Origin of the sequence: Halodesulfurarchaeum formicicum, assembly GCF_001886955.1 — an archaeon.
Classification (GTDB): domain Archaea; phylum Halobacteriota; class Halobacteria; order Halobacteriales; family Halobacteriaceae; genus Halodesulfurarchaeum; species Halodesulfurarchaeum formicicum.
In genome coordinates this window covers 165,985-223,655 of sequence record NZ_CP016804.1, presented here as the reverse complement: position 1 = coordinate 223,655, position 57,671 = coordinate 165,985, and the positions used below count along the sequence as shown (strand labels likewise).

General features: G+C 59.4%; 47 protein-coding genes, 2 tRNA genes and 3 rRNA genes (1 of these 52 running past the window's edge). 15 read left to right on the top strand and 37 right to left on the bottom strand.

Annotated elements, in window-relative coordinates; translation table 11 throughout:
- From epsC to HSR6_RS01085, 3 genes are all read right to left on the bottom strand, one after another.
- Positions 1 to 134, bottom strand: partial view of a serine O-acetyltransferase EpsC gene (gene epsC / locus HSR6_RS01095; protein ID WP_071932572.1) — the 5' portion only. It extends 730 nt beyond the left edge of the window; the window shows 134 of its 864 coding nt (coding positions 1-134); it begins with the start codon at positions 132 to 134; its stop codon lies off the left edge, out of view.
- A gap of 76 nt (positions 135 to 210) precedes the next feature.
- Positions 211 to 912, bottom strand: coding sequence for a TVP38/TMEM64 family protein (locus HSR6_RS01090; protein WP_070364205.1), 702 nt, complete (start codon positions 910 to 912; stop codon positions 211 to 213).
- Between the two features lie 603 nt (positions 913 to 1,515).
- Complete coding sequence (locus HSR6_RS01085) at positions 1,516 to 2,277, bottom strand: creatininase family protein (RefSeq protein ID WP_158514125.1); 762 nt, start codon at positions 2,275 to 2,277, stop codon at positions 1,516 to 1,518.
- 295 nt (positions 2,278 to 2,572) lie between these two features.
- Here HSR6_RS01085 and HSR6_RS01080 point away from each other — a divergent pair, with 295 nt between their 5' ends.
- Positions 2,573 to 2,989 carry an EamA family transporter gene (locus HSR6_RS01080; protein WP_071932571.1) on the top strand — a complete coding sequence of 139 codons (417 nt, stop codon included), beginning with the start codon at positions 2,573 to 2,575 and terminating at the stop codon, positions 2,987 to 2,989.
- 63 nt (positions 2,990 to 3,052) lie between these two features.
- On the opposite strand, the gene HSR6_RS01075 is transcribed toward HSR6_RS01080, so the two are convergent.
- The 5 genes from HSR6_RS01075 to mftA all read right to left on the bottom strand — a co-directional run bounded on the left by HSR6_RS01075 (position 3,053) and on the right by mftA (position 7,922).
- Positions 3,053 to 4,666, bottom strand: coding sequence for a BCCT family transporter (locus tag HSR6_RS01075; RefSeq protein WP_070364204.1), 1,614 nt, complete (start codon positions 4,664 to 4,666; stop codon positions 3,053 to 3,055).
- A gap of 429 nt (positions 4,667 to 5,095) precedes the next feature.
- The gene (locus HSR6_RS01070; RefSeq protein ID WP_083258771.1) at positions 5,096 to 6,601 is read right to left on the bottom strand and encodes a glycosyltransferase; all 1,506 of its coding nucleotides are present in this window, start codon (positions 6,599 to 6,601) and stop codon (positions 5,096 to 5,098) included.
- Positions 6,602 to 6,607: 6 nt separating this feature from the next.
- Entirely contained in the window at positions 6,608 to 7,567 is a 960-nt protein-coding gene (gene mftC, locus HSR6_RS01065; protein ID WP_070364202.1) for a mycofactocin radical SAM maturase, read from the bottom strand.
- Entirely contained in the window at positions 7,557 to 7,802 is a 246-nt protein-coding gene (gene mftB2 / locus HSR6_RS01060) for a mycofactocin biosynthesis chaperone MftB2 (RefSeq protein WP_070364201.1), read from the bottom strand. Before mftB2 ends, mftC begins: the two co-directional genes overlap by 11 nt.
- Positions 7,803 to 7,922, bottom strand: a complete 120-nt coding sequence (gene mftA, locus HSR6_RS11335; protein ID WP_198400422.1) for a mycofactocin precursor MftA — start codon at positions 7,920 to 7,922, stop codon at positions 7,803 to 7,805.
- A 109-nt stretch (positions 7,923 to 8,031) separates the two neighbouring features.
- On the opposite strand from mftA, the gene HSR6_RS01050 reads away from it, so the two are divergent.
- A complete protein-coding gene (locus tag HSR6_RS01050; RefSeq protein ID WP_070364200.1) occupies positions 8,032 to 9,945 on the top strand; it encodes an oxidoreductase in 1,914 nt (637 codons plus the stop codon).
- Positions 9,946 to 9,947: 2 nt separating this feature from the next.
- Here HSR6_RS01050 and HSR6_RS01045 read toward each other — a convergent pair whose 3' ends face one another.
- The 11 genes from HSR6_RS01045 to HSR6_RS00995 all read right to left on the bottom strand — a co-directional run bounded on the left by HSR6_RS01045 (position 9,948) and on the right by HSR6_RS00995 (position 23,229).
- On the bottom strand, positions 9,948 to 10,766 hold the full coding sequence (locus HSR6_RS01045) for an SDR family oxidoreductase (RefSeq protein ID WP_070364199.1): 819 nt from the start codon (positions 10,764 to 10,766) through the stop codon (positions 9,948 to 9,950).
- A gap of 10 nt (positions 10,767 to 10,776) precedes the next feature.
- Positions 10,777 to 11,640 carry a hypothetical protein gene (locus HSR6_RS01040; protein ID WP_071932568.1) on the bottom strand — a complete coding sequence of 288 codons (864 nt, stop codon included), beginning with the start codon at positions 11,638 to 11,640 and terminating at the stop codon, positions 10,777 to 10,779.
- Positions 11,637 to 11,927 carry a ferredoxin family protein gene (locus tag HSR6_RS01035; protein ID WP_071932567.1) on the bottom strand — a complete coding sequence of 97 codons (291 nt, stop codon included), beginning with the start codon at positions 11,925 to 11,927 and terminating at the stop codon, positions 11,637 to 11,639. Before HSR6_RS01035 ends, HSR6_RS01040 begins: the two co-directional genes overlap by 4 nt.
- Before the next feature lie 110 nt (positions 11,928 to 12,037).
- Positions 12,038 to 13,345, bottom strand: coding sequence for an FAD-dependent oxidoreductase (locus HSR6_RS01030; RefSeq protein WP_070364197.1), 1,308 nt, complete (start codon positions 13,343 to 13,345; stop codon positions 12,038 to 12,040).
- On the bottom strand, positions 13,345 to 14,355 hold the full coding sequence (locus HSR6_RS01025; RefSeq protein WP_070364196.1) for an electron transfer flavoprotein subunit alpha/FixB family protein: 1,011 nt from the start codon (positions 14,353 to 14,355) through the stop codon (positions 13,345 to 13,347). The genes HSR6_RS01030 and HSR6_RS01025 overlap by 1 nt, the downstream gene beginning before the upstream one ends.
- Positions 14,352 to 16,340: an oxidoreductase gene (locus tag HSR6_RS01020; RefSeq protein WP_199399065.1), complete on the bottom strand. Its 1,989-nt coding sequence runs from the start codon at positions 16,338 to 16,340 to the stop codon at positions 14,352 to 14,354. Before HSR6_RS01020 ends, HSR6_RS01025 begins: the two co-directional genes overlap by 4 nt.
- Before the next feature lie 187 nt (positions 16,341 to 16,527).
- Entirely contained in the window at positions 16,528 to 17,346 is an 819-nt protein-coding gene (locus HSR6_RS01015; RefSeq protein WP_070364192.1) for a mycofactocin-coupled SDR family oxidoreductase, read from the bottom strand.
- Positions 17,347 to 17,565: 219 nt separating this feature from the next.
- Entirely contained in the window at positions 17,566 to 19,080 is a 1,515-nt protein-coding gene (locus HSR6_RS01010) for an aldehyde dehydrogenase family protein (protein WP_083258769.1), read from the bottom strand.
- A 64-nt stretch (positions 19,081 to 19,144) separates the two neighbouring features.
- On the bottom strand, positions 19,145 to 19,954 hold the full coding sequence (locus tag HSR6_RS01005) for an IclR family transcriptional regulator (protein WP_070364191.1): 810 nt from the start codon (positions 19,952 to 19,954) through the stop codon (positions 19,145 to 19,147).
- A gap of 807 nt (positions 19,955 to 20,761) precedes the next feature.
- Positions 20,762 to 21,316 (bottom strand): rod-determining factor RdfA, encoded by a 555-nt coding sequence (gene rdfA, locus HSR6_RS01000; protein WP_070364190.1) that lies wholly within the window; start codon positions 21,314 to 21,316, stop codon positions 20,762 to 20,764.
- Complete coding sequence (locus HSR6_RS00995; protein ID WP_148661790.1) at positions 21,313 to 23,229, bottom strand: archaea-specific SMC-related protein; 1,917 nt, start codon at positions 23,227 to 23,229, stop codon at positions 21,313 to 21,315. The genes rdfA and HSR6_RS00995 overlap by 4 nt, the downstream gene beginning before the upstream one ends.
- Positions 23,230 to 23,991: 762 nt before the next feature.
- On the opposite strand from HSR6_RS00995, the gene HSR6_RS00990 reads away from it, so the two are divergent.
- Together HSR6_RS00990 and HSR6_RS00985 are read left to right on the top strand one after the other, a co-directional pair.
- Complete coding sequence (locus HSR6_RS00990) at positions 23,992 to 24,186, top strand: DUF1059 domain-containing protein (protein WP_083258768.1); 195 nt, start codon at positions 23,992 to 23,994, stop codon at positions 24,184 to 24,186.
- Between the two features lie 81 nt (positions 24,187 to 24,267).
- Positions 24,268 to 24,477 carry a hypothetical protein gene (locus tag HSR6_RS00985; RefSeq protein ID WP_070364188.1) on the top strand — a complete coding sequence of 70 codons (210 nt, stop codon included), beginning with the start codon at positions 24,268 to 24,270 and terminating at the stop codon, positions 24,475 to 24,477.
- Here HSR6_RS00985 and HSR6_RS00980 read toward each other — a convergent pair.
- Complete coding sequence (locus HSR6_RS00980) at positions 24,474 to 25,223, bottom strand: alpha/beta hydrolase (RefSeq protein ID WP_071932564.1); 750 nt, start codon at positions 25,221 to 25,223, stop codon at positions 24,474 to 24,476. The genes HSR6_RS00985 and HSR6_RS00980 overlap by 4 nt on opposite strands.
- Positions 25,224 to 25,303: 80 nt before the next feature.
- Here HSR6_RS00980 and HSR6_RS00975 point away from each other — a divergent pair, with 80 nt between their 5' ends.
- On the top strand, positions 25,304 to 26,428 hold the full coding sequence (locus tag HSR6_RS00975; protein ID WP_071932563.1) for a hypothetical protein: 1,125 nt from the start codon (positions 25,304 to 25,306) through the stop codon (positions 26,426 to 26,428).
- 45 nt (positions 26,429 to 26,473) lie between these two features.
- Positions 26,474 to 27,166: an SDR family oxidoreductase gene (locus HSR6_RS00970; RefSeq protein ID WP_070364186.1), complete on the top strand. Its 693-nt coding sequence runs from the start codon at positions 26,474 to 26,476 to the stop codon at positions 27,164 to 27,166.
- 37 nt (positions 27,167 to 27,203) lie between these two features.
- Here the strand turns inward: HSR6_RS00970 and HSR6_RS00965 are convergent.
- A tRNA-Cys gene (locus HSR6_RS00965) sits at positions 27,204 to 27,279 on the bottom strand.
- A gap of 91 nt (positions 27,280 to 27,370) precedes the next feature.
- On the opposite strand from HSR6_RS00965, the gene HSR6_RS00960 reads away from it, so the two are divergent.
- Positions 27,371 to 28,114, top strand: a complete 744-nt coding sequence (locus tag HSR6_RS00960; RefSeq protein ID WP_071932562.1) for a ribonuclease H-like domain-containing protein — start codon at positions 27,371 to 27,373, stop codon at positions 28,112 to 28,114.
- Here the strand turns inward: HSR6_RS00960 and HSR6_RS00955 are convergent.
- The 7 genes from HSR6_RS00955 to HSR6_RS00925 all read right to left on the bottom strand — a co-directional run bounded on the left by HSR6_RS00955 (position 28,111) and on the right by HSR6_RS00925 (position 38,028).
- Positions 28,111 to 30,819 (bottom strand): TRAP transporter permease, encoded by a 2,709-nt coding sequence (locus HSR6_RS00955; RefSeq protein WP_071932561.1) that lies wholly within the window; start codon positions 30,817 to 30,819, stop codon positions 28,111 to 28,113. The two genes, HSR6_RS00960 and HSR6_RS00955, sit on opposite strands and share 4 nt — an antisense overlap.
- A gap of 5 nt (positions 30,820 to 30,824) precedes the next feature.
- On the bottom strand, positions 30,825 to 31,322 hold the full coding sequence (locus HSR6_RS00950; RefSeq protein ID WP_070364173.1) for a DUF1850 domain-containing protein: 498 nt from the start codon (positions 31,320 to 31,322) through the stop codon (positions 30,825 to 30,827).
- Positions 31,323 to 31,352: 30 nt separating this feature from the next.
- Entirely contained in the window at positions 31,353 to 32,327 is a 975-nt protein-coding gene (locus HSR6_RS00945) for a TAXI family TRAP transporter solute-binding subunit (RefSeq protein WP_070364172.1), read from the bottom strand.
- Between the two features lie 379 nt (positions 32,328 to 32,706).
- Positions 32,707 to 32,825: ribosomal RNA gene (gene rrf, locus HSR6_RS00940) — 5S ribosomal RNA — on the bottom strand.
- 127 nt (positions 32,826 to 32,952) lie between these two features.
- Positions 32,953 to 35,878, bottom strand: a 23S ribosomal RNA gene (locus HSR6_RS00935).
- Positions 35,879 to 36,342: 464 nt separating this feature from the next.
- Positions 36,343 to 36,414, bottom strand: a tRNA-Ala gene (locus HSR6_RS00930).
- A 142-nt stretch (positions 36,415 to 36,556) separates the two neighbouring features.
- A 16S ribosomal RNA gene (locus HSR6_RS00925) occupies positions 36,557 to 38,028 on the bottom strand.
- Together the 16S, 23S and 5S rRNA genes with 1 tRNA gene alongside form the textbook arrangement of a ribosomal RNA operon.
- 215 nt (positions 38,029 to 38,243) lie before the next feature.
- Between HSR6_RS00925 and HSR6_RS10840 the strand changes: the two genes are divergently transcribed.
- The gene (locus HSR6_RS10840) at positions 38,244 to 38,594 is read left to right on the top strand and encodes a hypothetical protein (protein ID WP_148661789.1); all 351 of its coding nucleotides are present in this window, start codon (positions 38,244 to 38,246) and stop codon (positions 38,592 to 38,594) included.
- Between the two features lie 200 nt (positions 38,595 to 38,794).
- On the opposite strand, the gene HSR6_RS00920 is transcribed toward HSR6_RS10840, so the two are convergent.
- Positions 38,795 to 39,109, bottom strand: a complete 315-nt coding sequence (locus HSR6_RS00920) for a non-histone chromosomal MC1 family protein (RefSeq protein ID WP_070364171.1) — start codon at positions 39,107 to 39,109, stop codon at positions 38,795 to 38,797.
- Between the two features lie 199 nt (positions 39,110 to 39,308).
- On the opposite strand from HSR6_RS00920, the gene HSR6_RS00915 reads away from it, so the two are divergent.
- Positions 39,309 to 39,506, top strand: coding sequence for an AbrB/MazE/SpoVT family DNA-binding domain-containing protein (locus HSR6_RS00915; RefSeq protein WP_070364170.1), 198 nt, complete (start codon positions 39,309 to 39,311; stop codon positions 39,504 to 39,506).
- 3 nt (positions 39,507 to 39,509) lie between these two features.
- Positions 39,510 to 40,559, top strand: coding sequence for a quinone-dependent dihydroorotate dehydrogenase (locus tag HSR6_RS00910; RefSeq protein WP_071932560.1), 1,050 nt, complete (start codon positions 39,510 to 39,512; stop codon positions 40,557 to 40,559).
- On the opposite strand, the gene pheT is transcribed toward HSR6_RS00910, so the two are convergent.
- The 6 genes from pheT to HSR6_RS00880 all read right to left on the bottom strand — a co-directional run bounded on the left by pheT (position 40,560) and on the right by HSR6_RS00880 (position 49,718).
- On the bottom strand, positions 40,560 to 42,275 hold the full coding sequence (gene pheT, locus HSR6_RS00905; RefSeq protein ID WP_071932559.1) for a phenylalanine--tRNA ligase subunit beta: 1,716 nt from the start codon (positions 42,273 to 42,275) through the stop codon (positions 40,560 to 40,562).
- Positions 42,275 to 43,783 carry a phenylalanine--tRNA ligase subunit alpha gene (gene pheS, locus HSR6_RS00900; protein ID WP_071932558.1) on the bottom strand — a complete coding sequence of 503 codons (1,509 nt, stop codon included), beginning with the start codon at positions 43,781 to 43,783 and terminating at the stop codon, positions 42,275 to 42,277. The genes pheT and pheS overlap by 1 nt, the downstream gene beginning before the upstream one ends.
- A 197-nt stretch (positions 43,784 to 43,980) precedes the next feature.
- Complete coding sequence (locus tag HSR6_RS00895) at positions 43,981 to 45,501, bottom strand: tryptophan--tRNA ligase (RefSeq protein ID WP_071932557.1); 1,521 nt, start codon at positions 45,499 to 45,501, stop codon at positions 43,981 to 43,983.
- Between the two features lie 3 nt (positions 45,502 to 45,504).
- Positions 45,505 to 46,560, bottom strand: a complete 1,056-nt coding sequence (endA, locus tag HSR6_RS00890; RefSeq protein ID WP_070364165.1) for a tRNA-intron lyase — start codon at positions 46,558 to 46,560, stop codon at positions 45,505 to 45,507.
- A gap of 25 nt (positions 46,561 to 46,585) precedes the next feature.
- On the bottom strand, positions 46,586 to 47,341 hold the full coding sequence (locus HSR6_RS00885; RefSeq protein ID WP_071932556.1) for an endonuclease NucS domain-containing protein: 756 nt from the start codon (positions 47,339 to 47,341) through the stop codon (positions 46,586 to 46,588).
- Between the two features lie 40 nt (positions 47,342 to 47,381).
- The gene (locus tag HSR6_RS00880; RefSeq protein ID WP_071932555.1) at positions 47,382 to 49,718 is read right to left on the bottom strand and encodes a DEAD/DEAH box helicase; all 2,337 of its coding nucleotides are present in this window, start codon (positions 49,716 to 49,718) and stop codon (positions 47,382 to 47,384) included.
- A gap of 90 nt (positions 49,719 to 49,808) precedes the next feature.
- Between HSR6_RS00880 and lpdA the strand changes: the two genes are divergently transcribed.
- From lpdA to leuS, 4 genes are all read left to right on the top strand, one after another.
- Positions 49,809 to 51,224, top strand: a complete 1,416-nt coding sequence (lpdA, locus tag HSR6_RS00875) for a dihydrolipoyl dehydrogenase (RefSeq protein ID WP_071932554.1) — start codon at positions 49,809 to 49,811, stop codon at positions 51,222 to 51,224.
- Positions 51,225 to 51,264: 40 nt separating this feature from the next.
- Complete coding sequence (gene pheA / locus HSR6_RS00870) at positions 51,265 to 52,071, top strand: prephenate dehydratase (protein WP_071932553.1); 807 nt, start codon at positions 51,265 to 51,267, stop codon at positions 52,069 to 52,071.
- A 53-nt stretch (positions 52,072 to 52,124) separates the two neighbouring features.
- Positions 52,125 to 52,559 (top strand): Hsp20/alpha crystallin family protein, encoded by a 435-nt coding sequence (locus HSR6_RS00865; protein ID WP_071932552.1) that lies wholly within the window; start codon positions 52,125 to 52,127, stop codon positions 52,557 to 52,559.
- 67 nt (positions 52,560 to 52,626) lie between these two features.
- Positions 52,627 to 55,461, top strand: a complete 2,835-nt coding sequence (gene leuS, locus HSR6_RS00860; RefSeq protein WP_071932551.1) for a leucine--tRNA ligase — start codon at positions 52,627 to 52,629, stop codon at positions 55,459 to 55,461.
- On the opposite strand, the gene HSR6_RS00855 is transcribed toward leuS, so the two are convergent.
- On the bottom strand, positions 55,462 to 56,457 hold the full coding sequence (locus HSR6_RS00855; protein WP_071932550.1) for an ornithine cyclodeaminase family protein: 996 nt from the start codon (positions 56,455 to 56,457) through the stop codon (positions 55,462 to 55,464).
- Between the two features lie 68 nt (positions 56,458 to 56,525).
- A complete protein-coding gene (locus HSR6_RS00850) occupies positions 56,526 to 57,062 on the bottom strand; it encodes a helix-turn-helix domain-containing protein (protein ID WP_071932549.1) in 537 nt (178 codons plus the stop codon).
- Positions 57,063 to 57,230: 168 nt separating this feature from the next.
- Between HSR6_RS00850 and HSR6_RS00845 the strand changes: the two genes are divergently transcribed.
- The gene (locus tag HSR6_RS00845; protein ID WP_071932548.1) at positions 57,231 to 57,401 is read left to right on the top strand and encodes a DUF1059 domain-containing protein; all 171 of its coding nucleotides are present in this window, start codon (positions 57,231 to 57,233) and stop codon (positions 57,399 to 57,401) included.
- Positions 57,402 to 57,671 lie beyond the last annotated feature (270 nt).

Genomic DNA, 57,671 nt, shown 5'->3' with positions numbered 1-57,671 from the left:
AACAGGGCGATTTCCCGGCGGGCGTGATTGCGCTCGGGGGCGACCAGATCAGTCTCGGTCGGAAACGGCGTTTCGTCGGCCCGATAGGACGCCACGAGGGCACGGTGGGTGTCGCCGGTGTAGCGATAGGACATAGTGGATAGGGTTGGGGAATCTTTCTACGGCGGCCGTTGGTACAAATCCCTCGATACGACAGATTCACGCCGACACTCACCGTGAGAACTCGAGTAGACGCTCGCGCTGGGAGTACGCGAGCGCCGCCAGGACCGCGATGAGCACGATTATGAGTATCGCCTCAAGGGGCCGGTTGGTCGCGAGTCGGCCGCCAGCGAGACTGAGCATAGCATAGCCCGGGATTCGACCGATCGTAGAGAGAACGACGAGATGGGAGAGCGGGAGCGGGGTGAGCCCGCAGACGAAACAGAGCGCGTCGTCCGGGAGGCCGGGCACCAGAAAGACCAGAAAGACGGCCAATCGGCCGTGATCTTCGAGAAATCCGTCGACCATTTCGAGAGTCAGGGGATGGACCAGTCGCTTTACTGCGGGTCGCCCGAATCGGCGGCTCAACCCGAAGGCCACCGCACTCCCGATAGTCGCCCCGATGAGGCTGTAGATTGTGCCGAGCACCGGGCCGAAGGCGTACCCGCCGGCCAGTGCGAGCACCTGTCCCGGGATCGGAGCCACCACGACCTGTGTGGCCTGAATCAGGATGAAAACGAGTGGCGCAAGCAGGCCAAAGGACTCGACGGTCTCCCGGACGGTCTGGGCATCGAGCATCGATCCGAAGGAGTAATCGAAGAGAACGAGCCCGACTCCAGCGAGGACCAGAAGTGCGAGAAGCGAGAGGATGGCGATCCATCTCGCCCGGGGCGAGACGAAAATCGGGGGCAATACAGGTCCTCGATCGCTCATTGGTGGCTGGTTTCTACGGCGAGGAGTTCAAAAGAAGTTGGGTGCCGATTAGATGGGCGGTTCTATACCGGCCCGGATCATTCTATTTTCATTATAATTGTGCCGTAACTAATTAACAGAAAGTTGGATAATTATTAGATCTATCAGATAGTATAATTATTAAGTCGCTGCATTCCAAAGACCGTGGAAATAAGACAGCTACGATACTAATAATGAAGTTTTTCCGCTTCAAAACCCTATTAACCGCAGATACTAGTTCAACGGGTCGAACTAATACAGTAAAATTATAAAATTTGATAAAAAATCCTAATACCATATTTATGATAAAACTCAAAATCGATAAAAATGGCCATATATTCGGTATTAAGTGCCAAATGCGGAAATTTTCGTTCTGAATAATCTCACTGCAATAATATATTACTTATATATGATTAATATTTGTTATAATGTTTGAGATGGAGCTAACTCCTAAAACTATCAAAATTAAATATACTATTGGGGAAAGTAACTTTATCGATATAATCATTTAATTATATAGATCAGATCGGGGATGAAAATACACAGAAAACGTATTTCGAGTGAAGCCAATACGAATTTGCCTATCTACCAGTTCCGTAACCTGGTCCGTTCATGTTCAATCATGGCTGTATACCCGTCTACCAGGGACGTGATAATGTGCTCACCTATTTCAGGGGTTGCCACAGTCGGATCACCCAAAACTCCAGCATCCGTTACCGACTGAAAGCCGAGATTCAGGACCGCAGAACGAGATTTTAGACCCTCATTACCAGGGCGCAATTCGGAATTACGGACACGTGATGGTTCAATAGCCATCATCATCGCGGTTTCAGTACCGCCACCATGGATAACCGGCTCCTGGTATTCCAAACCGGCCTCTTCTAGCCCCTGATTTATTAGTTCTGTAAAACGGTTCAGGTCTACAATCGGGATGAGCGAGAGCTCCGAGTATTTTGGGGCCAGTTCGGCAGCTGCGGTTTCAACAGGCGGGAAATTTCCACCGTGAGAGGGGAGCAAGACTGCGAATTGAAATCCATGGCCATCGAGTGAGTCAAGATAATCGTCTATAAGACCTTTGAGAACGTCGGAACTGATCGAGATCGTGCCCGGATAATCGGAATGGCTAGGTGAACACCCAACTTGAATCGGAGGGGCCACAAGTGTGTCACCGAGCCGGTTTGCGACCCGAGTCGATATTTCCTCGCCAATCATCGAATCAGTTCCAACCGGGAGGTGTGGCCCATGTTGTTCTGTCGCTCCAATTGGAATGATTACAGTATGGACTTCTTGGCCCGCGACCTCTTCTATGGAAGTCCAAGCGAGTTCGTTCATTTTTACAGAACGCATGGTAAGCAGTTTTGAGCACAGCATAATAAATTTGAAAGCGATGTACTTGAGAAAAGTTAGATACTAAATAGATCACAACAATTACGACCCCTGGAAACTGTTAATGAAGTGGGCACCAATAGCCGGAGTTGTATGTCAACAGTTCAGCGAACACCGTATCGCCGCGTGTCACCCACCCTTGTTACCTGGCTATTGGGCCCAGATACACGCCGATCCGATCAGTTAATCGAGTCGTGTTCTTGACGCCCACATTCGCACTAACACTTATAGTATTCCGTGTGGATTTTTCTGTAACATGGCTACGACGGCAATTTGGCTTGCTGTAGTAACAATGGTGGCATGGGGCGGATGGGCAATTTTTGCAAAGATTTCCACAGAAACGATCTCGTCGGACTTGGCAACACTTGTAACATATGCATCGGCGAGTGTTTTTTTGTTAGGAAACTACCTGTACAACTCACAGAATCCGGCCGATTTCGATCCGACTGGTGTAACGTATGCACTGGGAGCAGGAATAGCAAGTGCTATCGGAGCAGTAACCATGTATTCCGCACTGAAAACCGGAGATGCATCGGTTGTAACTCCGATAAGCGGGTTATACTTCGTCATCGCAGCCGTCCTAGGCGTTCTCATATTTAAAGAGCCCATTGGGATGAAAAAGGCTGCAGGGCTCGTATTTGCAGTTATATCTATCACTCTTGTAACCCAGTAGACCTTGGAGGGAAAGTCAAAACTAAAATTAAACGATCCTCGAAATTGGCCCGCTGGGCGCGATTTAATCGTCGTCCGGTGCAGGCTGGGATTGTTTTTGAGCCGGTTGTGGTTCGGATTTGCGGGTGATAAAGCTGGAATGCTCTTCCCCGTCTTCCAGCACATTAGCTCTGAAGTAATCCCTGGCAGCAACGTAACTGGAGAATGCTATCGCGACAAGGAAGACGGTGAACGGGAATGCCAAAATCACTGGGAATGCCTGCATTGCGCTAAACAGGGGGAGTTCAATCGTCATCACACCCACGAACGCGAGCAGAACACCCCACCATGCCCGGTTCCGAGCATTGGGATTTTCGGTCCCAAGGGTAATCGAAGAGAGGATAAACACAGTCGAATCGAGGGAGGTAATCACATACCCGGTGATCACGAGGACGAACAGAACAGCCAAAACCAACCCATATGGGGTGAGATTGACTGCTTCGGCAATCGCAGCAGGAATTCCTCCGGAAGAAACGGCCTCAGTTACCGGTTCGACATAACCCGGGGAGAGAACCCATCCGCCAATGATCGAGTGCTGAATCCACAGGAAGACACCGGGAATGGCGACCAAACTCACAAACGTCTCTCGAAGAGTTCGGCCCTTGGAGACCCGGGCGACAAAGCTGCCAACAAAGATGCCCCACGCTGCCCACCAGGCCCACCAGAAACTGGTCCAATAGTGGCCCCAATCGCCAGCTGCGGTGGGATCCGTGAAGAACGAAAGTCGGAACATGTTGTTGATCCAGATCCCAGTTGCATCCAGCCCGATATTGATCGCGGACAAGGTTGGGCCCACCACCAACAGGAACCCGGCCGAAATCATCGCCAGAATCACCGTCGCTCTCGCAGCGTTCTGGATGCCCTTGTGAAGTCCGAGCCAGACGTCTCCGAGGAACACCAAGCCGATTAATCCAAATAGTATGTACGTCAGGGAAGATCCTGGCATATTGAATACATCACTGATGAGCGCATCGAATGTCTGGGCAGAGAACCCCATCGTCGCTGCAATTCCCCCTACAATAGCGATTAGGGAGGCCAGGTCCACAACCCAGTAGAGGTACTTGTGGTCCCCGTCTCCGAGGAGCGGTTTGAGCATAGAACTGATTTTGAATCGGTCCACGTTCCGGTTGTAAATTGTGAGGGCAAATGCGAGAGCGAAGGGAGGGTACCACATCGCTAGCCCGGGGAAGATCTCGTGGATAAACATGAACGAAAGCGACATGGATTCAAGCGCGCCACTCACTGGCCACGGCTCTGGGGGCGGAGCAGCCATGATCGAAGCAGGCTCCCCAACACCCCAAATGATGATCGAACCACTGTATCCGACAGTAAATACCATCGCGATCCATCCAAATAGGCCGAATTCAGGTTCTGCATCCTGACCGCCAATGCGAATTTTTCCGTACTTCGAGAAAGTCATGAACACGGAAAACGCCAGAAGCGCAAATCCCAGTACCATAAACCACCAGCCGAAGTTATGGAGAACAAAGTCATAGCCCGCCATCATCATGTCATTGAACCACTGCGGGCTCAAAATTCCAATTGCACCCAGAACAGCGAGTCCAACTGCAGTGAGGAAGAAAAGCATTTTCTCATTAAACTCAGCCCCTTCCAAACCAAAAATCTCCATTAATTTCATGCGTGTCGTCGATTGGTTTTGGGTTCCGAGTTAGTTTGCAGATGCCCAGCTACTGCGTTGTCGGTTCGCCTCCTGTGTACCGTTCGCCTCCAATTTTTGGTTGGTGTATTTGGCATGTTGATTTAACCACAGCACGTGCTCCGCTGAACCATCTTTCGCCGTGGGATTGCCGCGTGGATCATGCGGCCACACAGCTGGCTCATAGAGTTCGTGCTCGTTCTGTGTCTTTAGGTGGTCGGTGTGTGATTCGGTTCCATCACACTGCTACACACACCCAGTATACGCGGGGGAATATAAAAATTGGGTTTAGGCATATAGGGATTGGCAATGGAGCCCTCGTTGCCCCAAAATCGAAACCCCGTTCCGATAATGGTCATCTGGGAGTATTGTTTCTTGCACGAAGAACTGGCCGAGCGACCGACCTTTCGACTACAGAGTGAGAGAAAACCGACTCGAGGGGCGAAGATGGGCAACAGTACGGTTTTCCACCGCACCACGGTAGGCTCCAATCTGGTAGGTAAGATGGTCAACGAGGTACAAGAGGGAGTATCGAACAGGGCTTGAAGGCCGATTAACGGACAGATCTATAGCCAGAGCCACCACCACACAGATCCCCGGGATGGCAAGTAAGCTAATGGCAAGAAACTCTAAGCCGCCAACACCTGCTAAAATCCCAAGCGCGACTAAGGGAAGCGAATAATAGCGCGTAACTTCGAGAGCGAAACCGTAGACTCGTGAAAGTGAGCCACGGAAGAGACCAGCCACAGCCGCAGACACACGAATGGACCCGGTTATCACTGAAGTGAATGCCTGTTTTGTGGGCGTGATGACGAAACCGAGAACCGTCATAGCTGCCAAAAATGTGCCCAGAGAAGCACCAATATTCAGCATAGAATTGACCACAGGCAAGACCGCGAGCAATACCAAACCAACCAAGGAGATCGCTGGCAGCGACACCGAGCCGGGGTGGCCGTACAATTTGGCCAAAAGCGCTTCAGAACCGCCGTAAGAAAGACGTCGTCCGAGAAAATTGGTGACTCCTCCGTAGTCGTGCTCGACAACACCAGTTGGATCGTACACCAGATCAAATCCATTCGCCAGTGCGTCCCAGCTAACACCAACGTCCTCGGCGACGTTTCGTTCTGGGAAGGGGGTTTTCTCAAACACCTCTCGGTGGCCGACAAGATTGGCAGTTGGAAGGTAGGGTGTCGACTGTTCTCGGTCCACTGGGGACGCACGTGGACCCATATCCAAAGAGGAGTGGATCCCTTCATACTCATGCATGGGCCGTGCTGTATCGGTAGGGCGGACACGTCCACCGACCACATCATGAGTGGCCAGAGCGGGAACAAGATTCGATAGCCACGCCCGATTCGGACGACAGTCTGCATCCGTGAACGCGATGATCTCGTTCGCCGCACTCGAAACACCCCGGTTTCGGCTCGCACCGATGCCGAGTGGTTCCGTGTCAGATCCAACAGGAACGAGACGCAAGTTCCCATCCGCTGTCAGAGAGTGTGATCGGATTAATTCCCGTGTGTCGTCTGTGGAGCCGTCATCAACAACGACGACCTCGTACTCAGGGTAATTCAGATCGGCCAAAGCGTCCAAAGCCGGCTCTATTGCGTCTGCTTCGTTTCGTACTGTCAAGATGATCGAGACGGGTGGCTGAAACTCTGGGTCACGTGCGGGCCTCCACTCGAGAAAGCCGCGATTGTAAAGATCACTGAGTAGTGCTCCAGTCGATTCCGCTGAAACCCCGCCTTCCCTAGCAATCGCCGTTACTGACTGAAACTCATCAGTGGAAACCGTCTTGAGGAGATCCTGGGCAGAGTCGTTCAACCGAGTTACAACGAGAGGACCAGACCGAGAAACAAGACCATTCTGAATCGAAACACTGTCCCGGAGACGGTACTGGCCACTCGTTCGTGACATTTTGGGTCAGTCACCGTGCAAAATCGAGCGTAGTTGAGGATCCTCTCCTTCTGAGTCCTTGCTACCCATCGCAACTGCTGGACATCCTTCGTGGTCATCGACGTGGGTCCCAAGAGAGGTAAGTTCGTCCCATGCAGTTTGGAAGCCGTCCGAAATGACGTTGCCCGATTTTACTTCCGGCCATTGAGTGAACGCACAGGGGTACACATCCCCAACGGGATCGACCAAGCAAGTCATAGACCCGGCTCCACATTCTTTCAAAGTCTCGTTTCGAACTTCACCCATTGCGTTCAGGTAAAAGAACGAGTCGCCTGTTCGAACATCAGGGTGATCGCTCAACCAGGAATGCAGGTACGTGATCTGATCAGTGTCCAGTCGAAGCCTATCCCAGACATCTTCACCACGTCCGCTGGGGCGGAACCGGTTGAGGCGAAGACCCGCTCCATAACTCCCCGCTAGCTCGTATATTTCGTCCAAATCGTGGACGTTTTGGCTCGTGACAACCGTATTCACGGTGGTCCCAATATCTCGTTCTGCAAGTTCAGAAAGCGTGTCTAGAACAGAATTAAAAACACCATCCCCACGTAACGCGTCGTTTTCTGGCTGAAGTCCGTCCAGACTCACCTGCAGGTATAAGGGGTCCATCTCTTCCAGCCGATCCAAAACGGTCGCGTCCAACTGTGTTCCATTGGTACTCACACAAGTAGAGATTCCCCGATCCGTGAGATCAGCGAGGAGTTCAAGGATGTCCGGTCTAACAAACGGCTCACCCCCACCAATATTCACCTGGAAGATGTCCATCTCGTCACACTCCGCGATGAATTCCTTTGCCTCGGCAGTAGACAGTTCGTCAGACGATTGCTGTGCGGGGCCACTCCCGGAGAGGCAATGATCACAGTGCAGATTACAGCCAAACGTGACTTCCCACGTGATCGTGACCGGTGAGCGCAACGGGCTACGTGACATATATATACCCCTTTTTTCGAGCGACTTCGATTACCTCAGGAGAAAATTCATCCTGGAGGGCTTCCAGCTCGATAGCTGACCGATCCTCAACATACTCCAAACACGAAATGATGCGCTCGTCGACTGTGCTCAGCGTCGCATCCTCGTAGCCGTAATTTTCGTGGTCATACACGAGACCATACTCGTCCTCGCGCCGATATTTGATGTACTCAGGCTTCGATACGGTCTTTCCCATTCAATAAACTCCGCAAATCCCGTCAATCCGGAGTTCCTCTTTCACCAGGTCGCTTTCGATCTCCGGCGGTTCAGTGTCGGCAGTTTTCGAGCTTTCAGTTTGAGGGGCTGCTTTTGACATCATTTAACGTTAGTCCGGTGCAAATACTTATAATTTGTCACCAGCGCCCGATCCGGCGAATAATAGAATACCCTCAATACTCAAGTTGGTCGGTTCACAATGGCACTGTATGGACCTACAGCAAGAGGTCGAGATTGTGGGGACACCCATATCCAATCGAGCGGTCTTCCGTGCGGTTCGAACAAATCTGGCCGAAAATGGGCACCCGACCGAGGAGCTCAATGAACATCTGGCGGCTCGCGCTCGAGGTGGGGTCGGCCTGGTGGTCGGTCCAGCCAAAATGTTGGTCGATTCGTCTGCCAGCGGGCCTTGGTTCGTGGATGCGTATGATACGGATGTTGTCCCCGCACTTGAGGAAACTGTCAGAACGATTCACGAATCGGGGGCAAAGGTTTTCGGGCAACTCACACACCCCGGGGCTGAAGCGACTGGTGATTGGGAAATGCAAGCACAACTTGCACCCTCTGCAGTGGCCTCGGATTCAACCTACGAGATGCCGACGCCGATGAGCCACGACGATATCGAAAGACTCCAGCGCTCATTCGGGACCGCGGCGAAAAACCTTTCAAACGCAGGATTTGACGGTGTGGAGCTCGCTGCAGGCCCGTATTCGATTCTCAGACAATTCCTCTCACCAAAGTTCAACGTTCGCGAGGACGAGTATGGCGGTTCATGGGAAAATCGGGCTCGGTTCGTGACCGAAGTACTCGATACAGTCTCGAAAGCAGTCGATGAACCTGTCGGACTGCACCTCTCGTTGGCCGAGATGGAATATGGTGGATACGAGTATGAAGACATTCCGGACCTACTCAATGCGATTGACGGATTTGACTATCTCTCTGTCACTGTCGGAACCGCCTCGACGTACACACAGGGGCACAGTGGAATTGGAATGGATTCCCCCGGCCTTGAATCTGGCATTGAAACAGTTTCGGACATCGTCGATGTCCCACTCATCGGCCGATCCCCGCTGACGACTGGAGACTCAACAAGAGATCTTCTCGACGCTGGTGCCGATCTGGTGAGTTTTACCAGACAACTTCTTGCGGACGAAAATACGGTTCAAAAGCTCCAGGAGGGAGTTCGGCCAAAGCAGTGTATCAAGTGTAATCAGAAATGCCTTGAGGGAGTGTTTGCAGACGCTCATGGCGGACACGTGGAATGCGTAATCAATCCCCGAACAGGGAGGGAAGCGGAACTTGACCCGATTCAATCACTCCCGGAAGTCAATTACAAACAAAACATTCTGGTGGTTGGTGGGGGGCCTGCTGGAATGCGGTTCGCAACAGTTGCCTCCCAACGCGGACACAATGTTACGCTCCGAGAGAGAAAGGACAAGCTTGGTGGCCAACTGACGGTCGCTGCACAGGGAATACTCTCACCCATCGAACGTGCATTAGAAGACCTCAAGTCGGACCTCATCGAAACGGAAGTAGCAGTTGAAACGGGGCAAGAGGTGCGTGCAAAAGACATCTCAAATGAATGGGACGCCATCGTCGTCGCAACTGGCGCGCCGATTTCCACGAAGGAAGGATACGATTTCGAAGAAAAAGTTGTTGATGCCGTCGATGTTCTTCAGGGCGAAGAGACGGCAGATGAGGTACTACTGATCGACGAGAATCGGTGGATTATAACCATGCAAGTCGGCTTGGAACTCGCCCGCCGGGGGACTGATCTGGAAATAGTCACCGAAGACCACTATCCAGGTTTCCGAACCGAACAGCCCAACCTCCCGACGATGGTTGCCAGCCTCCAAGCACAGGGGGTCGATTTCATCGGGAATCACGAAGTGGATGAGATCACAGACGACGGGACAGTAACGATGCATCACATCTATTCCGGCACAACCCAGTCCCGAAAACCGGAGACCATAGTGTATGCGGGACGACGGAGTGCAAATGAATCGCTTTACTTGGAGCTCTCAAATGGCCACGACGACGTGTACCGGATCGGAGACGCGGTGTCACCGCGTAAATTAGATCGGGCGTATTACGACGCTGAAGATCTCGCCCGGCGGCTTTAGAATTACTTTGCCGTCATTCCTGCATCGATAGGAAGGACAGCACCAGTCACGGCACCGGACGCATCACTCGCAAGCCAGAGATGCGCTTCAGCAACGTCTTGCGGGTCGAGCAGGTTCCCATCGAGGAGATTCATCGGGCCAACGGGGCCCGAAATTCTATCGAAGGGTTCGGTCCCGAGTGATTCGACCATTTTTTCAACCATTGGCGTATCGATTCCGGTCGGACTCACTACATTGGCCCGGATCCCATATTCGCCGAGTTCAAGCGCCAGTGATTTCGTAAATCCGATGATCCCGTGTTTTGACGCCGAGTAATGGGCAGACCAAGCCGCGCCCACTTGCCCCAAAATCGAGGACGTGATTACGATACTCGCCTGTTTCTCGTGCTGAATTGCTTGTCTGGCGATGTATTTAGCCGACAACCAGGCACCTTTCAAGTTAGTATCGATGACCAATTCGAATAGCGCCTCGTCAACGTCAGCAAACGGACGACTGTCCCAGACACCAGCATTAGCGGCCAAAAAGTCGATATGACCAAATCGATCAACCCCCGTTTCGACAGCGTCTCGAACGGCTGAAGCATCACGCACGTCAACTGGAATTACGAGTGCCTCAGAACCAGTATCACGAACCAAATCAGCAGTTCTCTCAAGATCTGCCCTGGTACCAAGATCGTACGGAAGCGTTGAAATCTCCGAGCATATGTCGGTAACAATCACGTCTGCACCTGCCTCAGCGTACCGTTCTGCGGTCTTCCGACCAACGCCACGAGCGGCCCCCGTCACGAACGCAACCCGGTCATCAAAGTTATACTGAGGCATCGTCGTTCAATTAGAGTACCTCATTGGCCTCAAGGTACGACACTACTTGATCGATTGCGTGCTCCGGCGAGTCGTCGATTATTTCCCCAGCGGTTTGTTCATCCGAATCTGTATCGCCCATGATCTGGTGGATTCGCTGTTCGACGGACCCGTGCCGTGGTGGTGCCCCATGACCCACACGCTCGTACGCGTGGATGTCACGGACACTAAGGGAACCAATACTCATGGAAAAGCGCGATTCCCCGGGCACAATCTCGTCCAGTGGAAGCGTTCGAATGGACGCTCTTTGGGCAGCGAGTACAGAGTCCATAGATCCACGTGAGGGGTTGGCAAATCCGGAATCGATCCCCAAAACAACGGGAGTATTGAGACCAACTATCTCCTGTTCACCCAACGCGACACGTCGTTGAACGAGGAGATCATGGTCGGACTCGTAGTGACCATCAACGTCCTCCGTGCCGATTCCGGTCACGCCCGTTGTTGATCGCCATCCCAGATCAGCTGCTGTGGTTGTGATCACCTCGATATCCATCGTCGGTGCCTCGTCACCGATGAATACTGTTTCGGGCTCCTCCTGCTCAATAACCTTTCCGAGAACCGTCCCATATTTTTCCCCAATCGGGTCTTCGATGGGGTCATACTCGACATGAATGGCTTCATCAGCACCCGCCCGTAGCCCCGCTTTGACAGCGTCTTTTGCACGTTCATCGCCAATCCCGAGAACGGTGACATGCTCCGCGTGCTGTTGGGCAGCTTCGAGCGCCACCAGATCTGTCTTGTTCGCTAGCCAGCGTCGGGTTTGCACCCCCTCAGACTCCGTGTCCGGGAGGACCTTGTGCGGAGCGGGGCGGATTGGAACGATTGCGTTCATCATCCTAGATCGTACTCCACTCCTTTACCACCATCAGGCTTCGTCCACGAAACGGCTCCCCGATCCGGATCGTTGGCACAGAAAACCATACAGGAACCGCATTCGATACAGTGCTCGTACGAGAAGTAGATCCCACCTTCCCGCTCTTCCTGGTAGTCAAAACACTGTGCTGGACAGAGATGCAGACACGGTTTCTCCTCACAGTCGACACACTCGGAGTTATCGACGGTAATGTGTCCCTCTTCTCCCACATCCCATTCGACTGTTTCCAGATCTTTTTCTACTGACATTGGTGTTCGCCTCCATTGAGCCGGACGGTGGTAGTTCCTTTTGTACGCATGTCTATCCGGTGAATAACTCCATCGCCGTTTGTAGTCTGTTGTATGTGGAACATAGTTTGTCAAAATGACCGTACCGCTTTCCATCCATCTGCCAGTACACCTCGCAACTTGATATCTCGCTTGCGCAAACTCCGCAGTGCTTGGCGCCAGGTCAGTCCCGAGGCGTCCCCACTCGTCGAGAACGTGTGTTCGAGGACCTCGCGAGCGACTGCCGGATACTCGTCGAAGAACTTCTCGTTCTCAACCACCGACGGGATTCCCCTATGTTGTTTCATCTCGGTCATCACATAGGAGTTGTTGAGAAGTTTATCGTACCGCTGGCCAAAGCTATCCCAGTCCTGATTTTGATCGCTACCGATCGCCGCCTCGGCGGCACACATCCCGCTCTTAATACCGAAGTCCAACCCTCGGAACGTGAACCCCTTGTTCAGGGTCAGGCCGGCGGCATCACCAACGAGGCTAATTCGGTCGTCGTATCGTTGGGGGAGGTTGGAGTACTTGTACTTCGGCACGAGGATTCCCTGGTATTCAGTAGTTGAACCCCCTTCGACGAGTGGTTTGACCGCCTTGAGCTCTTTGAACCGGTCCAAGAGATCATACAACGGGGTGCCGCGACCACTATAACCCTGCTTTCCATACTTTTCGAGGGAACTCATGCTCGCGACGGCACCGACCGCAATACTCGATTCAAATGTATAGAGGAAGTATCCGAGCCCAGGGACCCCTTCAGGAAAGCCTTCGAAAGCGTATGCGGCACCTTCGCCAGGTTCCAGGTTGAAACGCTCATTGATTGTCGACTTATCGAGATCGATCACGTGTTTGACGGACTGGCCAACGTTTTCATTCCGGACTGTTTCTCGGATCCCAGCGACGCGACCAACTGTGGTGTTAACTCCGTCCGCACCAACGACGGCCTTGCAAGTGAGGTCTCCCCCAGTGCGATCTGTTTCGACGAGAACTTCCTCGCCTCGTTGAGAAACATCCCGAACTGTCGTTTCCGGAATGAACACGGCACCCTTCTCCTCGGCTTTCTTCACGAACCATTGGTCAAACCGCCCAACCTGGATCGTGTAATTGGGCTCGTCGAGAATGGCCGGATCCCGATAACTGATCCCAATAGACGTGCCTTCGTTGAGGATACGAACGTTATGCTCTACGACATGTCTCCCAAGCGGGGCCTGATCCGGGAACTCTGGGACCAACTCGCTGAGCACGTCCCCGTAAAGAACGCCACCGGTCACGTTCTTCATCCCAGCCTCTTTCGCCCGCTCAACGAGGGCGACGTCGATGCCGTGTTCGGCGAGTTTGTACGCTGCTGCAGTCCCCGCTCGCCCGGCACCGACGACGATTACGTCAAAGTCGACCATCACTCCTCACCCCTTGGTTCTTCAGCGTCGCTTGAATTAGTAGCATGCGTTGCTTGGATAGCTTCGGTTAGTTTCGGTCCATACGTTTCGAAATCACCCAAAACCCCAATATCCGCCATATCGAAAACGCGAGCGTTGGGATCGGTATTAATTGCCAGAATATGTTCCGCCTGGACGTCGTCCAAGTGATAGGGATCACCGGAAATGGCAACAGGGACATACAGGTCCGCATCAACAGACTTGCCCGTAACACCGATCTGCCGGTCGTGGGCAACCCACCCCTCATCGACAAGTGGTCGAGACGCTCCAACAGTCGCATTGAGTGAGTCAGCAAGGGATCGGATAACCTGGAAGTCATCACGACTTTCGAGGCCGTCCCCACCTGCCACAACCACTTTTGCTTTCGAGATGTCCTTTTCGGGGACTTCTATTGTCCGGAGCCGTTCAACGCCCTCTTCAGCCACTCCTTCGACTTCGATGCTGTGTTGGACAGGGGGCGTTTCTGCTCCGCTACTGGGTTCCGGTAGCCCATCCATGGAGAGTGAGGCGACAAGCGGACGGTTCTCAACCTCAAAGGTCACGAGGGCTCGTTTATCAAACACTGGGCGATGCCCGATCAGTTCACCGTTTTTCACTTCGAGCAGTGAATCCAAGAGACCAGCCCCACCTGTTGTGGATGCAAGAGTAGCTGCCATTTCGTCGCCGTCAGGGGTGCTGGGGAAAAAGACCCCGAGCGGATCTCGGTCAGTTACGATGTCCTGTAATGCCCGCACGCGGACAGACACAGTGGTGGTACTCGGTTCGAATTCACCGGAGCGTAATCGAAGGGTCAGATGCTCATCTGCGGCGGATACATCGAGTTCCGACATGTCGTGAATGCCGTCCATCGTGATCACAACCACATCGACATCCGAATCGCTGGTCGCTTCCAATCGTTCTTTGAGTCGCTGGGCTTCACCGAGGACCGAACATCCATCCCACTCCGGAACGACGATCAGTTGTTCACTCATAGTTCTCGGGCCAGTGTTTCACCGTCGTAAATTGCTTTATCCACCAGGCGCGGTGCCACGCTGTCTCCAATCGAGTGGACTGGAATGTCTACCTGGTCTCTCAATTGGTGGGCGAAATCGTCCCGTGCTTGGCGGCGATTCGCGACAACCAGCGAATCGGCTTCGATCGACTCGATCTCCTGTGAGTAAACGTTCATTGCCTGGACTAATTTGTCCTCGTACCCGACCACCGTGGCGTGCTCTTTGGTCTCGATGTTCAGATCAACCAGGGATTCAAGGAATGGAGGAACGTTCGATCCCTCTAATTGATCACCGGGGTGGTACGATGTCGTGACAATGGTGACATCGTGACCCTCTTTTGCAAGCTGCTCTGCCACGCCGACACCAGTGGCATGCTTGTTCTGGTCAAAGACAACCACGGAGTCACCAACAGATTCTCCCTGTAACACGTCCCACGAGCGATACACATCCTCTCCTGGAAGGTCGGGAGATTGCTCAGTAGCCCCCGTCGCAGCAACAACAACGTCCCAGCCGCCATCGACATCTTGCGGAGAAACTTGAGATCCAGTTTCGACGCTCACGTCCCGGGTTCGAAGTCGGTTTTCGAGGTTCCTGACAACGTCGCCAAACTCGCGCCGGGCCTCGATATTCGTCGCGATGTTTACTTGGCCACCAAGTTCAGCTCGCTTTTCGTGGATGGTAACATGATGGCCGAGATCCGCGGCAGTTACAGCAAAGGACATCCCAGCCGGACCCCCACCAACGACCAGGACCTCTTTGGGATCATCCACTTCCGGAAGATCAACTAGCCGGTCCATTTCAGTTTCGCGGCCCGAGCGCGGCGTTTGGATGCAACCGATATGGCCTTTGGTGTTTAGGCCGCCGAGGCAGTTCTGATTGCACGCTATACAGTGAGTGATTTCGGAATCATTGCCCCGTTCGGCTTTTCGAACCGTTTCGGGATCCGCAATCAGTTGTCTGCACATCCCGATAAAATCGGCTTTGCCCTCCTGTAAAAGATCTTCAGCCTTTGTCAGATCATTGATTCGGCCAGCGGCAATAACTGGGACATCAAGAATACTTCGAGCATCCCCATAATACTCTTCAGTATACCCCAGTGGTGCATGCATCGGAGCGTCCGTCACGTATAGCTTTGAAATCGTAGCGATATCCGAATCGAGAAAGTCCACACTCGGATGCAGCCGTCGCATGACCGCTACTGCATAATCGTAGTCATAGCCACCGGACTCCATCTCGTCGAGAGTCAGCCGGACACCAACTGGAAAGTCCTCGCCGACGCGGTCTCTGATGACCTCGATCACTTCGTTCAGGAGGCGAACCCGGCCATCAACGTCGCCTCCATACTCATCACTGCGGCGGTTGTATTTTGGCGATATGAATTGTCGAAGCAACCCATCATGACCGACCTTCAGCTCGATGCCGTCGATGCCGCTTCGCTTCACGTGTTCTGCAGTTTTTGCGTACCCAAGCTTGACCTCTTCAATGTCCGACTTCTCCATCCGCTTTGGCATCTCATAGCCAAAATTCGACGGAACCGCAGACGGAGCCCACGTCTCATGCATCGCATGTTCACCAGTATCCTCGCCCCCAGTATGTTGAAGTTGAGCGAAGACCTTTGAATCGTGACGATGGACGGCCTCGGCTATTTCCTCTAGCCGTGGTATAACCGCTGGGTCATAACCGGACGCATACGTCGGGTTAGATGCTGTCGGGTGGACAAGCATGCTGGACGGCCCCATTATGAGACCTGCCCCACCACGAGCACGCGCTTCATAGTAGGCCGCGTCACGTTCAGTTGGTAATCCATCCTCCGCAAACCCGGTTTCGTGGGCCAAGAATACCGTCCGATTGGGTATCTGGACGTTGCCGATACGTCTTGGTGTGAATAGTAGCTCGTTCATTTTTCTGGATGGACGCCTGGTTCCCGGCGCCGAGATCCTCGTTTCCGAGTAGAGTACCCCCATTAATGAAATTTCCCCTGGTCGACCGTCGGCTTGTGCGTCTCACGGATACGCCAGGGCTTTCGCCCAGCCCTGGACAAGAGGATGGGATTGAGGGGTTGTAGAAAGGCTCGTTCACCGCAACCAGAGCGGACGAACTCGGAAACCGACGGATGGGTGTTCGGGTGCGTTCGGTCGACTTAGGCAGAAATCACTTTGCCATCAACCCAGCGTCCACGGGAAGCGCGCTACCGGTTACGTAGCGTGCCGCGTCACTCGAGAGCCACAGATACGCCTCACTGACGTCTCGCGGTTCGACCGGCCCTTCGTCCATAACGTTCCATTTGCCAGTGTACTCTTCGAGTTCATCAATGGAGTCCTGGCCGTGTTCCTCGATAAGCATCCGGGTCATCGGGGAATCGATGCCGGTGGGTGAAACACAGTTCACATTGATGCCGTATTCACCCAGTTCGATGGCCAATGAGCGAGTCAGGCCGACGACGCCATGCTTTGCAGCCGTGTAATGTCCACCGCGATAGCTCGCACCGTGGCCAGCGGTCGACGCCGTACTGACGATCTTGCCACCTTCGCCACGTTCGACCATGTGCTGGGCCACATATTTACTCGGCAGCCACACACCCTTCAGGTCGATGTCGATCATCTCGTCCCATTTCTCCTCACTCATCTCGTGGAGGAAGTCGAGGTTCCAGATGCCGGCGTTGTTCGCCAGAATATCGATGTGACCAAAGTGGTCAACAGCTTTCTCAACGGCAGCCTGAACCTCCGCGTCGTCGCGGACGTCCATCTCGATCACCAACGCTTCCTGGCCCTCTTCCTCGACCAACTCAGCGGTTTTTTCCAGATCTTCGCGGGATGAAAGCGGGTAATCAGAGGTCTCCACGTCCTCACAAATGTCGGTGACGACGACGTCGGCCCCGTTTTCTGCGTACGCTACTGCATGCGATCGTCCTTGACCACGAGCCGCGCCGGTGACGAACGCGACCTGGCCGTTGAAATCGTATTCTACCATGGGCTGTTATGGTAACACCATCTCTCGATGGGCGGGAGATAGTGTCTCACCGCGGGATGTCCCCTGTTACCTTCATTCCATTCGAGAACCTTACTATGCATAAATTTAACCCTCACAAATCGGAGATGGCATAGCCCGTAGTAAATCAAAAACAGCGCCCGGCCAAGCGGTGCAAACGTCCCGGTCCCTCTACTCTGAGCAGTGCATCCACGTTCGGGACTATAGATCGGGGTCTCCCAAATTAACGTACACGGACTTGGTCTGCTGGTAGTGATCAAGTGCTTCTTCGCCTAGGTCCCGCCCAATGCCGGAATCCTTGAACCCGCCATAGGGAGCATCAGGGAGTATGGGACCGTACTCGTTGACATAGATTAGTCCTGCTTCGAGGTCAGCTGCCGCATTGTGTGCGATGTCAGTCGATTCAGTCCCTACCCCTGCTGCAAGCCCATACCGGGTGTCATTGGCAAGTTCAATCGCTTCTTCATAACTATTGAACGTTTGAATCGTCTGGACGGGGCCGAAGATCTCCTCCTGGGCAATACGCATCTCATTGTCTACGTCCCCATAGACAGTTGGTTCAACATACCACCCGCCACTGATCTCATCGGCATCGGGTGTGCCACCACCCGTGAGGAGATTTGCTCCCTCGGACGATCCGATATCTATGTACGATGTCACAGTCTCAAACTGCTCCTTGGAAGTTAGGGGACCCATGGTAGTCTCCTCCAAAAGCGGGTCACCAAGCTGGTAAGATTCGGCCTTCTCCACAAACCGTTCCGTGAATTCATCGACGATATCTTCGTGAACGAGGGCGCGTGAAAAGGCATCACAGATTTCGCCAGTGCTATAGAAGATTCCGGATGCGACGGCGTCGACAACCTTGTCGAGATCCGCATCGGGGAAGACCAGGAACGGCGACTTCCCACCAAGTTCCAGCGTAACTGGAGCAAAGTGGCCTGCAGCAGCCTCCATGATTCCCTTTCCAACCCCAGTACTCCCGGTAAAGGAGACCTTTCGGATGTCCTCGTGCTCGGTCACTGCTCCACCGGTTACCGAGCCGGTCCCAGTAACGACGTTAATCACCCCGTCGGGTATCACGCCTGCTGATAGCTCAGCCATTCGGACCGTAGTCAACGGGGTGGTGGCAGAAGGCTTCAGGACCGACGTGTTGCCAGCGGCGAGGGCTGGGCCAAGTTTCCAGGCAGCAGCCCACATTGGGAAGTTCCATGGCGTGATCTGACCAACCACGCCATACGGTTCACTTCGGGTGTAGGTGTGCACGTCGTTACGGGCCGGCACCTGTTTTCCACTCTGCGTGCGAGCCAACGATGCATAATATTCGAGAGTATCTATCGCACCCAGAACCTCGCCCCGGGCATCACCGATCGGTTTGCCAGTGTCGAGTGACTCGAGAAGGGATAGCTCCTCAATATGGTCCGTTAGAACGTCGATCCAGTCAAACAACATCTCGGAGCGGTCGGCGGGATTGGTATTCGACCACTCCTCGTCATATGCGTCCCAAGCCTCGGCGACGGTGTCGTCGACGGTGTCAGAATCGAAGAGCGGGACTTCCACGATGGACTCGTTCGTCACCGGGTCCCGAGTTTCGATAGAGTCGTCAGTCTCAACGTGTGATCCGCCTACCCACGCATTAAATGAGCTGACCTCAGTTGCCCACTCCTGTGCGTTGGCATGCCTCTCTCTAACGGAGTCGCCCATATCACTGGGTTCCATGGGATTATGTTCTAACCAGGTTGTCCTTAATCTTTGTGTGTGGAAAACAGAAGCACGGTAACCACTAGAGTGGTGCTTCCTCCGCCAATGTCTGCTCCAAGGAATCCACCACAGCGATCAGTTCGTTCGGTATCTTTTCCTGCAGAACCACCCCATCAACTCGGTAAGCGGGGCCGGAGACACTGAGCGCCCCCAACACTCGCCCATCGGGACCGTGAACTGCTTTACCGATACTGCGCATGCCCTCTGCATACCCCTGGTCGTCCACAGAATACCCTCGCTTTGCTACCTGCTCTAATTCCTCAAACAGGGCAGATTGGGAAGTGATCGTGTACTCTGTCTTTGCTGGAAGGCCCCATTTATTGATGATCTCATTGACGCGTTCAGTTGGATATTCGGCCAAGATAGCCAAACCAGACGCTGTAGCGTGAATATAATAGTACGAGCCGATCCTCGCACGATACTCTTTCGACGGGGGCCCGTCCGATGGCTCCTCGTATTTCACCCATTTGTGGTAGGACTCCTCGATTGTCGTCACACGCCCGTGGTCCTCGACGACAAAATCACATTCCTCATCCGTCCGTTCAGTGAGTTCCCCAACTGCGTTTTTGATATGCTCGAACCCAGGCCACCGCTCCCTAGCGTACTCGCCGAGATTTAAGAATTTCAGACCGATCTGGTATGTTCCGCCCTCTTTGATCAGATAGCCGGCTTCCTCCATGGTATGAAGATGCTTGTGAGCGGTGCTCTTTGCAATATCTAAGGACGAAACAATCTCGGAAAGCCGTGCCCCATCTAACTCCTTGATCGTCTCGAGAATCCGAATAGATAATTGAGTCGTCTTGACCCGGTTATACTCTGAACCATCGGTCATAGTGTATCTAACTCCAAGCATTGGTAAAAATGTTCGGCATCCGTAAACCTCCAGATCCAAGACCGACAGGGTTTCTAGACGGAGAAATTCCGAGTAGGGGGTTGATTTCGGGTCTATGTGCAAGGTCGATTCGAAAACGACGTGATGGCTAGCAGCATGAATCGGGTCGCAAAAACTCAACCCGTTTGTGTTCCTAAAAATCGAACTTTTAAGTTATTTGCAGACAGAAGCGGGTGGGAAACCTGCTCTAGTATCCACAATAGCGTCTGTTGGACTGAATGAACGCCTGAAAGCGGATTTGTCACTATTGGCCGACACTGACCAGTGTTGGTTCCCCCAGGCGGGTCAAATTACAGTTTTTTAGTTTTTCGGAGCTATAATTTTTATTCGTGAGATTAATGGGGGCTAATTATCACATCACGCTTGGCCTGGTCCTCGCTTATAAGCGGGAGGTTCCCAAGGACGGAACAAACGGTAATCCAGGAACCCGCTATTTGGAAGCTAGATTGTGGAATTAGCGTGGTGCTTTATACCAACCCTCATGTTGGGTGTTGGTGTCGCACACACCGTTCGCAAAAATCGAATCGGCATCGACTCTCGCAATGCCAACCGCCGACTAACGAGGTCATCGTAAAACTCGAAGGCCAAATCTATCCAAGCTTAGTTTGGATAGAGTTTGGTGACCGGGACCAGAACATTTTATCCAATCTAAGGTTGGACAAAATAGGCCCTTCCGAGCCCTTCGGACACCCGAAAGGAGACCCCCCACTCAAAATTGGTACCCCTGAATTACCGACAGCGCCGCTATCAAGACGCGTCCAATTCGCGAAAGTACTCCTCAATCCGTATGGATTCCCCCGTTTCGTCGTTTATCAGACGAAGATCCGTATGGATATCCCATTTTTCGCCATCAAAATCATCAACGGTCTCGAGGATCTCAGCAATTATCGATTCTTCCCGGTTTAGAACTCCGCGGATGTCAGTGAGCACTTCGTCATGGGTCCGTGATTGCCGCTGTCGGGAGGTGTCTATATTGAGGACTCGATTCAAATACGATCGAACAGTCATATGTTCGACCCAGTCTTTCCGTAATTCCTCAATGTCGATGCCTTCCTCGCTTAATCGTTTCCGGAGTTCAGTCTCGGTTCGTTTGGAAAATTCATCGGGCTCGTTAAATACCCGATAAACGTGGTCGGGTGAAAATGGTTTGTCCTGAAAGAATTGGCGGGCGATCTCTATATTCACGTACGCCGCTAGATCCCGAAGCGCCTTGTTTTCGGTTACATATTGGTGTTTTAGCTCGTCATCAAGCCCCTCAAGATCGTATTCCTCTTTCAGTCGCTGGATCTTGAGTTTGCTCATGACTGAACTTCAAAGGAAGGGGCGGTGATCGTTCGTTTCTCGATCGCAGCTGCCTCTTCTGGAAGGAGAGCCACAATAAGGTATGGGGCATACTCACTGATGTACTCCAGCAAGGCTTCTAATCGAGTTGCGTCAATCACCTCTACAGAGTCAAATAACATCAGCGGGATCTCCTTATCGAGCCCATGAACAAAATATCCAGAGACCGAGATCATGATTCCGATGATTTCCCGTTCAGACTCAGATAGTGTCGAAAGTGAGTCTTCATATACGGAGCCATCTTCAGCTTCACGGACCACGTGAATCGCGAATTCAGCCGCTTCTGGCCCGTTCTCCACGATACGCTCCAGCCAGACACGTGATATATTTTCATATCCTAAAATGTCAATCAGATCTTCCATTTGCCCATTGAACTGATCGACAAGGTTCTGTTCGATTTGTTTGATCTGACCTCGTGTCTCGTCTAGATCCTTTTTTACCTGGCGCAATTGCCTTTCTACGTCATCCTTGTCCGCAATCGTCGCCTCGAGATCCTCGATTGTTTCTTCGACTTGCTCTAGCTGTGCCTCTTTCTGTCCCCTCTCGTGTTGTAATTGGTTCAGGCGCTGGTACGCATCAGGAAGCTCACTTTCCCGAAGTTCTTCCGTGTTTGCCACTTGCTCCTGCAGGTCCTCAACCTCCTCTCGGAGGTTTTCAGCACGGGCATTTAGGTCGGCGAGTGATTCCGTTTCGGCGTCAATAGCGGAGTTGGTGTCCCGGAGTTCGTCTTCAAGCTGATAGCGTTCCCTTTCATTTTCTTTAATTGAAGATAGCTCCGACGTAACCGACTCGAGCTCCTGCCGGCGCTTCTGTAATTGCTGATGTGTTTGTTTTCGTATGTCTTCCAGCGTTTCCATTCGAGATTCGATCGTCGAGCGTTCAACTTCACTCCCACATGTCCAACACTCCACCGTCGACCCGCTTGGATCGATCTGGCTTACCACCGTCTCGTCCGTTTCAAACGAATGAACCACTTCATCATCCTCGAGAACTGATCGATTGTGCGATATAATGTCGCTCAGATCAGTTACCGTGCTCTGCAATTCGCTGATTTCAGAATCCAAGGCTTCCCGCTTGGTTTGTAATTCGGAACGCCGTTTGTCGGAAACTGTAATTTCCTCAAGGTCTGCCTCGATCGATTGCCGCTCTTGTTTTAGTTGCGATAGATTTTGTTCCGTGGCCTCGATTCTATTTTCAACACGCCGCAAATCTTCACGACGATCTTCAAGCGCGTCGAGGACTTCTTCAGCCGCATCAATCTCATCGGCTGTCGCTTTGTACTCCTCGATATTTTGTTCAACCTCCTCGATTGTTTGCTCTATTTCATGTAACTCAGACTCGAGGCTTTGTTGACGGCTTTCTTTCGCGGGCAATTGGGCCTGTGCACGTTCAATCTCATCAAGTTGCGATTGGAGTGAAGTTCGACGCTGTTTGAGGGACTGTATTTCCGATTTGATTTCAGCAGTATCCACCCCGCTCATCAGAATATCTCTCAAGCCGGTGCCCCCGCTTCGAATAGCAGTCCGAGCAGGGTTTGTCGAGAACAGCGACACGTAATTATCGACCAACTCTGATTTGTCAGTAAGCGGATCACCCGTTCGAATCACTGACCCATTGGTTCGTTCATAGTTACGGCTCACAGATTCACCATCAAACGACAGCGATACATATCCTTCAGTAGAATCCGTTTTGAGAGTGCCTGCTGATTGATCAGCTCCCAATGCGGCAGCTACCGACCGAAGAAACGACGTCCGATTTGTTGCGTTTTTCCCCGACAAAATATTGATTCCGGGAGGAATTGCGGTGGTTAGTGAATTTATCCCACCGAGATTTTCTATTTCGATCTGGATAGAGCCACGACTTGAATTACCCATACGTGAGATATCTGTGCTGTGGATACTAAGATTTTCCCAAAACAGGATTCATACGCTAACGACGGGTCGGGCCACAAAAAACAGAGTGGACCTTTCAAATTTGTAGTGAAAAAACTTACCCCCCACGCAAGACGCCAAACCAAAATTTGCTAACCGGTAGGAAAGACGACCAGAATTTGTTTACAATAAATTTATAGTTAATCAAATACCTATAAATTCTATTAATAAAGTACAGGGCAAAAAGAGACCGCAACCCGGCCGACCCGAAACCACTTCGTTCGGTTTCGATTGTTAATAATTCTCGAATATAAATTTAAAGGTAAGGTTTTATTTGTCTAAAAATTTGGTTTTTAATTATAATAGAGCAATAACCCCCATAGTATTTTGTTTTTCTACATTGTATTTCAAAGTTTGTTTAAGTCATTGTTTTCCTATGCAAAAACGGCATTCTTTACCCGTTTAACGGGTTTTAGCCGAGTTTCCGAGTGTCGTTCTTGCTTTTTTCCGCCTTCCATCAAAACGGCCCTCCTCATCATAGAACATCGAACGTACCAATTTACGAAGTAATATTTTACAGTTATATTTCATTTTGCATACATAACGGACCACCACTGAAATAACCCTCTCCCGCTAATTCAACGCACAGTTCAACATTACTTGCAGAAACGAACCTGAGATAGATACTGCCGAACCGATTTGAAAGATCCGTCTGGAAAAACCCGCTCTCTCATACCAAATCACGTGGGCCGTCTCCCTAACCCCATGTCCCTCATTGTCTCGCTTGCAATGTCACAACAGGTCGAGTGCATCGTCGACGGCTGTCACGGTGTCTGTGAAGGCGAAACGGAAGAGGAAGTACTGAGCGAGGTCGAAGCCCACGTACAGGAGGCCCATCCCGACCTCACACTCGACGAGGAGACAGTCGGCGCTGTCAAAGCCGAGATCGAGACGGTCTAGAAGGAATCCCCCGGCTGGGTCCCAGCCAGATTTTTCGTGGCAACCGGTTCTCATTAGGCCCTGGTCCGTGTAGACGAAGGTATGACAGACACGGACGAGGACCTGCCGGCACTCACGATCACCTGTGAAGCCTGTGGGACCGAGACCAGCGTCCCCTTCGACGAGGTCGAGGCGACGATCGAGGCGCACAACGAGCGCCAGCACGACGGGGAGCCGGTCGCAGAGATCGATCCCGCCGTGAAGTCCCGGCTCCAGGACCTGCTCGCCGAGGAGATGGGGCTGCTCGACTAGCCCCTCGCCACGAAGAATTCGACGAGGGCCGACTGCAGACGCTCGTGTGCAGTTTCCCGTGAAATCGTCGCCGGACTGTCTCCCGGCTGGCCCGCGTAGCTCCCGAACTGCGTGTGATTGAGCCCCTCGATCCGATAGATCGTGGCGTTTTCCGGAAGTCGCTCCGGGCGAAGCGCCGACCGATCAGTCCCAAGTACGGTATCCCGAGTCCCGCCAACCGAGAGCACGGAGAGATCCGTGTCCGCTATCGAGCGGTCACAGTACGAACCGAAGAGGACCACACCCTCGACCCACTCGGGGTTCGACGCAGCGACACGACAGGCCATCGCACCGCCCAACGAGTGGCCGCCGACGTACCACTGCTCGATCTGGGGGGTGGCCGCCCGGACCGACTCTGCCATATTCGGTTCGAGGACCGCCAGGTTCAATCGCGGCCGGGGAACGAGCACGGCGACATCACTTTCGGCCACGACCGGGCCCATGACAGGCACGTAGGCACTCGGATCCACGCGGGCACCGGGGTAGAAGACCAGCGCAGCATCGGGTGCAGTGTCGACGGGGGTGATAGCGTAGCCACCATGGAACGAAGTCACGTCGATCGCGGGGTTGGCTGCTGTTGCCTCGATGGCTCCCGGCGGGGCCGTGTACGGCGTTCCGGCGAAGCCAACCAGGAGCGCAGCGGCAACGACGACCAGGCCGATCACCCAGACGCCGAGTCGTTCCCAGTCCACGCGGTCGCGGCGCATAGCGGTACTTCGACGCCGGTCGCCAAAACCCTACCCCGGACGCGGGCACATTGAAGTAGCCCGGCCGAAAACGAACCACTATGAATCCCCCGCGTGCCGTTGTCCTGCTGCTCGCACTCGCGATTGCGCTGAGCGGAGGGGCGGGCGCGGTCGACGCTGGAGTCCTCGAGACGGCAGTCACTGGCCCGGCCGCGGCCACGACCGTCGACGGGACCCAGTACGTCTGGGCCGGGGAAGCCCCCGACGTCACGACGACCGTCGCGACCCCTGTCTTCGAAGACGAGCGGGACTATCGCCACTATTCCGTTCGAGTAACCGAAACGCGGGACGAACACGTCGGCCCCGGTGACGAGGCACTCGCCAGCAAATCGATCGTCCTTCGGGAGGTCGACGAGCAGTCCCTCACGCTAACCCTCCCCGACGACGCGCTCGACGAGCCGGGCCCCGACTCGGTCGTCGTGGGCTTTTACGACGCGACCGGGGCCCTGATCGATAGCAGCGAAGTCACAGTCACCGTGCTGCGAAAGACGAGCGATCGGGACGGAGATGGACTGCAGAACAGCCAGGAGATCGGCGGCCCCACTGACTTCCGCGATCCCGACACTGACGAGGACGGCCTCGAAGACGGGCCCGAGGTGACCAAATTTGGTACCGACCCGACCCAGAAAGACACTGACGGGGACGGGATCGACGACGCCCGCGAGCTCCGGGTCGGGAGCGATCCGACAGAGGTAGACACGGACGGCGACGGGTTGGACGACCGCCGGGAGATCGAGGAGCTGCCGACGGACCCCGCGCTGGCTGACACGGACGGCGACGGTCTCGACGATCGCCGCGAACTCGATCTGGGTACCGACCCGACCGAGCCAGACACGGACGACGACGGGCTGAAAGACGCCCAGGAACTCGAACTCGGGACCGACCCGACCGATCCGGACACCGACGGGGACGGGCTCCCCGACGGCTGGGAACTGGAACGGTTCGGAACCGATCCGCTCACGGCGGACACCGACGGCGATGGGGTAACAGACGGCCAGGCGGCGGGCCACCCACCGGCAGCGTCCGGTGAGAGCGGTGACGGGCAACCGGCCGCGTCGAACTGGAGCTTTCCTGATTCCCTGGAGAGTGGCTGGGTCGTCCCCGTCACCGGACTCGTCGGAGCGATCGCGATCCGACGAGTCTTCGAGTGGGCCACGTTCCGGTAGTGCCGGAAGGCGAGTGCTCAAGGGGTTTTCCGCGGTAGCTAGCCCATGAGCGAATTCACCGCGGTACTCACGGGTGCAAGTCGGGGCATCGGTGCCGCCGTCGCCGAAGCGTTCGCGGGGGCTGGCGGCCAGCTAATTCTCGGGGCTCGCGAGAAATCGGCCGTCGAGGACGTCGCCGACGGGCTCGATGCCGAGGCCGTCGCAGTCGACGTGCGCGACGAGGATTCGGTCAGCAACCTGCTGGCAGTCGCCGCCGACAGGCTGGGCGAAATCGACGTGCTCGTCCCGAGTGCGGGGGTCTATCACGGGCCGTCGGGGGCGACCCCGCTCCCGGCCGAGTCCTACGAACGGTACGACGACCACATGGCGACGAACGCCAGAGGCGTGTTCGCCACGATTCGCGAGGCCGTTCCCCACCTGGCCGCGGACGCGCGGGTGCTCGTTCCATCGGGAAAACCTGCCCGGGTGGCGACTCCGGGAACCGGCTCGTACGCCGTCTCGAAGGCCGCCGCGGAGGCCATCGCGCGGGGGTTCGCCGCGGATCTCGATCAAGTAGTCGGAATCGTCGATCCGGGACAGGTGCAGACCGAGCTCACGGGCAAGGACTTCGGGCGGCTGCCCGCGGACGTGGCCCCGATGTACGTCTGGGCGGCGCGTGAGGCACCCGCCGAGACCATCGACGGGCAGGTCGTCGGCATCAAGGCGTGGCTGCGGGCGACCCGGGGCGAGAAGGAGTGAAAACCCATCGAGAGCAGTCTTGGATTTAAACTAAGGAAGCCAAGGGCCGGATTTGAACCGGCGATGGGCGGCTCTGCAGGCCGCTGCGTTAGGCCGGACTCTGCCACCTTGGCGCAGTCGATGCTACTCGATTGGAGGGGTTAATCATTGCGGTCCGAATCCGGACCCGCGAAGCTTTTCATCTCCTCAGGTGTAGCTACGGGCGTGCGAATCGAGCAGAGTTACATTCCGGTTCGGGGGGTCGGGGAGAAGACCGAGCGCTCGCTCTGGGCCGAGGGAGCGACCCACTGGGATCGCTTCGACCCCGACTTGCTGGGCGAGAAGACCGGGGCCCGCGTCGAGGACTTCATCGCCCGGGCCGAACCGCGGCTCGAAGCCGGTGAGGCCACCTTCTTTGCCGAACAGTTCCCCGACTCGGCACAGTGGCGGCTCTACGAGAATTTCCGTGAGGAGACGCTGTTCCTGGACATCGAGACCACCGGGCTGGACAAACGGCGAAACGTCGTGACCACAGTCTCGCTTCACCAGGGCGGGGAGACGACGACGCTCGTCCGTGGCCGGGATCTTACCGCCGAGCGGCTTCAGTCACATCTCGAAGACGCCGCACTCTTGAGTACGTTCAACGGCGCGCAGTTCGACGTGCCATTTCTCGAGACGGCCTTCGACATCGCCGTCGATGTCCCGCACCTCGACCTCCGATTCCTGAGCCAGCGACTGGGACTGAGCGGCGGGCTCAAAGAGATCGAACGGACAGTTGGCATCGAACGTGACCGCCCCGACATCTCGGGCCGGGACGCGATTCGACTCTGGCGGGAGTACGAACGTGGAGACCAAGCTGCACTCGAAACACTCTGTGAATACAACCGCGCGGACACGGTCAACCTCCAGACGCTTTTGGAGATCGTCGTCACCCGACTCGACGAAGACGTCTGGCCCGAGTCGGTCTAGGCCGTCGGTTCCTGCTCCAGGCTCCAGTCAACGCGGCGATTCTGAACGAGGAGGACCACAAACAGCAGCAGTCCGATCGCCCGAAGGCCGAGATCAATGGACGTGGTAACCGGAATCGGTGCCATCCCGACAGTCGTGATGGCATCCGAAATCGCCGTCACGAGGAGTCCAGGAGCCATCAAGAGGAGGGAACTGAGTGCAAACCCCGCCCGCTTGAGTCGCGAGACCGGCGCGTAGAGGTGGCCGATGACCGTCGCCCCGAGTGCGATCACGCCCAGGAAGAGCCCGAGAACCGGCACGAGCACCTCGGGAATCGAGTAGGTGAGATCGAGAAGGTCGGCACTGTTGAGCACCCGGTAGGTCTTATCCGAGTCCGGCACCTCGACCCCGGTTCGCAGGAGCAAGATCCCCGGCGAGAGGATGAAGGCAAAGGGCACGACGGCCTTGTTGAGCGAGAGGGAGAAGGCCTTCACACCGGTTTCGAAGGCATCAGACTGGGCCACGCCCGAGGCGGCGTAGGCCGCGACTGCGACGGGAGGCGTGATGTCGGCGATCACGCCGAAGTAGAGGATGAACAGGTGAGCGGCCAGCTCGGCAATGCCGAACTCGACGAGGGCTGGCCCCAGAAGCGAGACCAAAATGATGTACGTGACCGTCGTCGGCATCCCCATCCCGAGGATGATCGACGCGACAGCGGTCATGAGCAGCATGAGCACGAGCGAGCCCGCGGCCAACTGAGTAATGAGCGAGACCAGGTTCGGCCCGAGCCCGGAGACGCTGATCACCCCCGGGATGATCCCGGCTGCGGCGACCGCGATGACCACCGGCACCGCCGTGCGGGCGCCCGAGTCCATGGCGTTCCCGGTGTAGGCGATGTATCGGAACAGCTGATTGTCGGCGAGCGATGGGCGACGGACCGCATTCGACACCGTTCGGGCCGCCGAACCCACGTCGGGGTCCAGGGACAGCAGCGGAGCGCGCATCCCCGGGTGCGTGGCCATCACCAGGAACCCCGCGATGATCGTGTACCAGCCCAGGTTGCCGATCACCCGCCCGACGGCCACCTGCAGGCTCACGCCCCCGAGTGGGCCAGTGATGAGAAGTCCCAGCAGGTCAGTCCCGAAGAGGACAAACGAGACGAATTGAATGGCGGCAACCCCAGCGACGGTCGCCGGAAGCAAGAGCCGGGTCTGGTCGTTGTACGCCGCGACAAGGGCGAGTAACGCGCCGATCGCGAGGATGGTGAACCAGGCTGACCGGGCGACCGAAAGCCGCTCGATGATGAGATAATAGAGCAGCAAGAAGAGTGGGACGAGGTAGAACCAACCCCGCCGAAGATGGTCCCCCACGTTGACGAGTTCGCTCTTGTCGAGGCCGCCGACGCCGGCCCGGACCGCTTCGAGGTGGACCATCACCCACACGCCGAAGAAGAACACGATCGCGGGGATCGTCGCCACGACGATGACGTCCGCGAAGGGCGTGGCCGTATACTGGACGATGAGGAACGCGGCTGCACCCATGACTGGCGGAAGGATCTGGCCGCCCGAGGACGCCGCCGCTTCGACCGCGCCCGAGAACTCGGGGTCGTACCCCGAGCGCTTCATGAGCGGAATAGTGAACGTGCCCGTCGTGACCGTGTTGGCGATCGAGGAGCCGGAGATCGTACCCATGAACCCACTCGCGAGGATCGAGGCCTTCGCGGGCCCGCCGGTCCGCGTGCCCGTCCCCGCGTACGCGAGATCGATGAACCACTGGCCGGCCCCGCTCTTCTCCAGGAACGCACCGAAGAGGATGAAGATGTAGATGAACTGCACCGAGACGGTCACCGGGATGCCGAAAACCCCATTTTCGGTATTGTACCACAGGTTCTGGATGATCGACTCCCAGGAGAGGTTGGGAATCGAGAGAATGCCGACGTAGGCGGCGTCCTGAGGAATGAAGTGTCCCCACCGAGCGTAGAGAATGAAGGCTGCGACGATGAGCATCAGCGGGAGCCCGATCGTCCGCCGGGTCGCCTCCAGAACGAGCAGCACTCCGATGGCGCCCAGGACGAAGGCGTATGATATCTCGGCGCCCGGCAGCGCTTGTGCGACCGATTCCAGAACGGGAATCGTCTCGAAGAGGAGGCGAAACGGGAACACCTCGTAGTAGGGGCTCCCCGCTCCGAGCCCGAACACGCGCATGTTCTGGATCTCACTGTACTCCGCGAGGAAGTACACCGCGCTCAGCAGTGCCAAAATCGAGAGGACGACGTCCGCGGGGGTGAGTCGCTTCTGGTCGGGATCGTAGAACGCCCAGTGGAGCAGGCGGCGGATCCCGTCCTGCACCCGGCCTACCGGGTTGTCCGGCCCGATCCGGGTTCGGATCCCCGAGTCGAGCCGCCCGAGCCACCGGGCGACGAATCCCTCCCCGGTGCTCGGTGGATACAGGAGGAAGGTCAAGACGAGTGCGAAACTCACGTGGACCGCATTCGCCTGCAGCAACTGGAGACCGACGAGGCGTACCTCGCCGATGATCGGCAGGGGGAGATCCCAATAGAAGCTCTTTGCGGCCAGCATGACCTGGAAGATCGAAAACGAGATCCCCACCGCGGCGACGACGAACCCGAGCCACCCGGTGACAGATCGCTTTTGCTGGAGCTCGTTGATGAGCTCGTCAGTCTCGGGCGCCGGTTCCGCGTCGTCGGTTGTCTGGGGTTCGCTCATCAGGCTCACCGACCCACGAGGAGTCTTGTTAGGGGCGTCGTTCTGGTTACCCGAATATGCACCGAATTCGCATCGGCCCGCTCGACCAGATCGTACGTCCGATCACCGACCGTGAGCGTGTGATTCGCGATTCGGCCCGGCTTGACGGTGATCGACTGGTAGGATTTGTCCGGTTCGAACACGAAGACGCCGTCCTCCAGCGTGACGTTCGCCCCCGCCGGGAGGCCCCAACCGTAGGATTCGAACTCCATCCGTGTGTTGGCAAGTGACATTCCTCGGACGGTATACTCGTCGTAAACCCGGGTCTTCTCGACGCTGTGCATGTATTCGAGGCCAACAGTCGTTCCGTTCGAAACCGAGTCCGCGATGATCACCTCGCCAGAGTCGACTCGTTCGACGACGAGGGTTTTCTGCGCCGGCGTTCCAAGGGCCAGTCCGATCGCTGCGAACACGACGATCGCGACCAGTACCCATCGGCGGACCGACCAGTCAGGCAGGTTCATGCAGCGAAAGCCGTCGGTGGTTCGAGGGCGTTACCCGAAGTACGCCGCTGCGCCCTCGTGCAGCTCGATGGACATGCCGTCCTGGGCGCTCTCCTTGGAGATGAAGTCGGTCTTCGTGGAGAGGGCGTCGACGTTGTCGAAGATAGCCGCGGTCACCGTCTCGACGGCGTCCGCGTCGAGGCCGGATCGGGTCGCGATCATCGCCTGGACGGCGACGGTTTCGACGTCCGACTCGACGCCCGAATAGGTGCCACCAGGGATGGTGTCATCGGCAAACCAGGAGGCCGCGTCCTTGACCGCCGCGCGATTGTCGCCGGCGATGGGGACGATCTCGATGTCGTTCGTGTTCGCGAGGTCCTCGATGGCCCCGACCGGCCACCCACCGACGACGAAGGCGGCGTCCACATCACCGTCACGCAGCTGGTCGGCCGCCTGCCCGAAGGAGGCGTTCTGCTCGTCGAAGTCCTCGATGCCCACTGCCTCGAGGATCTGCAGGGCGTTGACCTGTGTTCCGGACCCGAGGTCCCCCGTGTTGATCGTCTTGCCTTCGAGATCCGACAGCGTCGAGATGCCGGACTCCGCGAGCGTGACGACCGTGATCGTTTCGGGGTACAGTGTCGCGACCCCCTTGAGGTTCTCGACCGGACTGCCGTCGAAGGCGTCGATCCCGGTCCCGTTCTTGGCGAAGTAGGCGATGTCGTTCTGGATCAGCGCGAAGTCGGCGTCACCACTCTGGAGACTGCCGACGTTCTCCACGCTCGCGCCCGTGGACTGGACGTTGAGCGAGTAATCAGTGTTGTCCTCGACAACCGTCTTGAACTCGTTCGAGAGCGGGTAGTAGGTCCCGCTGGTGCCACCTGCGTGCCAGGAGAAACGCGTGGTTTCCTCCTCTTCAGTGGTGGTCCCCTCCCCGTTCTCGCCGTTTCCGGCACAGCCAGCGAGCGCTACCAGGGACGCGCCACCGGCAGCCTGAATGAATCGTCGTCGACTCGTGTTGCGTGTCATACGATAACAGACAATACTGCCTCGCATATATTCTTATCTGTTCATGCTGTCGTTGCGAAATTTGCCAGCCTGACGCTAGTCCTCGGTAAAACGGACGTGACTACCGCCTGGCGGATATGCATTCGCCATACACGTCCCTGTGTGGCACAAAATCACATGACAGCGCCCCAGACGGCTGGTCGTGGGGATGGCTGTCGCTCGTCGGTGTTGTATTGTTCGGAGCGACGTGGCCGTCGCTCACGAACGTGATGAATGAAAGGAAATGAATGGTGGCGGCGAACCACCAGTTACAGGCGTCGACAGGATGGTCTCGGGTTCCACCGGGACGGACCCTGCGTGTACTTCCGATTGCACCCCTCGGCCTGCACTTGGCCCCTCGCTAATGCGAGGCAGTTTTCCCAGAGGCTCGCGCACTCCAGTACTCGCCGGAACGCAGGCGGGCTTAACTTCCGTGTTCGGGATGGGTACGGGTGTTTCCCCGCCGCTATGGCCGCCTTAACGCCGATCCGCGGAATCGAACCGCGCCCGGATGTGATCCGGGACACCAGTATCGGTGGTCCTCGACCGTGTAATACGTGCAATCCAGTTTGCGCCTGAACTCGTCCGTCGAAACGGATGGCGGAATGAATGGTGGCTTCGACCTGTTAGTACTCGCGGGCTAAACACCTCGTTGCCTCGGTGCGTACACCCCGAGTCTATCGAACTCGTCTTCTACGAGTGGTCTCAGCGGTGTCTCTTTTCCGGGTGGGTTTCGGGCTTAGATGCGTTCAGCCCTTACCCCGCGAGGCGTAGCTGCCCGGCATTGCCCTGTTGGACAACCGGTACACCAGTGGCCTCCGTCCATAGTTCCTCTCGTACTATACGGACGTTCCCGTCAGACACCATAGCACCCCCAGTAGATAGCAGCCGACCTGTCTCACGACGGTCTAAACCCAGCTCACGACCTCCTTTAATAGGCGAACAACCTCACCCTTGCCCGCTTCTGCACGGGCAGGATGGAGGGAACCGACATCGAGGTAGCAAGCCACTCGGTCGATATGTGCTCTTGCGAGTGACGACTCTGTTATCCCTAAGGTAGCTTTTCTGTCATCAATGGCCCGCATCAAGCAGGCTCATTGGTTCGCTAGACCACGCTTTCGCGTCAGCGTCCGTCGTTATGCCGGACACTGTCAGGATACCTTATGCTCTTGCACTCTTTTCCGGGTCTCCGACCCGAATGAGGTATCCTTTGGGCACGCTCGATATCTTTTCGAGCGTGTACCGCCCCAGTCAAACTGCCCGGCTACCGGTGTCCTCCTCCCGGAGTGAGGGTCACAGTCACTGACGGGTAGTATTTCACTGCTGCCTCGGTGGCCTGCTAGCGCAGGTACCTGTGTGACGGCTCCTACCTATGCTGCACATCAGCGACCGTGTCCCAGCGACAGCCTGCAGTAAAGCTCTATAGGGTCTTCGCTTCCCCCTGGGGGACTCCAGACTCCGCACTGGAACGTACGTTTCACCGGGCCCAACGTTGGGACAGCGAGGCTCTCGTTGATCCATTCATGCAAGCCGCTACTGAAGCGGCAAGGTACTACGCTACCTTAAGAGGGTCATAGTTACCCCCGCCGTTAACGGGTCCTTCGTCCTATTGTACTAGGTGTTCAGATACCCGCACTGGGCAGGATTCAGTGACCGTACGAGTCCTTGCGGATTTGCGGTCACCTATGTTGTTACTAGACAGTCGGAGCCTCCTGGTCTCTGCGACCTGCCCAATTGCTGGGCAGGCACCCCTTATCGCGAACTTACGGGGCTAAATTGCCGAATTCCCTAACGTCGGTTGTTCCCGACAGGCCTTGGCCTTCTCAGCCAGGGCACCTGTGTCGGTGCTCGGTACGGACATCATACTCGTCTTTTCACGGGCCCTAGGTAAGGCCGAGTTTCCCTATCCCACCGTTCACCCGCTTCGTGCCATTACGGCTTCCACGGGCTTTGATGGTTCGACTGGGCAGAGCCCAGCTCGACCGACCCCAAGGCGTCGACTTTCACTGTATGATGGCACGGGAATATTAACCCGTTTACCGCTCGTGTTATTCGAGTTGCGATAACACTGAGGACCGGCTAACCCTCGGCTGACGAACAGTGCCGAGGAACCCTTTCCCTTTCGGCCGTCGAGATTCTCACCCGACTTTCGCTGCTACTACGACCAGGATCTTCTTCTCTATTCGGTCCATGCGAGCTCTCGCCCGTACTTCCGCCCGAACAGAGTGCCAACCTACGCAATCGGAGTGTGAACTCCGTGGCTAGGTCTCGGTGGCAGACTTGAGCCCCGATCATTTTGGGCGCCCCGAACCTCGGCCGGTGAGCTGTTACGCTTTCCTTGGAGGGTAGCTGCTTCTAAGCTCACCTCCCGGCTGTCTGTGGCTCGGGACCACCTTTGATCTTACACTTAGCCTGCACTTGGGGACCTTAACCCAGCTCTGGGTTGTCTCCCTCACGGTCCACAGGCTTACCCCGCAGACCGGACTCCCTGCGTCGACAGCGTCCGTAGGTTTGGAGTTTGACAGCGGAGCCGACTCCTCTCGGAGGCGGTCTCCGCAATCGGTCGCTCTACCCCACGAACTACCTCGGCAGAGGTCATGCTTCGACATGTTTCGGTTGGAACCAGCTGTTGCCGGACTCGATGGGCCTTTCACCCCTACACGCAAATCACGGGAGGGTATTGTAAGACACCAACCCTAACAGGCCTCCACATAGCTTTCGCCATGCTTCACCTTGTTTGCGCGTAGATCGTCCGGTTTCGGGTCGTACCCGTTTGACTCCCCGCCCTTGAAGACGGCGGCCCTGGATCGGTAACCCGATCTGCGGCCATGTCGGTTTCCCTATGCCTTCCTGGATACTCCAGTTAGACTCGCCAAACAGGTACACTCCCTGGCTCGTTTTTCAAAACGCACGACTCGACACCGGCTCCTCGTTGGTCCTACTGTGGACTCTCGTCCAGCTCGTTCCCGACGAGGCCTTTTGTGCCCAGTCGCTCTATAACCATCTGATTTCAGGCCCTATTTCACCCCCCGTTGGAGGGTACTTTTCAGCGTTCGCTCGCGCTACTTGTTCGCTATCGGTCTCGGAGAGTACTTAGCCTTGGCAGTCGATGCCTGCCTCGTTCACGAGGGAATTCCAACCCCCGCTACTCCGGTACTGGCGCACGCCGTAAAGGACTGTGATACGGGGCTTTCACCCTGTCTCGCGCTCCATTTCAGGAGACTTCACACAGACGTTCAGGCGATGAGAGCCAGCCCACACACCACATTGCCCCGAAGGGCTTCGGTTTGGGCTATGCCGCCTTCACTCGCGGTTACTAACGGCGTCTCGTTACGATTTCTCTTCCTGTCCGTACTAAGATGTTTCAATTCCGGACGTTCCCCATTGCGCGTGGCAATTGCGGTGGGGATTCCCATTCGGAGATCCTGAGTTCTTAGCCTCCGTGCGGCTCCCTCAGGCTTATCGCAGCTTGGCACGTCCTTCGTCGGCATCCGAGCCGAGCCATTCACCAGATGGCGTAGCAGCCAAATGGCTGGACCACAGTTCCGTCGAAACGGAACCGTGACCCAATGATGATTACGTTCCCGTCAAACGGGTCGTAATCGATGGCGGACCACAGTTCCGTCGAAACGGAACTGCCGTCCAATGTTGATTACGCCCCCGTTGGAACGGGTCGTAATCGATGGGATCACAAAACCGTCGAAACGGAAACTGTGATCCAATGTTGGAATGCTCGTTCGGCGAACCGGACAAGCAATCCGATGATACCGCTCGTCCGTTCAAAACGGACGAGTCCAGTGAGCGCCTGGATTGCACGTACACACGGTCGTCATTGCACGCCCCCGTGGTGGGAAGTTCACACTGATGAACTTCCGTGTCGGGTGGCGAGCTCGACCCTTCCCACCCACGCTTTTGCGGGGTGGTGCATCAGTCGTTCGGGGTCGTCCGTTTCGTCGTGCCCCACTTAAGGGACACGATTCGACGTCCGAACCCGGGATGGACCCACTGGGATTCGAACCCAGGGCCTCCGCCTTGCAAAGGCGGCGCTCTCCCACTGAGCTATGGGCCCGCCTCCCTCTCGGGAGCGGTGTGGTGTTAGCCTTGATGGTTTGTTGGTGTCCGGTCGGGCACGATCGCGTGGCCCGGAATGGACCTGACGGATGTCAGGTCCGACTCTGTGGTGGGCCTGGCGGATGCCAGGTCCCGTTCGTTGGAGGTGATCCAGCCGCAGATTCCCCTACGGCTACCTTGTTACGACTTAAGCCCCCTTGCGGAGCCCAGATTCGACCACCGAATAGTGGCCTCATCCGAACCCCACTCGGGTGCTTTGACGGGCGGTGTGTGCAAGGAGCAGGGACGTATTCGCCGCGCGCTTCTGACACGCGACTACTACCGAATCCAGCTTCATGAGGGCGAGTTTCAGCCCTCAATCCGAACTACGACCGAGTTTCGGAGATTAGCGCCCCCTCTCGGGGTTGCATCCCACTGTCTCGGCCATTGTAGCCCGCGTGTTGCCCAGCACATTCGGGGCATACTGACCTACCGTTGCCCGTTCCTTCCTCCGCTTTAGCAGCGGCAGTCCCCCTAGTGTACCCAGCCATCACGTGGATGCTGCTGGCAACTAAGGGTGCGGGTCTCGCTCGTTGCCTGACTTAACAGGACGCCTCACGGTACGAGCTGACGGCGGCCATGCACCTCCTCTCAGCAGCTCGGGTAAGGTCATCAACCTGACCGTCATTACTGCTGTCGGTGCTGGTGAGATGTCCGGCGTTGAGTCCAATTAAACCGCAGGCTCCTCCGGTTGTAGTGCTCCCCCGCCAATTCCTTTAAGTTTCATCCTTGCAGACGTACTTCCCAGGCGGTCCGCTTCACGGCTTCCCTACGGCACAACGCAGGCTCGTAGCCTGCGTCACACCTAGCGGACATCGTTTACGGCCAGGACTACCCGGGTATCTAATCCGGTTCGAGACCCTGGCTTTCGTCCCTCACTGTCGGATCCGTCTTCCCGAGGCGCTTTCGCCACAGGTGGTCCGTCCGAGATTACAGGATTTCACTCCTACCCCGGACGTACCCCTCGGGTCTTCCGGTCCCAAGCCGGACAGTTTCCGCTGGACGCCCGCACGTTAAGCGTGCGGATTTCCCAACGGACTTGTCCGGCCAGCTACGGACGCTTTAGGCCCAATAATATCGGCCATCACTTGGGCTGCCGGTATTACCGCGGCGGCTGGCACCGGTCTTGCCCAGCCCTTCTTCCTGTACCACCTTACGGTACAGAAAAGCGAGGGCTCTATGCCCTCGCACTCGGAGTCCCCCTATCGCACTGTCGTGCAGTGTAAAGGTTTCGCGCCTGCTGCGCCCCGTAGGGCCCGGAATCTTGTCTCAGATTCCGTCTCCGGGCTCTTGCTCTCACAACCCGTACCGATTATGGGCACGGTGGGCCGTTACCCCACCGTCAACCTAATCGGCCGCAGCCGCATCCTGTGGCGCCGTAACGTTTCCAGCTCCCCACATTCCAGTGAGGGAGCGTTACCCGGAATTATCCTCAGTTTCCCGAGGTTATTCCGGTCCACAGGGTAGCTTGGCCACGTGTTACTGAGCTTTTCGCCACGGGTCTAAACCCGTGCAACTAGCATGGCTAAATCGGACTCCGATAGCAATGGCCTCCGGCAGGATCAACCGGAATGTTGCCGGGGAAAACCCCGGCGGCCAGAGAGAGTCACTCTGGTTGGCGGGTATCGGTAGGCCACGACGAACGTGGCCGACCGGATATCACCAAACCATCAAGGCTAACATCAGATCCCATCTGTACGGCGGACCGCAGGGGTGGAATCCTCATTTCCTTCGGACCCGTATGTTGTCGACGACAGGCCTTAAGCCCATCGAAGGGGTCCGACAACGATGGTCGAAACCATCGAAGCCGATGCCGAACGTAGATCCGTCACCAGAATGGCTTGGACCGGCGGCGATCGGGTGGCGGACTGGCACTCCTGCCATCCGCCGAACGCATTATACCCGAATCGCCGGGTAGTACATAAGGGCATCGAACCGGACCGAACCCGGCTCGATGTCGGCATCGTACATCAGTGGCGCCAGTCACCTGGGCCACCTCATCTTCACATCACATCCGAAGCCCGGGGTACAGAAAAGCCCGTCGAACCGAAGGCGGTTCGGGAGGGTGTTTCATGGCAGGACGGCGGCGGGATCGACACCCTCTTCCGGGTGCATCGAACCGGCCAGCGAGCGGGCTGAACGGGGCCGTTCAGAACTGCACAAGCCCGGAGTTCGCAGAGAAATCAGCAGGGAGCCGACGCTCATTCGAGCGGTTGCTCGTGGGATGAATGTCGCGCGGCTGGAGGACGGCCGGTCATCCCGCGTTCGTACGCCTGGTCGGGCCGTGTGTGTCCGCGCAGGTGTCTTTCGAACGACGGGCGGGTATGCGTTTCGAGTTCTCAGACCTCTTCGAGGTGTTCGATGCCTTTCTTCGAGACGTTACCCTTGGTGATCTGCTGGGGCATCCAGTCCGGCGAGTCCTCGGGCGATGTCTCCTCCCACGCCCAGGCCTCGTAGATGTGGACCTTGTCCGTGCCCTTCTCCCGGAGGCGGATCTCCACCCGCGGGGCCGACTCCTCGGAGTCACCCACGTCGGAGAGTCGCCTGGCGGCCTTCTTGGCTGCCTGCCGCGGCGTGTTGCCGCTGAAAACACTCGGTTCCGATCCGTCACTCTCTCGAAGGGCGAAGTTCCGCTTGCCGTCCTCTCGTACCATTGTTGTGTCCCATGCGAACCCAACACAAGAGTGTGGTATAAATATACCGGCGATTTCGGCCCGAATCCGGGGGCTGTCGGCACGTTTTCACCCCGCGAACGCGATTTCAGCTGGAGTGCCCGCCCGCGACGGGGTCCCCCGGCGCCACTCGGAAGAACTTAAGTAGACGGTGCGGCGAAGGTCCGGATAAGACATCGAGATGGTTCGAAAGAAGACGCTCAGCCCGTCTGGAGCGAAGGGAGAGGATGGGGACTACCACAACGCACACGTGAACCTCCACGAGGACGAACTGGCCGTCGCCGGCCTCGAGATCGGCGACGAGGTCTTCGTCCGGGTGCGCGAGGACAAGATCATCATTCAGAAAGCCGACCCCGAAGACGTGGAACACGACTTCTAGGGCATGTACCGACTCGCCCGCAACCTGCTTTTCACGCTCCCACCCGAAACCGCCCACGAGACCGTGGTGACCGCACTCCGGGCAGCACAGCACGGGCCCATCCTCGACGCGCTCGGGAGCCACCTGATCGTCGAGGACCCGCGCCTGGAAACCACCGCCTTCGGCCTCGACTTCCCGAATCCCGTCGGGGTCGCCGCCGGCTTCGACAAGAACGCCCGTATTCCGGAGACCCTGGGCGCACTCGGCTTCGGACACATAGAGATCGGTGCGGTCACCCCCGAGGGACAGGCGGGCAACCCACAGCCGCGGCTCTTCCGGCTCCCCGCGGACAAGGCGATCATCAACCGAATGGGATTCAACAACGCGGGCGCGGACGCGATCGCCGCCCGACTCGCGGGCCAGCATCCGGCCGTCCCGATCGGAGCCAACCTGGGCAAGAACAAGGAGACACCCCTCGAATCGGCCGCCGAGGACTATCTGACCGTCTACGAAAAACTCGGGCCCCACGCCGACTTCTTCGTCGTGAACGTCTCCAGCCCCAACACGCCTGGGCTGCGCGATCTGCAGGACCGCGAGCCACTCGAACACATCCTCTCGACGCTCGTGGATGCGGGCGCACACCCACTGTTGGTCAAGCTCTCGCCGGACCTCCACGAGGAAGCGATCGCGGAGGTCATCGACCTGGCCGAATCGGTCGGCCTCGACGGGATCGTGGCGACGAACACGACGATCAAACGACCGGACAGCCTCACCAGCCCGAACGCCGCAGAAGAGGGCGGACTCTCGGGCGCACCCATCAGGGATCGCGCGACGGCCACGATCCGGTTCGTCGCCGAACGCACGAACCTCCCCGTCGTGGGTGTCGGGGGCATCTTCGACGCCGAAGATGCCTACGAGAAGATCCGGGCCGGCGCTGACCTCGTGCAACTCTACACCGGCTTCATCTACCAGGGACCGACCGTCGCCCGCGACATCAACCGTGGTCTCCTCGACCGACTCGAAGCGGACGGGTTCGACAGTATCCAGGACGCGGTTGGCGCGGACCTCGACTAGTTATCGAAGCGCTCCGAGTTCGAACTCGAAGCCAGCCACCGGGACCTCCAGGTCGTGCTCGACGAGCACCGCCGGGTGGAGTTCGCCGATAACACCCACCGAATCCCCGTCGAGGCGAATTTCGGCCACCCGCCCGTCGATGAAGCTCGGGTGGTCCGTCGCCGGCGTCGTCAGGTCCACGCCGAAGTGATCCGCGAGCACCTGGAGGCGGCCCTTCGCGTCCTCGTAGGTCGCTTCAGGACCGGCCAGCACGGCCGCGACCGAGCGTCCCTCGGCCACGTTCGTGACCGTCGAGGAATCGACCTGCGCGACGAAGCCGATCTCCGAGAGGTGCTGTGGGTAGGCGCGATGGGTGTTGTTCTCCAGCACCTGCATGAGCGAGGGAAGCGCCCAGGTCCGCAGGTGGGTGAAGTCCTCGCTGTAGGACTCGATGAGCCGCGGCGGCTCACCGGCCCCGAAGGCGTCTGCCTCCCGGTCGAGGCCCATCCGGTCGAAGAGCTCCCCGTCGCTCGTGAGGTTGAAGTTCAGCAGATCCTCGAACCCGAGCCCGACCAGCAGGTCTCGCACGGCTTCCTCGTGACGCGAAGCCTCGGTTCGCCCCCCGACGGTACTCACGTCGGGGTACCGCGGGACGAGGTTGTTGAAGCCATACGCCCGGCCCACGTCGTCGATCAGGTCCACCGGGTGGAGCACGTCGACCCGGTAAGGCGGGATCGAGACCTCGTACGCCCGTGTTCCGTCCTCGGTCCGTTCCGCGGCGATCTCCAGCCCGGAGCGGTCGATCAAGTCATGCAGTTCCTCGGGGGAGAGCGAGAGACCGAGCGTGTCCTCGACTGTCTCGTGGGCGAGTGTCTTCTGGGAGAGCGAGAGGTCCGGCCGGACCACGCTTCGGTCCGGATAGTCCACCGTCACCGACTCGACCTGCCCACCCCGGGCATCGAGGGCGTAGACCATGATGGCGAGCATCTTGTCGATGGTCCACTGGTCGGTCCCGGTCATCTCGATGAACAGATCACGGGACTGGGTCGAGACCTCCGTGCGCCGACCGTTGATAACCGGCGGGAAGCTGAACAGCCCGATGTCGTCGTAGATCGCCGGGTAGCGCTCGTAGTCGCTCACCAGGTCGGCGTACTCCCGCCCCGTCGAGTGGTCGGTCAGGACCTGTGCCGGGGTCATCTCGGCGTCGCTATCGAGAGGCACGAAGCGGTCCCCCGCGGGTTCGACACCCTGATAGCGGATGGACTTCCCCGCTCCGCCGTCGGCGGGCGCGCCCTTCAGCATCGTCAGATCGTGGACGCCGATCGCGCCCTTGGCGCGCTTGCGACCCATCGTGGCGTGGAGCTTCTCCTGGAGCTGGATGATCGCCTCCAGGTCGGTCTCGTCCAGGTCCAGGCCGCGGACGATCGCTCCCGTGACGTAGGGGCGCTCGTCGGGCACGCTCTCGGCCACCTCGATCGTCCACTCGGGGTCGTTCGTGTCCGGCACGTAGATCCCGCTCAGGTCCCCGTACTGGTAGCGAAGCGACCGGGCGATCCCGGTGATCGAGAGCCGATCCAGCCGGTCGGCCTCGAACTCCAGGCGGAGTTTGCCGTCCTCGGTCTCGCCCTCGTACTCGATCCCGAGGCCGAACAGGTCGTCTTTGAGTTCGTCGTCGGTCTTCTCGGTGCGGCCGGTCAGGTCCCGAAGTTCGTCGGGATCGACGTCGACGACCGGCATCAGTACTCCACCTCCACGCCGCGAAGGAAGTCGAGATCGACGAGTGTCCCGTGGACGTCACGGATGTCCTCGAAGCCGGTTATGAGCATGAGCAACCGTTCGAGTGCCAGCCCCCAGGCCATCACGTCGGCCTCGACACCCAGCGGTTCGAGCATCTCCGGGCGGAAGATCCCGCTGTTGCCGATCTCGATGAGTTCGTCGGTCTCCGGGTGCCGCCCGAACAACTCGAAACTCGGCTCCGTATACGGGTTGTAGGTGGGCTTGAACTGCAGGTCGGTGATGCCGAACTGGCTGTAGAACTCCCGGAACGTGCCCATCAGATCACGAACCGTGAGGTCCTCGGCCATCACCCAGCCCTCGATCTGGAAGAACTCCAGGAGGTGGGTCGCATCGAGGGTGTCGTTCCGGTAGGCCTTCTCGACGCTGAAGTACCGCTGGGGCGGTTCTAACTCCCCGACCTGTTCGCCCGAGAGGTAGCGAGCCGAGAGCGAGGTGGTGTGTCCTCGGAGCGCCAATTCGGCTGCGAAGTCCCGGCTCCACGGCGAGTGATACCCTTCGCCGTCCTCGCCGACGCCCTCGCGATGGGCGCGCTCGACTCGCTCCAGCAGGTCCTCGGGCAACTCGTCGATCCGTCGCGGGTTCTCCAGGGCAAAGCGGTCCCAGTGGGTCCGGGCCGGGTGGTCCTGGGGCATGAACAGACAGTCGTTGATCCAGAAGTCCGCGTCGACGTGTGGCCCGGCCATCTCCTGGAAGCCCATTCCCACGAGCACCTCCTTCACGCGCTTTGCGGTCTGCCGGAGCACGTGCCGTTTGCCCGGCGTGGGTGTCTCCGCGGCGGCCTCCACGTTGTACTCGGCGAAGGTCACCGCCTCCCACTCCCCGGATTGCAAGTGGGCCGGCGTGAGTCGGTCGACCCGCTCGGTGGCCTCGACGCCCGCCATGAGTTCGGTCACGCCCGCCTCGGTCAGCGTCACTGCCCGCCGGGTGCGTTCGGTGACCTCGATCAGGTTCCGGGACGCCAGGCGATCACGCAGGGACTCCTCGGCGAGTGACTCGCCTGCAGCCAGTCGCTTCAGCGCCTGGGCCTCCTCGTCGTCGGCCGGATCGGCCTCGGGCGTCGCGGAGAGTTGCCCCGAGTCGATGCTGCCATACCCCTTCCGGGCGAAGTTCGAGAGCGCGATGTCGACCGCCGGGCCGTCGAGGGCGGCCGCGCCGAGCACTTCACCCATCGGAACGGGTTCGTCCGCGGCCCCGGCCTCGATGGCGGCCTCGTAGAGCCGAACTTCGGGCAGGCCGTCCGTGGCGTAGGTCGCCCCCTCCTCGGTGAGCGAGACCTGGGTCTCGGTCCGGTCGGTCACCGAGAGCAACCCCGCCTCTTCCAGGGCGAAGGCCGCGCCCGTGACGGTTTCTGGTTTTTCCTCGAGCTGTGCGGCGAGATCGTCGATGTCGGTCGGTTCGTCGGCGCTCGCCGCTTCGAGCACCGCGACCTGGATTGGTGGGAGTTTCATCGTCTGGAAAGTCTCAAGAGGTCGACGGACAGTCCTCAGGCCCCGAAAAAGAAACCGAATCCCGGGCAGATCGACTGGTCACCGGCGTGCTGTGCCCCGCTCGTGGATTCGGCGAGCATGGGCGTGAGTGTCACGAGCAGAGCTAAAAACGTTGCGAAGCACAGCCTCGGTCGGACCGACCGCACACAGCGGGCCGGTCAGATCCGGTCAGGTCGGACCTCGATCTCCAGGTCCTCCAGCACCGGGCGCATCTGTTCGCGGCGCTCCTGGTGGTCGGCCAAAAACGTCTCCATCTCCTCGGCCGCTTCGGCCTTGCAGGCCCCACAGAGACGGTCGCCGGCCGTACACTCCTCATAGACCCGCTCGGCATAGGAATCGTCGTCCCCGGCCAGAAGGTAGGCGTACAGCTCGTAGATCGGACACTCGTCGGGCCGGCCGCCCAACTCGCGCTGTTCCGCCGCGGTCTCCCGGCCGCCGGTCGTTCCGGCTCGAACCTTATCCGCGCCCTCCTCGGGGTCGTCGAGGAGGCTGATGTGACTGGCCGGGATCGAGGAGGACATCTTCCCACCGGTGAGCCCGGTCATAAAGCGGTGGTAGATCGAGGAGGGGCGGATGAAGCCGTAGCCGCCGTTCTCGACCTCGATTTCGCGGGCCAGGCGCTCGGCCGCCTCGTGATCCAGATCGAAGGCATCGACGTGCTCGTCGTACACCCGCTTCTCGCCGTCGATGGCCTCGATGAGCGCCTCGAAGGCGGTCTCGGTCGCGTTCCGGTCGAGGAAGCGCACCCGGGGCCGGAGCGGCTCCTGCCCGGCCGCCTGGAGCTTCTCGATCGCCCCCGCCAGCCCCGGCTGGTCGGCCTCGCCGTGGGTTTCCAGCCAGTCCGCGGCGTCACCACACCGGACCTGCTCGTCCGCCAGCGCCTCGTAGGCGGCTTCGACGTGGGCCAGTTCCGCCGGGTCGGCCTCGAAGCTGGCATACGCGGTCGTCACGCCGAAGTACCGCATCCGGGTCGCCAGATCGCGGGCCAGGCGGATGTGTGGGTCCTGATCCGGGCCGACCGGGATAACGGTGGGCTTCGGGGACTCCAGTTGCGGATAGAGGATGTCCGCCATCTGGGTGACGACACTCTGCATGTGTGAGACGTCGGTCTCGCCGTCGAAACCGTAGATCGCCCCCAGTTCGGAGAAGTTGGCCTCGATCCCCAGTTCGAAGGAAAGATCCTGAACCTCGCGGTGTTCGGACTGGCGATAGAGGGTCCCCGCCTCGGGGTCGAAGCCGAAGGCCAGAAGCGAGAGCAGGTAGTCCTCGGCGTGCTCGTCGATCTCGTCCCAGGAGAGCCCACGGGCGCTGTGGGCCTCCAGATCGGCGATGAGGGCGTAGGTGTCCCCGCCCTGCTGTTGGTGCCAGATGAGTTCGTCGAAGACGAGTTTGTGGCCGATGTGGGGGTCGCCAGTCGGCATGAACCCCGAGAGTGCGGCGAAGGGCTCGTCCTCGCGCATGGCCTCGATCACCCGATCGTAGTCCCGGTGCCCGAAGATGATCGCCCGCCGCATCAGATAGTGGGGGGTCGGCACCGACGGCAGAAGCTCCTCGAAGGCCTCGATGCCGAACTCCTCGAACAGCGCACGGTAGTCCGCGATCGTGGAGGAGCCCCACGGGTCGAGCGCGACCGAGTCCGCGCCGGCGGCAGCGTCCTCCGAAGTTGTATCCTCTGTCATGGTTCAGGGCGTCAGGCGGCCAACGGCGAGCCACCGTGTCGTGTCCCCGTTTTCCCCGTCGAGGCCATATACCATTCGCTTCCTGACCCCGTGGGCCATCCGCACGTCCAGGGCCAGGTCCCGCGGTCCGAAGACGAAATCCCGGGGCCGGGCCCGCACCAGGAACTCCGAGTGACCCAGTTCCGAGGCGGACTCGACGGTCCGGTAGACCCGGAAATCCGCGCCAAACTTGAAGCCGGTCCGGGGGACAGCGCCCCGATCACGCACGGTGCGATAGACCCGGAGCCGGCGGTCGAAGCGCTCGCCCTCGACAGCCCGCCCCCGTTCGAGGAGCGCCTCTACACCCCCGCCCCCCTCCAGGGAGAGCACCCCGCGAGCAGCGAGGTCGGCCGCTTCGAGCAGGGAGAGGTGGAGCACCTCGTGGCTCGCGCCCCGACCCGCGAGTGGCTGCCCATAAAAACCGTCCTCGTACAGCGATTCTGGTGGGTCCCACACGAGCACGCGATCGTCGAGGAGGGTTCCGACTGCGTTCTCGGGGGCGTCGAAGGTCGTCTCCCCGCCCGGATCGAACTCCTCGACGGCCAGATAGGTCAGATCACCCTCTTCGTCGACGATCGCGTACACGCCCGGTTCGAGGGTCCCAGCCTCGATCTCGGCGCGTTCGCCATACACCGTCACCCGATAGGCGACCTCGCCGTCGCCGGGGCCGCTCCCGCGCGGGTAGACGACGAAGTCGGGTCCGTCGGAAGCGGTCACTGCCGGGTCGGCATCCGGAACCCACCCCTCGCGGGCGGGCGAAAGGTAGAACCCCCGATCGCGCAGGTCGACGTACACCAGAAACCGGGGGCCAAAGCCGGGCCCGCGGGCGGTCAGGAACTCGCGGAAGCCCTGGCCGTCGACGGCGTCGAGATCCCCCCGGTAGAGGAGGTGGGCGGCCTCGACGGGCGCGAGTGCGATCTCGTTCCCCGTGAGCGGCCGGCCGTAGCCACGCGAGTCGAAAAAGCGCTGTCGCGCGTCCCCACCGACGTGTACCTCGCCATCGGAAAGCGTGGCGTCCATACCGGGGACTCGGTCGGGCCGGGCATCAATGCCGCGGCTCGGGCGGGGAATCGGCGTCCAGATCGCCCAGGGTGCAGTCCGGATCGAGACACCGCCGACCGTGGTCGGTCTCGAAGACGGGGAGGCCACAGGCACAGGTGCCATCGACGACACCGTCGGGGATGGGATAGTGCACCTCACAGTTCGGGCAGCGAGCGCCGAGTGTTCGCTGGCGGTCGATCTCCAGGTCCGAGCCGCAGGTCGGACAGGTCCACTCGCCGTCGAATCGCTCCCGAACGGCCTCGTCGATAGGATCACAGCGCCGGTCGAGACAGACCTCCAGGGCCGCCCCACGCGTCACCGAGATGGTCGGGAGCCCACAATCCGAGCAGGTCCGATCCGTGACGGTGGCGTCACGGGGCAGCGCGTAGGCGTCCCCACAGCCCAGACAGACGACCTCCCCGCCGGCGCGCACCATTTGCGCCCCGCAAGTGGGACAGGTCCCGACTGCGGGCCCAGCGACCGTGGCCGGGAACTCGGTGACGGTCACGTCCTCGCCGGTGACCCGGAGTTCGGTCTCCTCGATCCGGGCCCGCAAGTCGATGGCCTGCTCGGAGAGGGAGAGCTGAACCGACTCGGCGCGTGTGAGCCACCCGGCCGGTCGGTAGCCCGTCGCGTCGTGAACGAGCACGGTGTTGTCGGGTTTCACCAGCACGACGACCTGCCCCTCGGATTCGCTGGTCGAGTCGCCCTCGTGAGTAACAGTACACTGGCCGGCGATCACGCGGATCGAGTCCTGCATGGGCTCCACTGCCCCGGTTTTGGCTTATAAAGGTGCGCCGCTACTCGACGGCGACCGTCCGGGTCTCGGTCAGCGGCTGGAGCGGGTGGTCGGGGAAGGTAATCGTTACGGCGTAGGTGAGTTCGTCGTTGTCCGAACCGAACACGCCCACCGGGACCTGTTCTACGTCTGTCACGTAGTTGACCGACCGGGTCATCTCGACGCCGTTGACCGTCACCCGAATTCCCAGCCTCGCGCCGCCCCCGACGTTCCGAACCGCGACCTGCTGGAGGTCGTTCTCGCCGGCCGAAACGGTCTCGGGGAAGGCCCCCCAGTCGATCTCGACCCGGGGGAGTCCGGCCGCGTGGTTTGTCACCGAGCGGGCGACTTCCTCGCCCAGCCCGGCCTCGACGAGGCCGGAGACGCCCGCCTCGACGACTGCCCCGGGGTCGGTGAGTCCCGCCTGGGCGAGTCGTTGCCCGCGGCCGGCTCCGATCCCGTCGATCGCGGTGAGCCCGACCGCCTCGGGCGGGACCCCCGTCTCGATCCGGGCCTGGAGCCGTCGCGTGAGGTTCGCGCCGGCGGGGCGGTCGAACCGGTCGAAAAAGGCCCGGACCGCAGCCAGCAGCCGGAGTGCGTTCTGGCGGATGACCCAGGCATCCGACCGGAGTTCCGGCGGCAGGTCCCCGTCCATACTCGCTTGCAGGATCGCCAGCACCTTTCGAGCGCCCGGATCGAGCGAGCCACCGGCCGAACCCAGCACGCCGTCGATCGCCTCGCGTTCGGCCTCCCGGGCGCTCACGCTGTCGAACTCCTCGGCTCGGGCCACGGCGGCGAGCACCGGCTCTGCTGCCGGTTCGCTGTCCACGAGGTCGCGGAATCGCTTCGCGGTGGGAAGCCGGAGGTAGTAGCCCGAGGCGAGTTGCCCCAGCGGAGTCGAGGACAGCCCCAGGTCAGGATCGGTCTCGACGAAGCCGCGATCGAGCAGGTCATCGAGGACCGCACGCACCCGCTCGCGCACGTCCTCGTATGCCTGCTCGCCCGGGGCATACCCCGCTCGCTGGAAGTAGAAGGTCGTCTCCAGCCAGTCCATCACGTCCCCCAGGCCCTCGATCGTCCCCAGCGCGATCTCGGCGTTGACGTGTTCCGGAAGGCTCTCGGCCAGGCGGGATTCGATCTCCTTGCCGTCCCGCAGGAGCCGACGGTATTTGTCCGCCTCCGCCCGGTCCGCGACGACCCAGCCATAGCCCACGTCGTCGTAGCCGGGCCGCCCCGCCCGCCCGAGCATCTGGAGGATGTCCAGGGGACTCATGTCCACCTCGCCCTCCAGCGGGTCGTGCAGTTTGGTATCACGAATCACGACACAGCGGGCGGGCAGATTCACGCCCCAGGCGAGCGTGGAGGTCGAGAACAGGAGATCGATCTTGCCCGCCCGGAACCAGGCCTCGACGTGGTCCTTGTCCGACTTCGAGAGCCCCGCGTGATGAAAGGCCACCCCGTCGAGCACCGACTGGCGGAGCGTGTCGTTGTCAAGAACCTGGGTCTCTGAGTGGAAATCATAATCCCCGCGAGCCCCGACCGGGATGTCCCGCTCGGCGATCTCGTCGCGGGCGGTCTCCGCGGCTTTGACGGTGTCCTGTCGCGAGGAGACAAAGACCAGTGCCTGGCCGTCCTCGGTGAGATGGGGTTCGGCCAGGTCCAGCGCAGTGTACAGCCGCCGATACTTGTCCGCGAAGGCGTTCTCGCCGTGCGTGTAGGTTTCGACCCCGGCGTGGAGGTCGACCGGCCGATAGCTGGGCCCGAAGTCGAAGGTCGCGGCCTCGGGGGCCTCCAGCCAGGCGGCGACCTCCTCGATGTTCTCCATCGTGGCCGAGAGCGCGACGATCCGGGGATCGACGAGTCGACGCAGCCGCGAGACGACGACCTCCAGAACGCTGCCCCGCGACCGTGAGTCAAGCAGGTGCACCTCGTCGATGACTACCACGTCCACGTCGGTCACAAACGAATAGCGTGGCGTGTCGTGCTTGCGGGTGGCCGAATCGACCTTCTCCGGAGTCATCACCAGCACGTCCGCGCGCTCGGCCCGACGGGGGTTGAGATCCCGCTCGCCGGTGACGACATACACCGAGTGCCCGAGCTGTTCGATGCGTTCCCACTCGCTTTCCTTCTCGTTGGTGAGCGCCCGCATCGGGGCGATGAAGAGCGCGGTCCCGCCCGCAGCCAGCGCCTTGATGATCGCGAGTTCCGCAAGCGCCGTCTTCCCGCTGCCAGTCGGCGCGCTGATCACGACGTTGTCCTCGCGTTCGAGGACCGCCGGCAGGGCCGTTCGCTGCATCTCGTTGAAGGAATCGAAGGGAAATACGTCGGCGAATTCGGGCACGACCTCGGCGACGTCCATCTGTCGTGGGAGAGGAGTGGTCCGCGCAAAGGCGTTTCGTCCCGTCGGGGAAGGGAATACCTCAATACCCCTCCGCCGGAAGGGGCTCACATGTCCGGAGAGAATGTCACGCATACGGAACTCGCGATCGTCGGGGCGGGGACGGCCGGCTACGCGGCGGGAATCAGGGCGGGTCAGCTCGGGCTCGACGTCACGCTCATCGAGGCCGGAGCGTTCGGCGGCACCTGTCTGAACTTCGGGTGTATCCCATCCAAGGCACTGATCCACGCCACCGACGTGGCCCACGAAGCCAGCCACGCCGAGGAGATGGGTGTCTACGCCGACCCCGAGGTCAACTTCGCCGAGATGGTCGAGTGGAAGGACGGGATCGTCGACACCCTCACGGGTGCCGTCGAGAAACTCAACAAGGCAAACGGCGTGAACGTAATCGAAGGGACGGCCACCTTCGAGGACGAGCACAGCCTCGCTGTGGACCTGGCCGATGGCGAAACCGAGTCCTACGAGTTCGACAACGCGCTTGTGGCAACCGGCTCGCGGCCCATCGAGGTGCCCGGGTTCGAGTTCGACGGCGAGTACATCCTCTCCTCGAAGCACGCACTCGCCCTCGAGGAACTGCCAGAAGAACTGATCGTCGTCGGCGCGGGCTACATCGGGATGGAGCTCTCGATGGTCTTTGCCAAACTCGGCGTGGACGTGACCGTCATCGAGATGCTCGATGCGATGCTCCCGGGCTACGACCGGGATTTGATCTCGCCGGTCGAGGACCAGGCCGAGGCCCTGGGCATCGAGTTTGCGTTCGGCGAAGCCGCAAGCGACTGGTCGGAAGACGGCGACGGCCTGGTCCTCGAAACCGAGACCGAGGACGGCGAAGTCACCGCCTACGAAGCGGACAAAGCCATCGTGGCGGTCGGTCGCGAGCCGGTCACCGATTCGGCGAACCTCGAAGCCCTCGGAATCGACTTCGACGACCACGGCTTCGTCGAGACCGACGATCAGGGCCGGACGACCACCGACCACGTCTTCGCCGGGGGCGACGTGATCGGCGAGCCACTCCTTGCTCATGCCGGAACTGCCGAGGGGCTGGTCGCCGTCGAGGCCATCGCTGGCGAGGACGCCTCCATGGCCGACCGGGCCATCCCGGCTGCCGTGTTCACCGACCCGGAGATCGCCATGGTCGGGCTCTCCGCAGCCGAGGCCGAAGACGCGGGCCATAACACCCGGATCGGCGAGTTCCCATTCCGGTCGAGTGGCCGGGCGCTCACCACCGGCCACCAGGACGGATTCGTCCGGATCATCGGCGACGCGGACGACGGCCGGGTCCTCGGAGCCCGGATCGTGGGCCCGAAGGCCTCAGAGCTGATCGCCGAACTCGGGCTGGCCGTCGAGACTGGCGCAACGATCGAGGAAGTGGCCGAGACGGTCCACACCCACCCCACCCTCGCGGAGTCGACGATGGAGGCCGCGGAGAACGCCCTCGGCCAGGCGATCCACACGCTGAACCGATAGGCCCGACGGTCTTTTCCCCCACGACGCTGTATCGAAGGACATGACAACGGTGACACTGGGTCCCGAGGGTACCTATTCACACCGCGCCGCGACCGCGGTCGCGGACGATGAAATTGCGTTCACGGAGTCGGTTCACAGCATCGTGAGCGGCGTCGCCGGCGGGAAATTCGAGCAGGGAGTGGTCCCGATCGAGAACAGCATCGAGGGATCGGTCACGGAGAGTCTCGATGCGCTCGCGGACGCCGACGTGGCGGTGACCCGGGAGATCGTCACACCGATCCGCCACGCGTTGCTCGCCCAGGGCGAGGACTTCGCTACCGTCGCCAGTCACTCCCAGGCGCTGGCCCAGTGTCGGGACTACCTGCTTGGGACCTATCCGGAGGCCGACCTGGAGGCAGTCGCCTCGACGGCCAGCGGGGTCGAACGGGCCCGCGAGGACCCCACCATCGCTGGTATCGGCCACCCGGACAACGCCGGGGACGGCCTGCAGGTCCTCGCCGAGGACATCCAGGACCAAAACTCGAATGCCACCCGCTTTTTCGCCATCGCCGGCCCCGAAGCCCGCTCGGTGTCCGGGGGCAAAAGTTCCCTCATCGTCTACCCGAACACCAACTATCCCGGCCTGCTCCTGGAGCTTTTGGAGCCCTTTGCCGACCGGGACATCAACCTCTCGCGGCTCGAATCCCGACCCAGCGGCGAGCGACTCGGGGATTACGTCTTCCACATCGACCTGGAAGCGGGGCTCTACGAGGAACGGACCCAGGCGGCGATCGCGGAGATCGAGGAGTTCGCCTCGGAGGGCTGGGTCAAACGAATGGGCTCGTATGACGTCGAGCACGTCGTCTGAAAATGTGATTTGGGGGACATCTTTTTGCCGACTCGACACGTAGTTTCGATTGCATGACCCGACGATCCAACCCCTTCGAGGAGATCGAGCGTCTGCTCGAGCGCATGAGCAATCAGTTCGAGGATGTCGACCAGATACAGTCCCTGGAATCGGCCTGGCCAGGCCGACTCAAGGTCGATCTAGCGGAGTTCGATGACGCCTACGAGGTAACCGCGGACCTGCCCGGATTCGAGAGCGAGGACATCGACGTGGAGTTGCTCGACGACCAGCTTCACATCTGTGCCGAGCGGAAGACAGAAACCGAGGAAGCCGAGGCGGGGCGCTACATCCGCCGCGAACGCAGCGAACGCTCCGTCGATCGGCGGGTGAGCCTCCCCGAGCCAGTCGAGGCCGAGACCGTCGAGGCGTCGTTCAAGAACGGCGTGCTCACCGTCTGTCTCCCCAAGGCCGAGGGAAGCGAGGAGTCACACACCATCGAGATCGAGTAACGACCGGGCGCTGGTTTTGGCCGGCCGTGTCACAAGCCATTTTAGAGCGGCCGCGAGACCCATTGGTATGGACTACACCCCCCGGGACATCGAGCGGAAGTGGCAGGAGCGCTGGGCGGAACGCGGCCGGTACGAGGCCGATCCGGACGACGGGGAGGCGACCTTCGTCACCGTGCCCTACCCCTACCCAAGCGGGGGAATGCACATCGGACACGCCCGCACGTACACGGTCCCGGACGTGTACGCCCGCTATCGCCGCCTGCAGGGAGACAACGTCCTCTTCCCCATCGGGTGGCACGTCACCGGCACGCCCATCGTCGGGGCGGTGAACCGCCTGCAGAAGGGCGAGGAGGAGCAACTTTCGGTGCTGCGGGACACCTACAACGTCCCCGAGGACGAACTCGAATCCCTGGAGACGCCGATGGGTTTTGCCCGGTATTTCATCGAGAACCACTACAAGACGAACATGCAGTCCCTGGGGCTCTCGATCGACTGGCGGCGGGAGTTCACCACCAACGACGAGCGGTACTCGAAGTTCATCACCTGGCAGTACGAGACCCTGCGGGATCGGGGCCGCCTGGAGAAGGGCCTGCACCCCGTCAAGTACTGCACCGAGGAGGAAAACCCGGTCACGACCCACGACATCCTGGAGGGCGAGGAGGCCGAGTTCCAGGAGTACACGCTCATCAAGTTCGGTCACGACGGGGCGACCATCCCGATGGCCACCCTGCGACCCGAGACGGTCCGGGGGGTCACCAACGCCTACATCCTCCCGGAGGGCCAGTACGTCGAGGCGACAGTCGACGGCGAGGACTGGATCGTCTCGAAAGCCGCCGTGGAGAAACTCGAACTCCAGCAACGCGAGGTCATCGTCAACCGCGAGTTCGCCGGCGAGGAACTGGTCGGCGAGACCGTCACCAACCCGGTCACCGGGGAGGCGGTCTTGATCCTGCCGGCCGCGTTCGTCGATCCGGACAACGCCACGGGGATCGTGATGTCCGTCCCGGCCCACAGTCCGGACGACTGGGTGGCCCTCCAGGCGGCCAAGGCCGACACGGAGCGAATGGCCGAGTACGGGATCGACCCCGCAGCAGTCGAAGCCATCGAGCCCCGGTCGATCATCGACGTGGAGGGCTACGGCGAGTTCCCGGCCAAAGACGCCGTCGAGGAGTTCGGCATCGAGGACCAGGACGACCCGGCCCTGGAGGAGGCGACCCAGCAGGTGTACAACCGGGAGTTCCACGCCGGCCAGCTCAAGGCGATGTACGACGAATACGCCGGCGAAGTAATCGAGGACGTCCGGGACGAACTCGCTGCCCACTTCCAGTCCCAGGGGGCCTTCGACACGATGCATGAGTTCTCCGAGGACGTGGTCTGTCGGTGTGGCGGGACAGTCGAGGTCGCCAAACAGGAGACCTGGTTCCTGCGCTACAGCGACGAGGATTGGAAGGAAGAGACCCGCAAGATCGTCCGGAACATGGACGCGATCCCGGAGAACACCCGGGAGCAGTACTACCACACGATCGACTGGCTCAACGAGTGGCCCTGCATCCGCAACTACGGGCTGGGCACCAAACTCCCGTGGGACGAGGACTTCGTGATCGAGCCCCTCTCGGACTCGACGATCTACATGGCCTACTACACGATCGCCCACCGGATCGAAGACGTGCCCACCGAGGATCTCACCCGGGACTTTTTCGACACGCTGTTCTACGGCCCGGACGCGGTCGAAACCCCCGACGAGCGGGCCCTCGAACTGCGCGAGGAGTGGGACTACTGGTATCCCGTGGACTACCGCTGCTCCGCGAACGACCTCATCTCGAATCACCTCTCCTTCTATCTCTTCCATCACGCCGAACTCTTCGAGGAGCCCCAGTGGCCCCAGGGCATCACCATCATGGGCATGGGCCTGCTCGAAGGGACGAAGATGTCCTCCTCGAAGGGCCACGTCGTTCTCCCGACCGACGCCATCGAGGAGTACGGCGCGGACACGGTCCGCTTTTTCCTGCTAAACTCCGCGGAGCCCTGGCAGGACTACGACTGGCGGGCCGAGGACGTACAGGGCACCCGCGACCAGCTCGCCGGATTTTGGCGACGGGCCCAGGAGATCATCCAGAGCGAGGTGCCCGAGACCCAGCCGGAACTGGAGCGCATCGACCGCTGGCTGCTCTCCGAGCTACAGGGCATAATCCGCAAGGTGACCGACGCGATGGAGGGATTCAGTACCCGGCACGCGAGCCAGGACGCCTTCTACCAGCTCGAAGAGGTGCTGCGCTGGTACCGCAAGCGCACCGACCTCGACCGTCCCGGCGCACGCTGGACGCGCGCGGAAGTCCTCCGGACCCGGCTCCGGCTGCTCGCCCCCATCATCCCGTTCATGACGAACGAACTCCACGAGCAACTGGCCGGCGAGCCCGTCGAGGACGCCGCCTGGCCGGAGCCGGACCCCAGCCTGGAGAGCGAGGTCGTCGAGACCGAAGAGCGACTGATCGAGGCCGTCACCGAGGACGTGCGTGACATCGTGGACGTCACCGGCACCGACCCCACGGAGATCCGGCTCTTCCTGGCCGCGGACTGGAAACACCGGGTCTTCGAGACCGTGCTCGAAACCGGCCCCGATCAGGGCGCCGCGATGAGCGAGGTCATGTCCGATCCCGAACTCCGAGAAAAAGGCGAGGCCGTCAACGACCTCGTGGGAAGTCTGATCGAGGTGGTGCGAGAACGCAGCGAGGAAGAGATCGAGGCGCTCTCGGAGATCGACGAGACCGACCTGTACGAGGAGGCGGCCCGCTTCCTCGCCCGGACCTACGACGCGACAGTCGCGGTCGTCCCCGAGTCAGAAACCGAGGCGTCGAAAGCCGAACAGGCAGAACCGTTCCGTCCGGCAATTCTCCTGGAGTAGTTAGACCCCGAGCAGGTCGAAGTCGGTCCCGATTCCTTCCTCGGTCGCGTGCTCGTAGACCACGTGGGCCGCGGCGACGTCCTGAATCGCCAGGCCGGTGCTGTCGAAGACGGTGACACCGTCGATGCCCTCGCGGCCGGGCTTGTTCCCGGCGACGATCTCGCCGATCTCGCCGTAGATGTCCGCGTCGTCGATGACCCCCTCGTGGAACGGGACGTTGATCTCGCCCGAGTGAGTGCACTGCTCGTAATCGTCGATGACGATCGTCGCGTCCTGCATGAGGTCATCGGCCAGTTCCTGCTTGCCCTCGGCGTCGGCGCCCATCGCGTTGATGTGAGTGTGCTCGCCGACGTCCGCGGCGCTCACGATCGGCTCCCGGACGGGTGTTACCGTCGAGAGCACGTCGCAGCTCGCGGCCTCGCTGACCGAGCCGCCGCGAACGTCGAACCGGTCCTCGAAGTGATCGATGAAGGCCTGGACGGCCTCGTCGTCGACGTCCGAGACCACGACCTCCTCGATGTCCCGAACCGTCGCGACGGCCTCGAGCTGGGTGTAGGCCTGGATCCCGGCCCCGACGATCCCCATCGAGGAGGCGTCCTCGACGGCGAGGTAGTCGGTCGCGACGCCGGCGGCCGCGCCGGTGCGCTTTTTCGTGAGGACCGTCCCGTCGATCAACGCGAGCGGATAGGCCGTCTCCGGATCGCTGTAGATGACCGTGCCCATGACGGTGGGCAGGTCGAACTTCTCGGGGTTGTCCGGGTGGACGTTGACCCACTTGATCGCAGCCGCGTCCCAGTCCTCGGTTTCGAGGTAGGCCGGCATCGAGCGGAAGTCGCCGTTGTACTTGCGGAGATCCACGTAGGACTTCGCGGGCATCTGGGCGTTGCCGAGCTCGTAGGCCCGGAACGCGTCCTCGACACCGGCGATGAGTTCGTCCATGGGCATCTCGCGGTCGACCTGGTCACCGTTCAGAAGGCGCGTTGTGCGCGCTGGCATATCTGGAACTTTGACGAGGGCGTACTTATATGGCGGCGAATTCGTTTTTCCATCCCCCAACGCCCTGGTCAGTCCCAGAACACCGCGGCCTGTGCCTGCTGGGTTTCGGTCTCCGCAACCGCGGTGTAGGGCGCTTTGAGTTGGTCCGGACTGTACGCGTCGATCATGGAGATCGCCCGTGCGAACCACGTGAATAGCCCGCGGCGATAGATCGCCTGCTGGGTCTCGATCGAAGCCCCACGATAGACGTGAATCGTTCCGCCCGCCCGGAGGTTCCGAACCGAACGCTCCAGAATACCGGCCGCCACGAGCGGATCGAGGTGATTCGAGACGGTACTCTCGCTCAGATCGCTCAGTTCCGCGACCTCGGCGACCGTCGTGGGTTCGTCCATCAGCACACAGATACAGACGAGAATGCGGGTTCGGGAGAGACCAAAGATCTCCCGCCAGAGCGTTTCGAGATCGGGCGGCTCGATAATGGGCTCCTCGGGGTGAACCGGAGTCATGGCCTCGCCACAGCAGCGGAGTTCGTCCGGCCGGTGCACGGCCACGAGCGTGTTCGCACACGACTCGCACTCGAAGACCTGGGCCGCTGGAGTTGTCATAGCCACAACTTGTTCGAGGGACAATGTAAATTCGAGGGCCAGGACGGATGCCCGCGTTCGGCAGTCAAGCCCGTGAAATGTACCCCTACATAAGGATTGTGCGCTCACCAGCCCGAAACTGGCGAGCGACATAGACCTATGGTACCCTGGCTCGTACCCACGGGTGCAATGCCACTCAAACTGGACTGTCCCGTCGACGGCTGTGACGGGTTCTGTCAGGCCGGCACCGAGGAGGAAGTCATGGAACAGGCCCGCGAACACGTCGAGAGCGCCCACCCCGAGATGGAGTTGGACGAGGCGACGGTGAGCCAACTCCAGGACAGCATCTACGAGGTGTAGTCGGCGCGTCTTTTTCGAACGGGAGAACAGACGAAATCGGCAGCAGACGGTTCGGGCGTGGTGGGCCGTGTTACAGAGCTCACTTGCGGAGCGTAGAGGTCCGTTCGTTATTCTCCGCGAGGTTCGTTATTCTCCGCGAGGTTCGTTATTCTCCGCGAGGTTCGTTATTCTCCGCGAGCACTGAGTGCTCGCGGTCGCGCCCGCGGACTACCGCGCGGCCTGTGGCCGCGCGACAGGAGCAGGCGCGTTTTAGTGCAGGTTTTGCCGAGG

Excerpts from the sequence above, each read along its gene's own strand:
- HSR6_RS01030 (WP_070364197.1), bottom strand. The coding sequence starts at position 13,345 with ATGGTCGACTTTGACGTAATCGTCGTCGGTGCCGGGCGAGCGGGGACT.
- HSR6_RS00865 (WP_071932552.1), top strand. The coding sequence starts at position 52,125 with ATGACCCGACGATCCAACCCCTTCGAGGAGATCGAGCGTCTGCTCGAG.
- HSR6_RS00855 (WP_071932550.1), bottom strand. The coding sequence starts at position 56,457 with ATGCCAGCGCGCACAACGCGCCTTCTGAACGGTGACCAGGTCGACCGC.
- HSR6_RS00985 (WP_070364188.1), top strand. The coding sequence starts at position 24,268 with ATGACAGACACGGACGAGGACCTGCCGGCACTCACGATCACCTGTGAA.
- HSR6_RS00910 (WP_071932560.1), top strand. The coding sequence starts at position 39,510 with ATGTACCGACTCGCCCGCAACCTGCTTTTCACGCTCCCACCCGAAACC.
- HSR6_RS00980 (WP_071932564.1), bottom strand. The coding sequence starts at position 25,223 with ATGCGCCGCGACCGCGTGGACTGGGAACGACTCGGCGTCTGGGTGATC.
- HSR6_RS01015 (WP_070364192.1), bottom strand. The coding sequence starts at position 17,346 with ATGGTAGAATACGATTTCAACGGCCAGGTCGCGTTCGTCACCGGCGCG.
- mftA (WP_198400422.1), bottom strand. The coding sequence starts at position 7,922 with ATGTCAAAAGCAGCCCCTCAAACTGAAAGCTCGAAAACTGCCGACACT.
- HSR6_RS01085 (WP_158514125.1), bottom strand. The coding sequence starts at position 2,277 with ATGCGTTCTGTAAAAATGAACGAACTCGCTTGGACTTCCATAGAAGAG.
- rdfA (WP_070364190.1), bottom strand. The coding sequence starts at position 21,316 with ATGAGCAAACTCAAGATCCAGCGACTGAAAGAGGAATACGATCTTGAG.
- HSR6_RS00975 (WP_071932563.1), top strand. The coding sequence starts at position 25,304 with ATGAATCCCCCGCGTGCCGTTGTCCTGCTGCTCGCACTCGCGATTGCG.
- HSR6_RS00990 (WP_083258768.1), top strand. The coding sequence starts at position 23,992 with ATGTCCCTCATTGTCTCGCTTGCAATGTCACAACAGGTCGAGTGCATC.
- HSR6_RS00950 (WP_070364173.1), bottom strand. The coding sequence starts at position 31,322 with ATGAACCTGCCTGACTGGTCGGTCCGCCGATGGGTACTGGTCGCGATC.
- mftB2 (WP_070364201.1), bottom strand. The coding sequence starts at position 7,802 with ATGGGAAAGACCGTATCGAAGCCTGAGTACATCAAATATCGGCGCGAG.
- HSR6_RS01025 (WP_070364196.1), bottom strand. The coding sequence starts at position 14,355 with ATGAGTGAACAACTGATCGTCGTTCCGGAGTGGGATGGATGTTCGGTC.
- HSR6_RS01010 (WP_083258769.1), bottom strand. The coding sequence starts at position 19,080 with ATGGAACCCAGTGATATGGGCGACTCCGTTAGAGAGAGGCATGCCAAC.
- HSR6_RS01050 (WP_070364200.1), top strand. The coding sequence starts at position 8,032 with ATGGACCTACAGCAAGAGGTCGAGATTGTGGGGACACCCATATCCAAT.
- HSR6_RS00920 (WP_070364171.1), bottom strand. The coding sequence starts at position 39,109 with ATGGTACGAGAGGACGGCAAGCGGAACTTCGCCCTTCGAGAGAGTGAC.
- HSR6_RS01090 (WP_070364205.1), bottom strand. The coding sequence starts at position 912 with ATGAGCGATCGAGGACCTGTATTGCCCCCGATTTTCGTCTCGCCCCGG.
- endA (WP_070364165.1), bottom strand. The coding sequence starts at position 46,560 with ATGGACGCCACGCTTTCCGATGGCGAGGTACACGTCGGTGGGGACGCG.
- pheS (WP_071932558.1), bottom strand. The coding sequence starts at position 43,783 with ATGAAACTCCCACCAATCCAGGTCGCGGTGCTCGAAGCGGCGAGCGCC.
- HSR6_RS01045 (WP_070364199.1), bottom strand. The coding sequence starts at position 10,766 with ATGCCTCAGTATAACTTTGATGACCGGGTTGCGTTCGTGACGGGGGCC.
- HSR6_RS00845 (WP_071932548.1), top strand. The coding sequence starts at position 57,231 with ATGCCACTCAAACTGGACTGTCCCGTCGACGGCTGTGACGGGTTCTGT.
- HSR6_RS00895 (WP_071932557.1), bottom strand. The coding sequence starts at position 45,501 with ATGACAGAGGATACAACTTCGGAGGACGCTGCCGCCGGCGCGGACTCG.
- HSR6_RS01005 (WP_070364191.1), bottom strand. The coding sequence starts at position 19,954 with ATGACCGATGGTTCAGAGTATAACCGGGTCAAGACGACTCAATTATCT.
- HSR6_RS00955 (WP_071932561.1), bottom strand. The coding sequence starts at position 30,819 with ATGAGCGAACCCCAGACAACCGACGACGCGGAACCGGCGCCCGAGACT.
- HSR6_RS01035 (WP_071932567.1), bottom strand. The coding sequence starts at position 11,927 with ATGTCAGTAGAAAAAGATCTGGAAACAGTCGAATGGGATGTGGGAGAA.
- HSR6_RS00885 (WP_071932556.1), bottom strand. The coding sequence starts at position 47,341 with ATGCAGGACTCGATCCGCGTGATCGCCGGCCAGTGTACTGTTACTCAC.
- mftC (WP_070364202.1), bottom strand. The coding sequence starts at position 7,567 with ATGTCACGTAGCCCGTTGCGCTCACCGGTCACGATCACGTGGGAAGTC.
- HSR6_RS10840 (WP_148661789.1), top strand. The coding sequence starts at position 38,244 with ATGGTCGAAACCATCGAAGCCGATGCCGAACGTAGATCCGTCACCAGA.
- HSR6_RS01070 (WP_083258771.1), bottom strand. The coding sequence starts at position 6,601 with ATGTCACGAACGAGTGGCCAGTACCGTCTCCGGGACAGTGTTTCGATT.
- HSR6_RS00850 (WP_071932549.1), bottom strand. The coding sequence starts at position 57,062 with ATGACAACTCCAGCGGCCCAGGTCTTCGAGTGCGAGTCGTGTGCGAAC.
- HSR6_RS01020 (WP_199399065.1), bottom strand. The coding sequence starts at position 16,340 with ATGGGGGTACTCTACTCGGAAACGAGGATCTCGGCGCCGGGAACCAGG.
- pheA (WP_071932553.1), top strand. The coding sequence starts at position 51,265 with ATGACAACGGTGACACTGGGTCCCGAGGGTACCTATTCACACCGCGCC.
- HSR6_RS00995 (WP_148661790.1), bottom strand. The coding sequence starts at position 23,229 with ATGGGTAATTCAAGTCGTGGCTCTATCCAGATCGAAATAGAAAATCTC.
- HSR6_RS00880 (WP_071932555.1), bottom strand. The coding sequence starts at position 49,718 with ATGGACGTCGCCGAGGTCGTGCCCGAATTCGCCGACGTATTTCCCTTC.
- HSR6_RS00945 (WP_070364172.1), bottom strand. The coding sequence starts at position 32,327 with ATGACACGCAACACGAGTCGACGACGATTCATTCAGGCTGCCGGTGGC.
- HSR6_RS00915 (WP_070364170.1), top strand. The coding sequence starts at position 39,309 with ATGGTTCGAAAGAAGACGCTCAGCCCGTCTGGAGCGAAGGGAGAGGAT.
- leuS (WP_071932551.1), top strand. The coding sequence starts at position 52,627 with ATGGACTACACCCCCCGGGACATCGAGCGGAAGTGGCAGGAGCGCTGG.
- pheT (WP_071932559.1), bottom strand. The coding sequence starts at position 42,275 with ATGCCGGTCGTCGACGTCGATCCCGACGAACTTCGGGACCTGACCGGC.
- HSR6_RS00970 (WP_070364186.1), top strand. The coding sequence starts at position 26,474 with ATGAGCGAATTCACCGCGGTACTCACGGGTGCAAGTCGGGGCATCGGT.
- HSR6_RS01075 (WP_070364204.1), bottom strand. The coding sequence starts at position 4,666 with ATGAAATTAATGGAGATTTTTGGTTTGGAAGGGGCTGAGTTTAATGAG.
- HSR6_RS01080 (WP_071932571.1), top strand. The coding sequence starts at position 2,573 with ATGGCTACGACGGCAATTTGGCTTGCTGTAGTAACAATGGTGGCATGG.
- HSR6_RS01040 (WP_071932568.1), bottom strand. The coding sequence starts at position 11,640 with ATGATGAACGCAATCGTTCCAATCCGCCCCGCTCCGCACAAGGTCCTC.
- lpdA (WP_071932554.1), top strand. The coding sequence starts at position 49,809 with ATGTCCGGAGAGAATGTCACGCATACGGAACTCGCGATCGTCGGGGCG.